Origin of the sequence: Nonomuraea zeae, assembly GCF_005889725.1 — a bacterium.
GTDB lineage: Bacteria > Actinomycetota > Actinomycetes > Streptosporangiales > Streptosporangiaceae > Nonomuraea > Nonomuraea zeae.
Genome location: NZ_VCKX01000073.1, coordinates 1 through 45,681, shown reverse-complemented (window position 1 = coordinate 45,681; position 45,681 = coordinate 1). Strand labels below are relative to the sequence as shown.

Genomic DNA, 45,681 nt, shown 5'->3' with positions numbered 1-45,681 from the left:
GGGGCGGGGGTCCTGGTGGCGTTCCTCCATGGAGGGCAAACCTACCGGGAACGCCCGTCCACCCTCGATCCCGCGCGAGGCCGTCAGATCTTCACCTGGCGCAGACGGGCCGAGGCGTCGCCGGTGACGGGGTCGCCGTGGCCGACGCAGACCAGGGACAGGTCAAGCTCCGACAGGCGGCGGAAGGAGTCGGCTGCCCCCTGCCTGTCGATGTTGAAGACGCCCAGCATCGGATGGTCGCCCACGTTGGCGATCGTGTCGCCCGCGAACAGCAGCCGGTGAGCCGGCACGTGGATGGCGATGCTGCCGGGAGTGTGGCCCGGGATGCCGATCACGTGCGCGCCGCCGCCGAAGTCGAGCACGTCGCCGTCCGCCAGCTCGCGATCCACCCGGGCCGGGGACGGCGCGGGGATCGGCGGCAGGCCGTCGAACAGCTCGCGCTCCCAGTCCGGCAGGTCCGCGCGGTCAGGCACCCGCTGCCGGTAGTCGCCGCGCAGTACCGGGGCGTCGGCGGCGTGCACCAGGAACGGCGCGTCGTCGCCGAGCTCGGACAGCGCGCCCCAGTGATCGTCGTGGCCATGGGTGACGACGACCGCGCGCAGGTGACCGAGCGTGAAGCCGAGCCCTTCGACGGCGGCCTTGATCTCGGCGCCCGAGCCCGGCACGCCGGCGTCGATCAGCGTCAGGGCATCGCCCTCGTGCCAGAGGTAGGCGTTACCGACGTCGAAACGCAGCAGATGCAACGTGGGCAGCAGCTCGATCAACTCCATGCCCAGGAACCTACGTCCCGCCCGACCCCAGGCGGCCACCTTTCGCTCCGGGCAGATCCGGATTACGTGCGGGGCGAAGCAGTCGGAAGGGCATGGTGTACGCGGCCATACAGGACTCGCACGCGGACGTGGAGCGGTCAGCCGGATGTGGAGTGACCCGCCGGGTGCGAAGCCACCTGCTCGGCGTGGAGTGACCCACCCGACGCAAAACCGCCCGCCCCGCGTGAAGCGACCACCGGACGCGAAGCCGCCCTGCCCGACGTGGAACGGCCCGCCGGACGCGAAACCACCCGCCCCGCATGGAGCAACCCACCGGACGCGAAGCCGTCTGCCGGGCGTGGGCCGCCGGATCCGGCGGGGTCGGACGCGAATGCCGAATGGCGACCGGATGGCCATGGCGTACGCCGACCGGACCCACAGACGCGTACGTGGAGCAGCCGGACCGGTCCCTGGCGGTCGCGGGCCCGGGTGATGGGCTACCTGTGCCGCGAGCGGATCCGGGTCCTGGCTGACCGGCTCATCGTGAGTGTCGTCCTCTTCGGCACCCCCGTCGAAACGGCCGTCGCCCGTGAAGCGGCTGCCGTGCCCGTCGGCGCGGACCGGCTCGTACGCAAACCGGCTCGTGCGTCGCCCGGCGCGTCCACCGGCGGCCGGCCCGAAGCTGGGCAGCCTCCTTTCACCAGGGCTGCGGGCGATCATCCTTGAGGGGTGAGCCGAGGCACCTTCTCGCAAGGGGTGTGAACCGCCGAACGAACGACGCTCACCTGGCCCAGCACGCGTGAGCCCCGCGGCAGCTCCTGCAACCCGATCGACTGGCGCAGGGCGCCGCGCTGATCGGCGGGGACGTCGACGACATAGATGGTGTACTGCGCGCCCTTCATCTTGGAGTCGGCCAGGCCGAGAGAGGCAGTGGCCGACCACAGGCGAAGCCCTTGCTCATCGAGCTCCACCTCCTCGTCGAACCAGAACGTCTTGGTCTGGACGTTGTAGTGGAAGACGATCGGCCGCACCCCCTCCCACGGACGCGACAGCTCCCCGCGCAGCCGGGTGCACATCTGGGTTTCCTGGCCCGGGAGCAGGGTCAGGAACCGTGTCGTCGGCTCGGGGCCCGGCTGGACGTTGCCGAAGAAGGACGTGAGGAAGGCCGTGATCGTCGCCACCGACGCCGCCACGGCCAGCCCTTTGACGATCCGGCCACCCCATCGGCGGCGAGACCTGGTCCGCTCCGCCGGGGCCTGCTGGTCCGGGGCCGTGGCGCTGTGTGGTTGGGCCGGCGGAGGGGGTGATGAAGGCATGGGCGACTCCCGCTGTCGATCGACCAGATCCCGGACACTCTCCTTGCTTACTGTAATTGAGAGATAACATTTAGTAACGGAGCGCGGCTGGACAGTCACCCGGCGGCCGGTGGCGCTGCGCCTTTCGGTAAAGGACGATCAAGGACGGCTCCGGGCGTGCGGCGCCGGTGGCGGGGACGGGCCGCCGTACGAGACCGGGATGGACGCGCTGCGGGACGGCCCGGCGGCTGTTCCAGGCGTCCCGGCCGATCCCGCCGGACCCGGGGTGCGAATACGGGACGTCGTCCCTGAAGCAGGGATTCTTCTTCGAGAAAATGTCGTAAACCCGGACATTCAGCCCTATCGTGTGGAGCGCCGGACTACGCGATGAGAGGAGCGGGATCCCGGACATGCGCCCGCTCCATCCGAACGATCCCGAGCGGATCGGCGGCTACCGGCTCGCCGGGGTGCTGGGCTCGGGCGGGCAGGGCGTGGTCTACCGCGCGACCGGCGACGACGGGCGCGAGGTCGCCGTCAAGCTGCTGCACGACCATCTGAGCCACGACGACGGCATCGCCAAGGGGTTCCTGCGGGAGGCGGAGGCGGCGCGCCGGGTGGCGGCGTTCTGCACGGCCGCCGTGCTGGACGTCGGGATGCTCGACGACCGGCCGTACATCGTCAGCGAGTACATTCCCGGCGAAACCCTGCAGTCGCTCGTCCGGTCGGCGGGACCGCGTACGGGCGGGGCTCTGGACCGGCTGGCGATCTCGACGCTGACCGCGCTGGCGGCGATCCACCAGGCCGGGATCGTGCACCGGGACTTCAAGCCGGCCAACGTGCTGATGGGGCCGGACGGGCCGATCGTCATCGACTTCGGGATCGCCAAGGCGCTCGACGCCACCACGCGGACGTCGGGGCCGGTGGGGACGCCTGCGTACATGTCGCCCGAGCAGTTCAGGGGTGAGCGGGTCGGGCCCGAGTCGGACGTGTTCGGCTGGGCGGGGACGCTGGTCTTCGCCGCCACCGGCCGCCCGCCCTTCGCCGGGGACACGGTCGCGGCCATCGTGAACGGGGTGCTCAGCGGAACAGCCCGGCTGGAGGGGGTGCCGGCGCATCTGCTGGGCGTGATCGAGTCGTGCCTGGCCAAGGACCCGCTGTCCCGCCCGACGCCGGCCGGCCTGCTCCAGCAGCTGATCCGGCAGGCCGGCCCGGCCTCCCGCTCCGCCGTGAGCCCTGCCACTCCCGGCCAGGCGAGCCCGAACCGCTCCGGCCCCGTGGGACCGGCAATCCCTGCCCCAGCCCGACCGACCCACCTCGGCCCCGTGGGACCGGCGACCCCCGACCCGGCCCGACCTACGCACTCCACCCCTCAGGGGCCGGCCGTCGCCGACCCGATGGGGTCCGGCCTTCCCGCCTCCCGATCTGCCGGCCCGGCCGTCCCCAGTTCCCCTCCCTGGGGAGCGCCTCGCACCGGCGTCCCGTCCAGAGGTCCAGGCGTCCCCGACTCCCCTCATGAGTCCCGTCCCGGAGCGGGGCCCATAGGTCCGGCGATCCCCAGCTCAGCGCGGGCCGGAGCGGTGCCCGCGGGAACGGTCCTGCCTCAACCTGGGGCGCCGGGGGCGGGTGCCGAGTCGACCACCGCGCCGGGACGGGCCAGGCCGGTGAGCCGCCGTGCCCTGATCGGTGGCCTCGCCGCCGCGTCCGTTGCCGGAGTCGCCGCGTACGCCGCCCTCCGGCAGGGCGGCGACGCGTTGTGGCCGGATGGAGGCGTGACGGACCGGCCCACCGGAGGACCGACCGGCCGGGCGACCGTCAGCGGGTCGGCGACCGCCGATCCCACCGGCAACGCGTCACCCGCTGCGTCGCCGGATGTGAGCGCGTCGGCCGAGCCGTTCGGCACGCAGGTCGTGGAGCCGGTGTCGCTGCCCGGAGCGAGCGGTGCGCCGGCGGCGCTGGCCGCCGCCATCGTCACTGGGGCCGGCGTGCCAGACGGCACTGCGACCTCCGGAACCGCCGCCGCCGGCCGTTCCGCCGTCGTCTGTGGCACTGACAAGGGTGTGGTGCTGGGGTGGGAGCTGGGTGCGGCGGCCGTCGCCCGGCTCGGCGACGGCGGCGGCTCCGCGACCTCGGTCGCCGCCGGCACCGTTGACGGCCTCGCGGGCGGCAGGCCGGTGGCGGCCTCCGGGCATGCGGACGGCACGATGCGGCTGTGGAGCCTGACCGGCGAGAGCCTGGCCACGCACCGAGCCACCGACCCGATCCTCGCCGTGACGATCACCGGCCCGGCGGACGCGGGGCAGGCAGGCGGAGGCCGGGCAGTCGCGGTCTCGCAGAAGTACGACGGCATGACCGACCTGCACAGCGTCGTACGCCTCTGGGACATCGCCACCGGCAAGCAGCTCGGCCCCGCGATCACCGACCACTTCCAGGGGATCAGGGGGCTGGCGTTCGGCCGGCTCGGCGACCATGACGTGCTGGTCACGGGAGACGGCGGCGAACGCGTCCGGGTGCGCCGCCTGTCCACGGGCCGGATGACGCACTCGTTCCGCACCGGCGAGATCGGCGGCATCGAGCTGCTGGCGTGCGGCGAGATCAAAGGCAAGCCCGTGCTCGTCTCCACCCACCTGGACGCCACCCTCCGCGTGTACGACCTGGCGACCGGCAAGCGCAGGAAGAAGTGGACGTTCAGCGACCAGAGCCCGGACGACCGGGGCGCCACCGCCCTCGTCGCGGGCCGGCTCGGCGACACGCCCATCGCGGCCGTCGCCCACGCCCCGGCGGGCGGGGACGTCATCGTCCGCGTCTGGAACCTGGACGACGGCGAGATCCTGGGCGTGCTGGGCCCCGGCCCGGGAGGCGCGATCCGCACGCTGGCCCTGGCCGAGCACGCCGGTCAGCCCGTCATCGTGGGGGCGGGCGACGACGGGTTGCTACGGAGCTGGAGCCTCGGCCCGATCTGACGACCGGGCCAAGCTGTGGCTGTGGCCGCGGGAGCGGGTGGCAAATCAGCCGTCACCGGCCTCGACCGCGCCCGTCGCAAGGGCAGCACTACGGGTGTCGGGTGCTCGTCGCTGGCAGATGACACCGCGCGGGCATTTCGCGGGGAATGCGAAATGGCGCTGCAGAGTAGGCAGAATAAGCAGAATAGCGCGATTAATCGCTTCTCCCCTGCTCAAAGGCGCTTTGGCCGATGGACTCCGGTCCGGATGCACGCGCCTCGGCAACTGCGGCCGTAGAAAGGTGCGGTTGCGGAATTTCCTCCTAGCCCCGCCGTCAACTCGTCGGGTAAACCGGCCGGGTCACCGGCCTGATGTTCAGCAGCGAACGGACGGCCGGCACCATCCGGATACGGGACACAGCGGCGCGCGCGATTCGCAGGGGGCCAACCTCAGGTGACGGCGCGGTCGATGGTCTCGGGGGCGAGGACGTGCTCGACCACCATGACGGCGGCGCCGATGACGCCCGCGCGGTCCCCCAGCGTGCTCGCCCGGATGCCCAGGCTCTGGGTGGCCAGCGGCAGCGACCGGCTGTAGATCGTTTCCCGTACCCCCGCCAGCACCTGCTCCCCCGCCTCCGCGATGTCTCCGCCGAGCACGATGACCGAGGGGTTGAAGAAGTTCACGATGGCGGCCATCACCACCCCCACCTCCCGCCCGGCCTGCCGGACCAGGCGCGTGGCCCTGAGGTCGCCCGCGCGCATCAGCGCCACCACGTCCCGGCTGCCCCGCGCCTCGACCCCCGCCGCGCGCAGCGCCGCCGCCATCGACGCCCCGCCCGCGACCGCCTCCAGGCAGCCGGCGTTGCCGCATCTGCACGGCGCGTCCGAGGCCGGCACCCGGATGTGGCCGACGTCGCCGGCCGCTCCCTGCGCGCCCCGGTGCAGCCTGCGGCCCGAGATGATGCCGCAGCCGATCCCGGTGCCGATCTTGATGAAGATCAGATGGTCGACGGCCGGCCCGGCGGCCCAGTGCTCGCCGAGCGCCATGATGTTCACGTCGTTGTCCACCAGCACCGGAGCCCCGAGGCGGGCCCCCAGCCACTCGGGGACGGGGAAACCGTCCCAGCCCGGCATGATCGGCGGGCTCACCGGACGGCCCGAGGCGTGCTCGACCGGGCCGGGCAGGCCGACGCCCACCCCGCAGACCGCGGCCGGATCGCGCCCGAGCCCGGCCAGCAGCTCCTCGAACGCGGCGGCCACGAACTCCAGCGTCCGCTCCGGCCCTTCGCCGATGGGCAGCTCGACGGCCTGTTCCGCGAGCACGGTCAGGCACAGGTCGACGACGGCCAGGCGGGCGTGGGTGGCGCCCAGGTCGGCGGCCAGCACGACCCGCCCGCCCCCGCTGAACGCGAACACCGCCGCGGGCCGGCCGCCCGAGGAGATCGCGCCGTCCCCGGCCGCCACCCAGCGGTGGTCGATCAGCCCGTCGAGCCGCTGCGAGACCGTGGACCTGGACAGGCCCGTGAGCTGGGCGAGCTCGGCTCGGGTACGGGCGTGGCCGTCCCTGAGAATCGCCAACAGCGCCCCTGCCCCCGAGCTGTGGCCGTTGGCTCCACTTGACATGCAAACACCTTACTTCGGACATCGACCGACTTATGGTGACAGGAATTAAAAGTCGGTTTTATCGTCACGAAATAGGCGAAACGTCTGCGGCACTAAAGCGTCGGCTTCCGGGCCTTCAGCGCCGTCCAGCGGCTCCTCGCCGTAGCCTCACCTCCGTCCCGCCGAGCGCCAGCCTCATGGCACTCAGCTCGCCTCCCACAGGTCGCAGTTGTGCTCGGCCGCCATGGTCGCCGACGGGACCGGCGTCGAGCGGCCTCCCGCGCGCAGCGACATGATCAGGGAGGTCCTGTTGACGTCCGGCCAGCCCGCCGAGCCCCGCGCCTGCGGCCGTCCCGTACGCGTGAACGCGCCCCAGTAGTGCACCATGTCCCGCGCCAGCCGGCGCTCGGCGGCGTCGAACGTGGGCGCGATCGGCGTCCCGTTGTCGAAGCTCGGCCACAGGTAGGCCAGCTCCGCCGCGTGCCCGGCGCCCCACTCGTAGCCGATCGGCTCCGGAGTCAGGCCGGGCCCCGTGCGGTGGTCGAAGCGGTAGCCGTACACGCGGGTGTGGGCGGACAGGGCCTCGATGAAGCGCAGCGTGGAGCAGCCGCCGATGCCCGCCAGAAAGCCCGAGTCCGTGAAGATCGCCCCCGTGAGGTACGCCGAGGTGAACTGGTCGGACTGCGCCGGCCACGGATACCGGGCCAGGACGGCGTCGGCCCGGCCGCCGAAGAGCGCGCGCACCCACTCCTCGTACCGCTGCCGGCTCCAGCCCCGGTTGCCCTGCAGGAAGGTACGGCCCTCGTCACGGTTGGAGCCCACGATCAGGGGCACCCGCTGGAAGCGGCCGGCCCGTACGGCGGTGTCGGGGCTCTCCGGCAGCACCGGGCCGCCGTGCACGAACGAGGTGAACTGCGGCCCGTCCACCAGCCGCGCCGCGCTCAATGCCCGCAGGCACGCGACGGCCGCCCCGTCGTCGGGGCAGCCGAGCGTGGCCGCGATGGACGTGCCGGACTGCTCTCCCTCGGCCACCGGGCGGCTGACGCAGGAGCCGCTCTGGATGATGCCCCGGCCGAAGAGCCCGGCCGAGGCGGGCGCGGTCAGGTGGGCGCAGACGGAGAACCCGCCCGCCGACTCCCCGTCGATGGTCACCTGCCGGGGATCGCCGCCGAACGCGCCGATGTTGCGCCGCACCCAGCGCAGCGCCGCCTGCTGGTCGAGCAGGCCGTAGTTGCCCGACTGCCCCGCCTCCGCGGTCAGCGCCGGATGGGCGAGGAAGCCGAGCACGCCGAGGCGGTAGTTGACGCTGACCACGACGACGTCCTCGAGCTGGGCGATCAGCGTGCCGTCGTGCTGGTTCGCCGAGCCGTTGACCAGGCCGCCGCCGTGGATCCAGAACAGGACGGGCAACCGCCGGCCGGCCTGCGTGCCCGACGGGCGGAACACGTTCAGGTAGAGGCAGTCCTCGGTCTCCGAACGCGGGCCGTTGGAGCCGGCGGCGGCCGGGCACCGGTTGCCCCACCGGGCCGCGTCGCGCACGCCGCTCCAGGATCGGGCCGGTCGCGGGGCCCGCCAGCGCAGGTCGCCGACGGGCGGGGCGGCGTACGGGAGGGCGAGGAAGCTGTCCACGCCGCCGGCGCGCGCACCGCGTACGAGACCCGTGTCGGTACGCACCACCGGCCGGTCGGCGACCGGCGAGGCGGCGGCGGGGAGCGGGACGAGCGGCGAGGCGGCGAGGAGCACCGCTGCGGCGAGGACGGCCGGCGATCTCCGGCGACGGGACGGCGAGGGGGTGGGCGCCATGTGCACGACTCCTTCGGAGAACGGGACGGAAGGGGTGGTTGCGCCCGAAACATACGAGCCCGAGCGAGCCTGCGATACCGCGTTCACCGCTGGACGGAAGACTTTCGCACCAAGAACATGAGACGGAGGTGAGGGGTCGACCGGAGGAGGCGGCGGTCATGACCACGACCAACGGCGCGACGGTCCACAGCGGCGTCCAGGGCGGCGTCCAGGGAGGTGGCCGCGCTGGCCCCGCGCGGGCTGGGGCTGCGCGAGGCGGCCATGCCGTTCCTGGAGGACCTGTACGAGGCCACCCACCAGCACGTCCAGCTCGCCGTCCTGGACGGGCCCGACGTCCTGTACCTGGAGCGCATCTCCAGCAGGGACGCCGTCGGGGTGCACGGCCGCGTCGGCGGCCGCGTCCCCGCGCACGCCACGGGCGTCGGCCTCGTGCTGCTGGCCTACGCGCCGCCGGCCGAGCAGGAGCGGTACCTGGCGGGGCCGCTGGCGACGTTCACCGACCGGACCATCGCCGACTCCGGCCGGCTGCGGTGGGCGCTGGCCGAGGTGCGGCGCGACGGCTACGTCATCAGCGACCGGCAGGTGACGCTGGACGCGGTGTCGGTGGCGGCGCCCGTGCGGGACGCGGCCGACGAGGTCGTCGCGGCCCTGTCGGTCGTGGTGCGGCTCGGCGATCCCCGGCCGGGAGCGCTCGTCCCGCCCGTCGTCTCGGCGGCCCGCGGCCTGTCGCGCCGGCTCCTGGCCCACCCGGACCGGCCATGAGCAGGCCGTAGCAGGCTTGCGCCCGCCCCGCGTCATGTGATGTCGTGCCGCTCCAGGACCGGCGGAGGGCACGCGCCGCGGGACACCCGTCTCCCGCGTGGCCGCCCGACGTCGTGCGCCGACCCCTTTTTCTTCATGCGCAGGAGGCTTTGCCGTGCCGTTCATCGTGAACTTGACCAGCGGAGACGTCGAACGCGAATATCGCTCGGCCGAGCCCGGCCACTATGGCGGCTCGATACTGGGGCTGCGGCTGCTGGCCGAGCGGACGCCGGCCGGGCTGGACCCGTACGATCCGCGGGCCCTGCTGTACGTGGCGGCCGGGATGCTGGGCGGGACGGCGGCGCCCGGGCTGGCCAAGGCGGTGTTCCTGGCCAAGTCGCCGTTGACGGGGGTGGCCGGCGAGGCGCACGCCCTGGGCCCGTTCGCTGCGGGGATGCGCGGGGCGGGCGCCAAGGCGCTGGCGGTGACGGGGCGGGCCGGGCGGCTGTCGTACCTGCTGATCGAGGGCGGGGAGGTCTCCCTGCACGACGCGCGCGAGCTGCGCGGGCTGGGCACCGGCGCGACGACCGACGCGCTGCGGGCCAGGCACGGCGCGGCGGCGCACGTCGCGGCGATCGGTCCCGCCGGGGAGAACCTCGTGCGGTACGCGAGCGTGGTGACCGATGGCGCCTACGCCGCCGGCCGGTACGGGCTCGGCGCGGTCTTCGGCGCCAAGAACCTCAAGGCGATCGTGTGCGCGGGCGACGCCCCGGCCGAGGTCGCCGACCCCGGCGTGGTCGCCGGGGTGGCCGCCGCCTACCGGGCCGCGCTGAGCACCAACCCGCTCGCCGCGCTGCAGGCCGGGGAGCCCGGGTTCGCCGGGTGGGTGGGCGACCCGCTCGACCCCGGGTACGCCTCCGTGCGGAACTTCTCCGTCCCCGGCGCGACCGGGATGCGGGTTCCCGGCGCGACCGGCTACGACGGCCGGGCGGTGGCCACCACGGGCGCGTGTCCCGGCTGCCCGAACGACTGCCTCAAGGTGTACGCGCCGGACATCCCCGAGCGGCGCTCCGGCGGGCTGGGCCAGGAGGCGTTCCTGTCGCTCGGCTGGAACCTCGGGATCGACGACCTCGACACCGTCCTCACCGCGAACGCGCTCTGCAACGACCTCGGCCTCGACCCCGTCTCACTCGGCGGGACGCTCGCCTTCGCGATGGAGTGCGCGCAGCGCGGCCTGCTGGCGGGCGGGCCCGCGTTCGGCGCGGCGGCGGCGCTGCCGGGGCTGATCAGGGACGTCGCGGCGCGCGGCGGCGCCCTGGGCGACCTGCTCGCCGAAGGGGCGGCGCGGGCGGCGGCAAAGCTGGGGCCGCGGACGGCCGCGTACGCGATGACCGTCAAGGGGGCGGAGCTGCCCTGCTTCGACCCGCGGATCCAGCCGGGGATCGGGCTCGGGTACGCCATCGCGCCCGGCGGCCCCCGCTACGACGCCCTGGAGCACGACCTCGACTTCGACCCCGACGCCGGGCTGGCCTACAGCTTCCCCGAGGCCCGGCGGGTGGGGGCCGAGCCCGCGCCGGTCGCCCTGCTGGACGCCGAGCGGGGGCGGCGCAGCGCCCGGCTGCTGCGGCTGTGGAGCGGGCTCGACGCGCTCAACCTGTGCGTGTTCGCCTCGACCCCGACCAGGCCGCTGACCATCGACCGCCTGACCGCGCTGGTGACCGCCGTGCTCGGGACCTCCTTCACCCTGGAGGACCTGCTGGCGGCCGGGCAGCGGCGGCTGGACGGGCTGCGGACGTACGCGGTCCGCGAGGGCGGCGGCGGACCCGACGAGCTGCCGGACCGGATGCACGACGAGCCGATCACGGAGGGCCCGCACCGGGGGGCGGTACTGGAGCGGGCGGCGTTCGAGCGGGCCCGCGCCGCCTTCCACGCCGAGCTCGGCTGGCACGACACCGAGGTCTGACCCCGGGCGCGGAGCCCGCGGGCGAGGCCCGCGGGCGTTAAGCCGGGGGAAATTTCCCAATAAAAACGATTGACCTCCCTCTTGTTCCGTTTGTGAGGCCGCTGCTATGTTCAGGTCAATCGTTTGAATGGACAGAGGGAGACCATCGGGGATGGCTGTCACGATCGACCTGACGGGCCGCACGGCACTCGTCACGGGTGGCGCGGGAGGTCTCGGGTTCGCCTGCGCCCGCGCGCTCGCCGACGCCGGAGCGGACGTCGTGCTCTCCGACCTGGAGGGGCCGCGGCTCACCGAGGCGGCGGCCGAGCTGGGCGTGCCCGCGCGGGCGGCCGACCTCACCGACCCGGCCCAGGCCGCGGCCCTGGCGGCGGGCCCTGACCGGATCGACGTGCTGGTGAACTGCGCCGGGATCATGCGCACCACCCCGCTGCTCGACATCGAGCCCGCCGAGTGGCTGCGGATCGTGGACGTCAACCTGAACGCCACGTTCTGGCTGACCCAGGCCGTCGGGCGGCGGATGGCCGAGCAGGGCGGCGGCTCGATCGTCACCCTGGCCTCGGTCGCCGCCCGCTCGGGCCGGCCGAACGCCGCCCACTACTCGGCCACCAAGACCGCGCTGCTGTCGCTGACGAAGTCGGCGGCCGAGGCGCTGGCCCCGGTGCGGGTGAACGCGGTCTGCCCCGGCGTGTTCCTGACGAACATGTGGGACGACATCATCAGCGACCGCGACCGGCGCTTCGGACCGGACGCGGGCCACGGCTACCTCAAGGAGGTCAGCGAGCGCTCGCCGCTGCGGCGTCCGGGGCGGCCGGCGGAGGTCGCCTCCGCGGTGCTGTTCCTGGCCAGCGACCTGGCCTCGTTCATCACCGGCCAGGCGCTGAACGTCGACGGCGGACTGGAGATGAGCTGATCGTGCGCCAGACGTTCAAGCTGCTGCCCGAGCTCTTCGGCGACGACGGCATGACGGAGATCTTCTCGGCCGACCGGACCGTGGCGGCCTGGCTGCGCACCGAGGCCGCGCTCGCCCGGGCGCAGGCCGAGGCGGGCGTGATCTCCGAGACCGACGCGCGGGCCATCGCCGGGGCGTGCGTGCCGGGCAACATCGACGTGGAGCGCCTCTGGTCGGAGGCCGTCAACGTCGGCTACCCCATCCTCCCGCTGGTGCGGATGATCGCCGCGGCGCTGCCCGACGGGCCCAACGGCCGCGTCCACTACGGCGCGACCACGCAGGACATCATGGACACCGGCCTGGCCCTGCAGATGGGCGAGGCCCTCGACCGCCTGGCCGAGCTGCTCGGCTCGTTCGGCGACGCGCTCGCCCGGCTCGTGGCCGCGCACGCCGGCACCGTCGTCGCCGCCCGCACGCACGCCCAGCAGGCCGTACCCACGACCTTCGGGGCGAAGATGGCGGTGCTGCTGGCGGAGACGGCCCGGCAGCGCGAGCGAGTGAGCGCGGCGGCGCGGCAGGTGCGGGTCGTGTCGCTGTTCGGCGCCGGCGGCACGTCCGCGGCGATGGGCGAGCGCTCGTCGGAAGTGCGCGAAGGGCTGGCCGGCCGGCTCGGGCTGCGCACGACCGAGGTCCCGTGGCACGTGGCCAGGGACGGCGTCGCCGAGTTCGGCGTGACCTGCGCGTCCCTGGCGGCGACGGCCGCGCGCTTCGCCCGCGAGGTCGTGGACCTGTCGAGGACCGAGGTCGGCGAGGTGCGAGAGGCGGGCGGCCACCACCGCGGCGCGTCCTCGACGATGCCGCAGAAGGCCAACCCGATCGGCTGCGAGGCCGTCATCGGCATGTCGGGCACGGCGGGGGCGCTCAGCTCCGGCCTGTTCCGCGCGATGGAGGCCGGGCACGAGCGGGCGGCGGGCGAGTGGCAGGTCGAGTGGTACGTCGTGCCGCTGCTGGCCGAGCTGGCCGCCGGCGCGCTGGCCACGGCCGCCGAGGTGACCGCCGGGCTGCGGGTCTACCCCGAGGCCATGCGGGCCAACCTGGGCGCGGAAGGCGGCCTGATCATGGCCGAGGCGTACATGATGCGCCTGGCCCCCGCGCTCGGCCGGGAACGGGCGCACGACCTGGTCTACAAGGCGGCGCACGAGGCGCGCGAGCACGGGCGGGAGCTGGCCGACGCGCTGCGCGAGGTCGCCGGGCCCGACGACCTCGCCAGTCTGGGCGCGCTGCCCATCCCGCCCGAGTCCTACATCGGCGATGCGGAGGCGATCTGCGCCGCAGCCCTGGACGCATGGAGGAATGAGCGATGAGCGAGAGAAGGCTCGCGGATCTGCTGGCCATGTGGCGGATCCGCGCGTTCGAGGAGAAGGTGCGCGACCTGCGGGCCGAGGGGCCCGTCGTCGGCTCCGTGCACCTGTGCATCGGCCAGGAGGCCATCCCGGTCGGGGCGTGTGACGAGCTGGAGCCGCAGGACGCGCTGTTCGCGACCTACCGCGGCCACGGCTGGGCGCTGGCCAGGGGCGTGCCGGCGGAGCCGCTGTTCGCCGAGCTGATGGGCCGGGCGACCGGCGTCAACGGCGGCCGGGGCGGCTCGGCGTACTTCACCGCCGCCGAGTACGGCTTCCACGGCGAGAACTCGATCGTGGGCGCGGGCGCGCCGATCGCCTGCGGCGCGGCGCTGGCGGGCCGCTTCGACGGCTCGAACCGGGCCGCGGTGACCGTCTTCGGCGACGGCGCGATGAACCAGGGCGCGGTGCACGAGGCGATGAACTTCGCCGCCGCCTTCGCCCTGCCCGTGGTGTTCGTCTGCGAGAACAACCGCTATTCCGAGCTGACCCCGATCGCCGACATGGTGCGCAGCCCGCGCCTGGCCGGCCGCGCCGCGGCGTACGGCATGCCGGGGCACCGGATCGACGGCAACGACGCCGAGGCGGTGCGCTTCCACGTGCGCGACGCCCTGGAGGTCGCCCGCGAGGGCGGCGGGCCGACCCTGCTGGAGTGCATGACCGAGCGGCTGGTCGGCCACTACATCGGCGACGCCGAGACCTACCGGCGGCCCGGCGAGCTGGAGCGGATCAAGCGCCGCGAGCCGATCGCCCGGCTGCGCGCGGGCCTGCTGGCCGACGGCGTGCCCGCCGCCGAGATCGACGCGGTCGAGCAGCGGGCGCGGGCCGAGATGGACGCGGCCGCCGCGGCCGCGCTGGCCGCGCCGTTCGCCGACCCCGCCACCGCGAGGGAGCACCTGTATGCCTGACCTGTCCTACGGCGAGGCCGTGAACGCCGCGCTGCACCGGCTCATGGAAGAGCTGCCGGAGACCCTGGTGTACGGCGAGGACGTCGGCGTGCCCGGCGGCGTCTTCGGCGTGACCAGAGGGCTGCGCAAGCAGTACGGCGAGCGCGCGTTCGACACCCCGATCAGCGAGTCGGCGATCCTGGGCAGCGCGGTGGGCGCGGCCATGATGGGCCGCCGCCCGATCGTCGAGATCATGTGGGCCGACTTCTCCCTCGTGGCGCTCGACCAGATCGTCAACCAGGCGGCCAACGTGCGTTACGTGTCGGGCGGCCGGCTGCGGGCGCCGCTGACGATCCGCACCCAGCAGGGCAACGCGCCGGGGGCCTGCGCGCAGCACTCGCAGTGCCTGGAGGCGCTGTTCCTGCACGTGCCGGGCCTGCGCGTGTGCATGCCGAGCACCCCGCAGGACGCCTACGACCTGCTGGTCACCGCGGTGCACTGCGACGATCCGGTGCTGGTGATCGAGAACCGGACGCTGTACTTCGGCCGGAAGGAGCCGGTCACCACCGGCGGCCCGGCCAAGCCGATGGGCGCGGCGCGCACCCGCCGCGCCGGCTCCGACGTCACGATCGTCACCTGGGGCGCGATGACGGAGCGGGTGCTGGCGGCGGCCGGGGCCCTGGCGCTGGACGGGATCGAGGCCGAGGTGCTGGAGACGCCGTGGCTCAACCCGTTCGACACCGAGGCGGTCGTGGACAGCGCCCGCCGCACCGGCAGGCTGGCGGTCGTCCACGAGGCGAACGTCACCGGCGGCTTCGGCGCGGAGGTCGTCGCCCGCGTCGCGGGGGCGGGGGTGCCGCTGCTCGCGCCGCCGATCCGGATCGGCACGCCCGACGTGCGGATGCCGGCCGCGCAGGTCCTGGCGCAGGCCCTGGTGCCTGACGCCGAGCGCATCACGGGGGATGTACGGGCCCTGATCAAGGGCTGACACCCATTAGTCAAACGATTGACTCCAGCAGGAGAACCATGAAGAAGGCAATCCTCGTCGCCGCCGCCCTCCTCGCCGGCGCGACGGCCTGCGGCTCATCGTCCACGGGCACGGGCACAGGCACGGGCACGGGCTCGTCCGGCGACGGCAAGAAGGAATACACCGTCGGGGTCTCGAACCTCGGCCTGAGCTTCCCGTTCCCCGCCGCCATCGGCAAGGGCATCAAGGAGGAGGCGGCCAAGCTCGGCGTGCGGATCGTCGAGCTCGACGCGCAGGGCAAGGCGGACAAGCAGAGCAACGACATCCAGGACCTCATCGCCCAGCAGCCCGACGGCGTGCTCATGCTGCCCGTCGACTCGGGCGTGGCGCAGGGTCTGGCCGACCGGCTCAAGGCCTCGGGCGTGCCGACCGTGGCCGTCGCCTCCCAGGTCGGCGACCCCAAGACGCGGCAGCTCAAGGACGTCTACCCCGGCCTGGTGGCGCTGGTCACCCAGGACGAGTACGCCGCGGGCGGCAAGGCGGGCGAGATCGCCGCCTCCGTCGTGCCGGGCGGCGGCAAGCTCGCGATCGTGGAGGGCGCGGCCGGGTTCGCGGAGGTGGTCAACCGCTTCCAGGAGTTCCCGAAGGCGGCCGCGGCCAAGGGCGCGACGTACGAGGTCGTGGCCCGCCAGCCGGGCGACTGGGTGCAGGACAAGGCCCAGTCGGCCTGCCAGAACATGCTCTCCTCCAGCCCCGGCACCCAGCTCTTCTACGCCCAGTCCGACGACATGGCCGTGGGCTGCGCCAAGGCCGTCACGGCGGCCGGGTCGAAGGCCAAGATCGTCGGCATCGGCGGCAGCAAGCTCGGCATCGACGCGGTCAAGTCGGGCGCGATCTCCGGCACCGTCTGCTACAAGCCCGAGGACCTCGGCAAGCTGGCGCTGGACACGCTCTACCGGCACCTGACCGGCGAGCAGAAGCAGGACGCGGCCTTCGTGACCTACGACACCCCGGCGATCACCAAGGACAACCTCGCCGATTGCACGCCGCAATGGTAGGGCCGCCGCTGCTGTCCATGGAGGGCATCGGCAAGTCGTTCCCGAACGGCACGGTCGCGCTGCGCGCGGCCCGGCTCACCGTCCATCCGGGCAGCGTGCACGGCCTGGTCGGGGCGAACGGCGCGGGCAAGTCCACGATGATCAAGGTCATCGCCGGCGCCCACGAGCCGACCTCCGGCGTGGTGCGCTGGAAAGGCGAAGAGGTCGTCTGGCGCGCGCCCGGCGCGGCCAGGAAGGCCGGCGTGGCGACGATCATGCAGCACGTGCCGCTCGCGCCCACGCTGAGCGTGCTGGAGAACGTGTTCCTCGGCGCACGCGGCCCCTGGCGGCTGCCGCGGGCCAGGCGCGCGGAGTTCGCGCGGCTGCTCGAACGGGTCGGCTACGCCATCGACCCCGACGCGGAGGTGTCCGGGCTGGCCATCGGCGAGCGGCAGATGGTGGCGATCCTGCAGGCCCTGGCCACGGGCGCGGAGCTGGTCGTGATGGACGAGCCGACCGCCTCGCTGGCCGAGGGCGAGCGGCAGGTGGTCTTCGACGTGGTGCGCCGGCTGTCCGCGCAGGGCACGGCCTTCCTGTACGTGTCGCACTTCCTCGACGAGGTGCTCTCGCTGACCGACCGGATCACCGTGCTGCGCGACGGCACGGTGGTGGAGGAGGGCGAGACCGCGGGCTACGACGAGGACCGGCTGGTCCAGGCGATCGTGGGCCGCGACCTGCTGGCCGTCGAGCGCAAGGCCGCCGCGCCCCTCGCGGACGACGCCCGCGTGCTGCTGTCGGTGCGCGGGCTGAGCTCGCCGGCGGGCGTGCGCGAGGTGTCGTTCGAGGCCAGGGCGGGCGAGGTGATCGGGATCGCCGGGCTGCTCGGCTCGGGGCGCTCGGAGCTGCTGCACGCCGTCTACGGGGCCGACCCGCGGGCGCGCGGCGAGGTGCTGGTCGAGGGCCGCCCGCTACGCCGCACCCCGCGGGCCGCGGTCGCGGCCGGCATGGCGCTCGTCCCCGAGGACCGGGGCGCCCAGGGCCTGGTCGGCACGTTCCCGATCTGGAAGAACATCTCGCTGCCGCACCTGCCGGCGCTGTCGTCCGGACGGGCGCTGCCGCGCGAGCCCGCCGAGACCGAGCGGGCCGTGCGGGCCATCGCCGATCTCGGCATCGTCTGCCCGGGTCCGGGCGCGCTGCCGGGCGAGCTGTCCGGCGGGAACGCGCAGAAGGTCGTCTTCGGCAAGTGGCTGTACGGCGGCGCGCGGGTGTTCCTGCTCGACGAGCCCACCGCGGGCGTGGACGTCGGGGCCAAGGCCGACATCCTCGAGCTCGTCCGCGCGTTCGCCGCCGGCGGCGGCGCGGTGCTCGTGGCGAGCAGCGAGTTCGAGGAGATCCTCGCCGTGGCGACCAGGGTGCTGGTCGTGCGCGAGGGCCGGATCGTCGCCGAACGGGCGGCGCACGAGACCTCCGAGGAGGAGTTGCTGATGCTGGCGAACGGATTCGGCGAGGGAGGCGCCCGCGATGCCGCGTGAATCCGGCACGGGGGCGGGACGCTCCCGCCTGGCGGCGGCACTCAGGCCGGGCAACGCGGGCGTGGTCTACGCGCTGCTGCTGATCGTCGCCGTCCTGACCCTGCTGTCCGCCCAGCTCGGCCGCCCGCCCTACCTGTCGGCGACGAACGTCATCAACATCCTCGACCAGTCGTCGCTGATCGCGATCCTCGCCGTCTTCACCACGGTCGTGCTGATCAGCGGGAACTTCGACCTGTCCGTGGCCTCCGTCGCCGCGTTCTCGGCCGCGACCGTGCTCAGCCTGGTCGCGCCGCTCGGGCTGCCGGTCGCGATGGCGATCGCGCTCGGCGCGGGGCTGGTGTGCGGGGCGGTGAACGGGCTGATCGTGCAGCTGGTCGGCATCAACGCCTTCATCGTGACGCTGGGCACCATGACGGCGGTGCGCGGGCTGGTGCTCATCCTGACCGACGGCCGGACGATCACCGCCGAGGACCCCGAGGCCCAGCAGTCGCTGATCGCCCTGCAGGCCGGTTACTGGACGGTTCCGCACCTCCCGGCCCTGCTCGGCGCGGCGGCCGTCGTCGCCGGGGCGGTCATGGCACTGCTGGCCCGCCGGTCGGGCGGCCGGCCGGTCGCGGGGATCGTCACCGCCGCCGCCGGTGCCGTCGCCCTCGTGCTCGACCCGGTGCTCGGGTTCGATCTGCGCCTGAGCAAGCCGACGTACTATCTGATCGTGATCGCCGCGATCACCTGGGCGGTGCTGCGCTACACCGTGATCGGCCGCCGCCTGTACGCGGTCGGCGCGAACGCCGAGGCCGCGCGCCTGTCCGGGATCAACGTCAACCGCTACAAGATCGGCGCGTTCGTCCTGAACGGGCTCGGCTCCGGCTTCGTCGGCGTGCTGTTCGCCGCCAAGCTCCTCGCCATCAACCCGACGGGCCTGCAGGGCACCGAGCTGACCGTGCTGGCCGCGGCCATCCTCGGCGGCACCTCGCTGTTCGGCGGCCTGGGCAGCGTGCTGAAGTCGGTGGTCGGGGCGCTCATCCTGTTCACCCTGGACAACGGCTTCAACGTGCTGAACCTGGGAGCCAACTACCAGGGCGTCATCGTGGGCACGGTCGTCGTCGTGGCCGCCGCCATCTACACGGTGGCCGGGCGCGCCCGGCAGGTCCGCCGGATCCGCGAGCCCCGGTCCTCACCACCCCAGCCGGCCGGACCGCCGGCCGGCATCAGGCAGGAGTCATTGCGATGAGAGGCGTCTGGCACTTCTCCTTCACCGTCGCCGACCTCGACAGGTCCGTGGACTTCTACCACGGCCTGCTCGGGTTCACCCTGGTGCACCGGCAGGAGCAGGACAACGACTACACCCGCAGGCTCGTCGGCTACCCCGACGCCGTCCTGCGCGTCGCCCAGCTCGCCGTGCCCGGCCAGCCGCGCGGCCTGTCCACGCACGACCTGGAGCTGGTCGAGTACGTACGGCCGAGGGGCGAGCCCCGCGACCCGGCCCGCCACCTGCCGGGGGCGGCGCACCTGGCGCTCACCGTCGAGGACGCCCGCGCCGAGCACGCCCGCCTGTCGGCGGCCGGGGTCCGCTTCGTCAACCCGCCGGGCGAGATCACGGCGGGCGTGAACAAGGGCGGGTACGCCTGCTACTTCCTCGACCCCGACGAGATCACCCTGGAGCTGGTGCAGCCGCCCGCGCGCGCCTTTGACACCTCCGCCGGGTAGCTCTACGTTGTGCACGCTCAATCGATTGATCATGGGAGGAGGCCCGATGCCCGTCGTCGACGCCCACCAGCACTTCTGGAACCTGGAGACGGGGTCCTACCCCTGGCTGACGCCCGAGGCCGGGCCGATCCACCGGACGTTCGAGCCCGCCGAGCTGATCCCCCAGCTCGCGGCGGCGGGGGTGGACCGCACGGTCCTGGTGCAGTCGATGGACTCCTACGCCGACACCGACGCCATGCTCGCGCAGGCCGACGCCCACCCGTTCATCGGCGCGGTCGTGGGCTGGGTGCCGCTGGACCGGCCGGACGAGGCGGCCGCCGCGCTGGAGCGCTACCGGCGCCATCCCCGCTTCGCCGGGGTCCGGCACCTGATCCACGACGAGCCCGACCCCGACTGGGTGGTGCGGGACTCGGTGATCGAGGGGCTCGGGCTGCTGGCGGCCGCCGGGCTGCCGTTCGACGTGGTCGCGGTGCTGCCCCGGCACCTGGAGCACGTGCCGGTGCTGGCCGAGCGGGTGCCGGGCCTGCGGATGGTGATCGACCACCTCGCCAAGCCGCCGATCGCGGAGAAGGGCTGGGAGCCCTGGGCGTCGCTGCTCGCCCGCGCGGCCGAGTGCCCCGGCGTCTACGCGAAGGTGTCGGGACTCAACACGGCCGCCGTCACAGGGGCCGGCACAGGGGCCGGCACGGAGACGTGGACCGGCGCGGACCTGCGGCCCTACGTGGAGCACGCGATCGAGGTGTTCGGGCCCGACCGGCTGATGTTCGGCAGCGACTGGCCGGTGGCCCTGCTGGCCGGCGACTACGCGAAGGTGTGGCGGGAGACGGGCGTGGCGCTGGCCGGGCTCTCCGACGCCGGCCGGGCGGCCGTGCTCGGCGGCACCGCGACCCGCTTCTACCGCATCCAGGAGACCTCGTGACCCGCCCGCCCGCCATCCAGGAGATCAGATCATGATCGACGTTTTCGCGCCCATCGCGGCCGCGGCGGACCTGTCCGTCCCGGCCGGGCACCGGCTGCCGATCGCCGTCGTCGGCGCGGGCGCCATCGTGGACGTGGCCCACCTGCCCGCCTACCGGCAGGCCGGGCTGGAGGTGTGCGGCCTGTACGACCTCGACGCCGGCCGCGCCGCCGAGGTGGCCGCCCGGCACGGGCTGCCCGGGACGTACGGCTCGCTCGGCGAGCTGCTGGCCGACGAGCGGGTCGCGGTGGTGGACATCGCCGTCGCGCCCGAGGCGCAGCCCGGCATCGCCAGGGCGGCGCTGGAGGCGGGCAAGCACCTGCTGTGCCAGAAGCCGTTCGCGCCCGACGTGGCGACCGGCGCGCGGATCGTCGAGCTGGCGGCGGCCCGCGGGCTGAAGGTCGCGGTGAACCAGCAGCTCCGCTTCGACGAGGGCATCGCCGCCGCCCGTGCCATGGTGCGCGCGGGCTGGATCGGCGAGCCGACGGCGATGACGTTCACCGTGAACATCCTGACCGACTGGAGCGCCTGGGACTGGCTCGTCACCACCGACCGGCTGGAGATCGTCTACCACTCCATCCACTACCTGGACGCGATCCGCTCGATACTCGGCGACCCGGAGCTCGTCTTCTGCACCGGCAGCCGCACGCCGGGCCAGGCCGCCAAGGGCGAGACCCGGACGATGAGCACGCTGGTGTACCCGGGGGACGTGCGGGCGCTCGTCCACGTCACGCACGAGAACCGCACGGACGACCAGGAGGCGTCCTTCCGCATCGACGGCACGGAGGGCGCGATCAAGGGCACGCTCGGCCTCCTGTACGACTATCCGCACGGCCGCCCCGACACCCTGGCCGTCAACAGCCGGGTGCTGCCCACCGACGGCTGGCTGCCGTACCCGGTGACGACGCGGTGGCTGCCGGACGCGGTCGCGGGGCCGATGGGGTCGCTGCTCGCGGCGATCGCGGACGGCGGCGAGCCCGAGACCTCCGGCGCGGACAACCTCGGCACGCTGCGCCTGCTCGACGCCCTCTACCGGTCGATGGACAGCGGTCAGAGCGTGCGCCCGGGATCGCCGGCATGAAGCGCGCCAGGGTGACGCTCGCCGACGTCGCCGCGCTCGCCCGGGTCGACCGGGCCGTCGTCTCCCGCGTCGTCAACAAGGACCCCACGCTCAACATCCGGCAGGAGACGCGCGAGCGGGTGCTGGCGGCGATCGACGAGCTGGGTTACCGGCCCAACGTCGCCGCGCGCAGCCTGCGCACGGCCCGCGCGCACATGTTCGGGCTGTTCATCCCCGACTTCGCCAACCCCGTCTACGCGGAGATCATCAAGGGCGCGGAGGCGGAGGCGGCCTCCCTGGGCTACGTGCTGGTCACCGGCAGCGCGACGGGCGCGGGGGCCGGCGAGTACATGGACCGGCTCGGGCAGGGCCGCATCGACGGCCTGCTGCTGGCCGGGACCAGGGAGGACCCGGGGCTCGTCGAGCAGCTCGACCGGGCGGCCGTGCCATGGCTCATGCTCAACAACCGCAGCACGAGCGTCAAGCGCTACGTCATACTCGACGACGAGCGGGCCGCCGCGCTGGCGGTGGAGCACCTCGTACGCCTCGGCCACCGGCGCATCGCCCACCTCGCGGGCCCGGCCGGGGCCGACACGGCCGCCCGCAGGTCGGCGGGATATTCGGCGGCGATGCACGAGGCCGGGCTGCCGGAGGGGCCCATCGTGGCGGCCGACTACACCCCGGCGGGCGGCGCCGCGGCGATGGCCGGGCTGCTGGCCGGCCCCGAACGGCCGACGGCGGTGTTCGTGGCGAACGTGGCCTCGGCGATCGGGGCCATGGAGGGCGTCAGGGCGGCCGGGCTGGAGATCCCACGGCACGTCTCGATCGTCGCCGTGCACGATCTGGACCTGGCCAGCTACCTGTTCCCGGCGCTGACCACGGTGCGGATGCCGCTGGCCGAGCTGGGCCGGCGGGGGGTGACGCTGCTCGGCAGCCTGAAGCCGGACGACACGGTGGCCGAGGTGCTGGCGGGACCGATAGAGCTGATCCAGCGCCGCTCCACCGCTCCCCCGCCGCCGGGCGGCTGACCACTGCGGCGATGCCGCCGGCCGGCGGCTGACGACTCCACCGCTCCCCCCGCCGGCCGGCGGCTGATGGTGACCGGCCGGGCCCCGGCCGTCGTGCCGCACCCGCGCGGGGCGGGTGCCGATCTCGGTTGGTCTGGCGCTGTGGCGCAGCTCCGGCAGGCCTGTTAGCGTTAACATCAATTCGCGAAGCGGCTTGAACTTACGAACGCTGACAGGGCCTGTCAAGGGCCGGTGCGCGCCGGCCGCCCCGATCCCGCGGCCGACCGGGCACGCCTGGCCGGACCCCGATGTAAGTTTCACGGTTCGCGGCGGCAGGGTTGACGCCCGGGAAAGGCCGCACTTACATTTCCACCGACGCACCGGCGCAGCGTCCCGGCAGGCGCACGGCACGGGCGAGTTCACGCCTCCGCCGCCTGTTCACCCCATCGAGGAGGACCCTTGCGCCGCCTGCCCCGCATCATCGTCGCCGCACTCGCCGCGCTGCCGCTCCTGGGCGGCTCGCTGGCCTACCCGGACCCCGGCCGGGTCACGGGAGACGTCGTGGTGCACGACCCCACGATGATCCGCACCTCGTCCGGCTACGTCGTCTACTCGACGCACGGCTATCTGGAGGCCCGCACCTCCACCGACCGGATCAACTTCACCCGCGCCGGGTCCGCCTTCGGCTCGCCGCCGTCGTGGTGGCGGACGTACTCGCCGGGCAACGACCCGTGGGCGCCGGACGTCTCCCAGCAGGGCGGGAGATACCTGATGTACTACGCGGTCTCCAGCTTCGGCTCCAACAACTCCGCGATCGGCCTGGCCACCAGCTCCACCGGCCGGCCCGGCTCGTGGAGCGACCAGGGCATCGTCTACGCCACCAGCACGAGCTCCGACCACAACGCCATCGACCCGAGCCTCCTGGTGGACTCCTCCGGGCGGTGGTGGCTGAGCTTCGGCTCCTACTGGACCGGCATCCGCATGATCCGGCTGAACCCGTCGACGGGCAAGCAGCTGTCCTCCGACCAGACGCTCTACCACCTGGCCACCCGCCCCGACGCCCCCTACGCCGTCGAGGCGCCGGCGATCGTCCGGCACGGGAGCTACTACTACCTGTTCGCCTCCTACGACCGATGCTGCGCGGGGACCGACAGCACGTACAAGATCAAGGTCGGCCGGTCCAGCAGCCCCACCGGCCCGTACACCGACCGCTCCGGGCGCTCCATGCTGAGCGGCGGCGGCACGCTGGTCCTGGAGACCCACGGCCGCTTCATCGGCCCCGGCGGCCAGAGCATCCTGCACGACAGTGACGGCGACCTGCTCGTCTACCACTACTACGACGGCGCGGCCGGCGGCACGCCCAAGCTCGGGATCAACCTCCTGGGCTGGGACTCGGCGGGCTGGCCCTACGTGTACTGACGGTCCGGGCGGACGGGGCGCGGTCCGCGGGCCGCGCCCACTCCGCCTGCCGGATTTAGGACATCCGATTCGACGGCATTGACATCCCCACAAACCGGACTTTAGGTTTGTGCGAAACGTTTCGACCGCCAATTCGGCCACTCCACGGTCGACGGCTCCGAGGGGTCGGAGGGGAATGCCTTCGCTACGAGACGTGGCCGAGCGCGCACAGGTCGCGGTCAGCACCGTGTCCGCCGCGCTGAACGGCACCCGCCCGGTGGCGGCGGCGACCAAGCTGCGCATCGAGCAGGCCGCGGCCGAGCTCGGCTACCGCCCGAACCTGCTGGCCCGCGGCCTGCAGAGCAAGCGCACCCGCATCCTGGCGCTGCTGTACCCGGCCCCGCGCGGCGGGTTCGGGCTGACCGAGATGCAGTTCGCGACCGGCGCCGCCGAGGAGGCCCGCGAGCTGGGCTACCACCTGCTGCTCTCCCCCGAGAACGCCGACCCGATCGAGGAGCTGCGCCACCTCACCGGCCTCGGGCTGGTGGACGGCGTGCTGCTGATGGAGGTGCGCCTCGACGACGAGCGCGTGGACTTCCTGACGCGGGCCGGCGTCGCGTTCAGCATGATCGGGCGGACCCGCGAGCCCGGCCCGATCGACTACGCCGACATCGACTTCGCGGTCACGGCCAGGGACGCGGTGGCGCACGTGGCCGGGCTCGGGCATCGCAAGCTGGCCTTCTTCAACCACTCGACCGACGCCTACGCGGCGCAGTACGGCCCGGCCATCCGCGCGGGAGCGGAGCTCGCCGGGGCCGCGGCGCTGGCCGGGATCGGCTACGTGGACGACTTCCGCCCCGGCTCGGCCGAGGAGGGCGGCCGGGCGTTCGAGGCCCTGCTGTCCGCGCACCCGGACGTGACGGCGCTGGCCGTGATGGACGACCACGTGGCGGTCGGCGTGCTCGCGGCCGTGGCGGCGCGCGGGTGGCGCGTTCCCCGCGATCTGACGCTGATGCTGGTGCTGTCCTCCTCGCGGGTCGCCGAGATGTTCCGTCCCAGGCTGACGACGATGGAGCCGCCGAGCGCCGAGCTGGGCCGGCTCGGCGCCCGCCTGCTGATCGACCGCCTGGAAGGCCGGGCCCGGTCCCTGGGAGAAGGCGGGCCGCGGCAACGGCTCGTGCCCTGCCGGCTGGTGATCGGTGACAGCTCCGGGCCCCCACGCCGGCAGGTCCCATGACACCCCTCGATCACGGCGACTCCCAGAACGGATCGGCATGAAGTTCAAAGACGGCTATTGGCGGATGCGTCCAGGAGTGCGGGGTGAGTACGCCGCGTCGGCCCACGACGTGACCGCGGACACCGCGTCGCTGCGGGTGCTGGCGCCGACGCGGCCGATCACCCGGCGCGGCAACACCATCGACGGGCCCGTGCTGCGGGTGGACCTGTCGTCGCCGATGCCGGACGTGATCAGGGTCCGCGCGGTGCACTTCGCCGGGTCCGTCCCGGCCGGGCCGGCGTTCGAGGTGCGCGACGAGCGGCCCGGGGTGGAGATCGCCGTGGACGGCGAGGAGGCCGGCCTGACCAGCGGCGCCCTCACCGTCCGGGTGCGGCGGGACGCGCCGTGGGAGCTGTCGTTCAGCGCGGGCGGGCGCGAGCTCACCCGCAGCGCCGGCAAGAGCCTCGGCATCGTGCACGACGCCGAGGACCGGCACTTCATGATCGAGCATCTGCGCCTGAGCGCGGGCGAGCTGGTGTACGGCCTGGGCGAGCGGTTCGGCGCCCTCGTGCGCAACGGGCAGGCCGTCGACAGCTGGAACGACGACGGCGGCACCAGCAGCGAGCTGGCCTACAAGAACGTCCCCTTCTACTTCACCAACCGGGGTTACGGGGTGTTCGTCAACCATCCCGGGCGGGTGTCGTTCGAGGTGGCCTCGGAGAGCGTCTCGCAGGTGCAGTTCAGCACCGAGGGCCACGACCTGGAATACCTGATCATCCACGGGCCCTCCCCGGCCGACATCCTGCGCCGCTACACCGCGCTGACCGGCCGGCCCGCGCTGCCGCCCGCCTGGTCGTTCGGGCTGTGGCTGTCCACGTCGTTCACCACCGACTACGACGAGGCCACGGTGACGTCGTTCGTGGACGGGATGGCCGAGCGCGACCTGCCGCTGAGCGTGTTCCACTTCGACTGCTTCTGGATGCGGCAGTACCGGTGGTGCGACTTCGAGTGGGACCCCGAGGTGTTCCCTGACCCCGAGGGCATGCTGCGGCGGCTGAAGGAACGCGGGCTGCGGGTGTGCGTGTGGCTCAACCCGTACATCGGGCAGGCGTCGGCCCTGTTCGACGAGGGTGCGGCGGCGGGACATCTGCTGCGCCGCCCGGACGGGACCGTCTGGCAGGATGATCATTGGCAGGCGGGGCGGGCGCTGGTGGACTTCACCTCGCCGGCCGCCAGGGAGTGGTACGCGGGAAAGCTGCGCGGGCTGCTGGACATGGGGGTGGACGCGTTCAAGACCGACTTCGGCGAGCGCATCCCGACCGACGTCGCCTACGCCGACGGCTCCGACCCCGAGCGGATGCACAACTACTACAGCCTGCTCTACAACCAGACCGTCCACGACGTGCTGGCCGAGCGGCGCGGGGCGGGCGAGGCCGTGCTGTTCGCGCGCTCGGCCACGGTCGGCGGGCAGCGGATGCCGGTGCACTGGGGCGGCGACTGCGAGTCGACCTACGAGGCGATGGCCGAGTCGCTGCGCGGCGGGCTGTCGCTCGGGATGGCCGGGTTCGGGTTCTGGAGCCACGACATCGGCGGGTTCGAGGGGCGTCCGGATCCGGCCGTGTTCAAGCGGTGGGTGGCCTTCGGGCTGCTGTCGTCGCACAGCCGGTTGCACGGGAGCGGGTCGTACCGGGTGCCGTGGCTGTTCGACGAGGAGTCGGTCGAGGTGCTGCGCTTGTTCACGCGGCTGAAGGCGCGGCTGATGCCCTACCTGTACGGCGCCGCCGTCCAGGCGACGACCGACGGGCTGCCGATGATGCGGGCGATGCAGCTGGAGTTCCCCGGGGACCGGGCGTGCGACTACCTGGACGCCCAGTACATGCTGGGGCCGGATCTGCTGGTGGCGCCCGTACTGTCCACCGAGGGCGACATTTCGTATTACGTACCTGAGGGGGTGTGGACCCGGCTGCTCGACGGGCGGAGCGTGACCGGGCCCGGCTGGCGAACCGAGCGGCACGGGTTCGACAGCCTGCCGCTGCTGGTGCGGCCGGGCGCGGTGATCGCGACCGGCGCAAGGGAGGACCGGCCCGACTACGACTACGCCGACGGCGTCACCCTGGACGTCTACGAGCTCGCCGACGGCGCGAGCCGTACCGTGACCGTCCCCGCCCTGGACGGCGGGGCGGGCGCCGTGTTCGAGGTGTCCCGCGCGGGCGATCGCGTGCGGGCCCGTCGCGTCCAGGGCTCCCCCGCGCCCTGGCGCCTGCAGTCAGCGGGGATTCTCGGCACCGCCGAGTCCGGCACCGATCACATCGAGATCACTCTTTAGGAGCAGCCGCATGACCGCTTTCCCCGAGAATTTCCTGTGGGGCACCGCCACCGCCGCCTACCAGGTCGAGGGCGCCTGGAACGAGGACGGCCGGGGCCCGTCGATCTGGGACACCTTCTCCCACACCCCCGGGCTGGTGGCCAACGGCGACACCGGTGACGTGGCCTGCGACCACTACCACCGGCTGGAGGAGGACCTCGACCTGCTGGCCGGGCTCGGCGTGGGCGCCTACCGCTTCTCCATCTCCTGGCCGCGCGTGCAGCCGGGCGGTCGCGGGCCGCTCAACCAGCCCGGCGTGGACTTCTACTCCCGGCTGGTCGACGGCCTGCTCGCGCGCGACATCGCCCCCGTGGCCACCCTGTACCACTGGGACCTGCCGCAGGAGCTGGAGGACGCGGGCGGCTGGCCCGAGCGCGACACCGCGCTGCGCTTCGCCGAGTACGCCCGGCTCATGGGCGAGTCGCTCGGCGACCGCGTCCGCGCCTGGATCACCCTGAACGAGCCGTGGTGCTCGGCCTACCTGGGCTACGCCTCCGGCGTGCACGCCCCGGCCAGGACCGACCACGCCGCCGCCCTCGCCGCCGTGCACCACCTGAACCTCGGCCACGGCCTGGCCGTCCAGGCGCTGCGCTCGACCGCGGCCCGCGGCGCGCAGATGTCGGTCACGCTCAACCTGCACCACGTGCGCGGCGTGTCCGAGGCCGACGCCGCCGTCGTGCGCAAGGCGGACGCCCTGGCCAACCGGGCCTTCCTCGGCCCGATGCTGGAGAGCGCCTACCCGCGCGACCTCATCGAGGCCACCGCCGCGGTGACCGACTGGTCGTTCGTCCGCGACGGCGACGAGGCCGCCGCCTGCCAGCCGCTGGACGTGCTCGGGGTCAACTACTACAACCCGACCCTGGTGCGCCAGTGGGACGGCGGCTCCGCGAAGGAGACCGCAGACGGGCACCAGGACGGTGCCGCCTCGCCGTGGATCGCGTGCGAGGACGTCGAGTTCGTCCAGCAGCCGGGTCCGTACACGGAGATGGGCTGGAACATCGACGAGACCGGCCTGACCGAGCTCCTGCTGCGCCTGCACCGCGACTATCCGGGCCTGCCCACGATGATCACCGAGAACGGCGCCGCGTTCCCCGACGCCGTGGACGCCGACGGCCGCGTCCACGACGAGCGCCGGGTCGACTACCTGCACCGCCACCTCTCCGCGGTGGCCGAGGCCATCGAGGGCGGGGCGGACGTGCGGGGCTATTTCGTGTGGTCGCTGATGGACAACTTCGAGTGGGCGCACGGGTACGCCAAGCGGTTCGGCGTCGTCCGCGTGGACCGCGACACGATGGAGCGCACCTGGAAGGACAGCGCGTACTGGTACCGCGACGTGGTCGCCGCCAACGCGCTGCCCACGGGCTCGCCGGCGAGCACCGAGGCCGAGCCGGTCCGCTGACCCGCTGCGGCGGGCGGGTCCGCGCGCGGCACGCGCCCGGACCCGCCCGCCTTCCGCGTCACCTGAGCGTCAGGGCTTGCGGGCCACGCCTCCGACGAAGGTGTGGTAGGTGATCCCCGGCGTCGCGTGGTCGCCGGGGCCGGGGCGCCACTCCGGGAGCGGCACGAGGCCGGGCTCCAGCAGCTCCAGCCCGTTGAAGAAGGCCAGGATCTCCTCGCGGGTGCGCCACCGGCCGGTGCCGAGGTGCTCGTTGAAGATCTTCTCCGCCGCGTACGCCTGCTCCGACACCTCGGGGTGGGCCTGCCCCGGGTTGTGGAAGTGGGAGATCACCACGTGGCTGCCGGGGGCCAGCGGCGCGATGAGCCGGGCGGCGATGCCGGCCGGGTCCTCGCTGTCGGCCAGGTGGTGCAGGATCCCGAACAGCAGGAGCCCGACCGGCTCGGAGAAGTCGATGAGGCCGCGCGTCTTCGGGTCGTCGAGGATCCGCTCCGGCTCGCGGGCGTCGGCCTCGACGATCGTGGTGGTGGCGTCCACGGCGAGCAGGGCGCGGCCGTGCACCAGCACGATCGGGTCGTGGTCGACGTAGACGACCCGGGTGCCCGGGGCGACGGACTGGGCGATCTCGTGCACGTTGCCCTGGGTGGGCAGCCCCGAGCCGATGTCCAGGAACTGGCGGATGCCCGCCTCCGCGGTCAGATGGTGGACCGTGCGGCGTAAGAACTCCCGGTTGGCCTGGGCGGCCTGGGGCGCGTCCGGCGCGATCTTCAGCGCCATGGCGGCCACCTGACGGTCTATCTCGTAGTTGTCCTTGCCGCCGAGCATGTAGTCGTAGACGCGGGAGACACTGGGTTTGCTGGTGTCTATCCCCTGCGGCGCGTGGTCCTGCTCACTCTCGGGCACTGTCCGCTCCTTGTTCGGGGGGCCGTTTCGGGGCCGGATGGCCCGTCGGGGCCGGAGTATCGGGGCCGGAATTCACATGATCTTAGTTCGGAGCAGGCGCGCCGCGCCTGCCATGGCCCGCATCTTGCCCTCGGCGGAGGCCCTGGGCAGATATTTCATCCCGCAGTCGGTGGCGATCACGATCCGCTCGGGCGGGACCCGGTCGAACGCCCTGCTCACCCGCTCCGCCACCACCTCGACCGGCTCCACGTCCGGGGTGGACAGGTCGATCACGCCGAGGATGATCGTCTTGTCCCCGAGGTCGGACAGCATGCCGAGGTCGAGCCCGGACTGCGCGGTCTCGATCGACACCTGCCGGACCGGGCAGCCGGCCAGCTCCGGCAGGAACGAGTACGCCTCCGGCCGCTCGTGGATGATCGCGGCGTAACCGAAGCAGATGTGCACTGCCGTGGTGCCGGTGACGCCGTCCAGCGCGGCGTTCAGCGCGGCCAGCCCGTACGCCCGCGCCGCCTCCGGCCTGGCCTGCATGTACGGCTCGTCGATCTGCACGATGTCGGCCCCGGCGGCGAACAGGTCGCGGATCTCGGCGTTGACCGCCGCCGCGTAGTCCATCGCGGCGGCCTCGGCGTCGGGGTAGTGGTCGTTCTGCGCCTGCTGGCTCATCGTGAACGGGCCCGGCACCGTCATCTTGACCGGGTGATCGGTGTGCGCGCGCAGGAACCGCAGGTCGTCCACCTCGACCGGCCGCGGGCGGCGGATCGGGCCGGCGATGCGCGGCACGGGGTTCGGATGGCCGCTGCGGTCCAGCGCCGTGCCGTGCCGGTCGAGGTCGAGGCCCTCCAGGGCGGTGGCGAAGTGGTTGGAGTAGCTCTCCCTGCGGATCTCGCCGTCGGTGATGATGTCCAGCCCGGCGCGCTCCTGCGCCCTGACGGCCAGCTCGGTCGCGTCGTCCTGGGCCTGGGCGAGGTGCTCGGGCGGGATCCGCCACAGCTCCCTCGCCCGGACCCGCGGCGGGAACCGGCCGGCCAGCCGGGCGCGGTCGATCAGCCAGTCGGGCTGGGCGTAGCTTCCGACGAGCGAGGTCGGCAGCAGCGGTAAGGAGCTCACGGGGCCCTCCTTCAGGTAGGTCCTCCCAATGTGCGCCTACCAGCGATCGAGGTGAAGCACCTCGTCCAGCGGCTGGCGCGCGGCCGGCCTGAAGGTGTCGCCGGTGTAGTGGGCGGTGGGGATGAGCACGCCCTGGCGCACGTCGCTGGGGATGCCGAGCAGCTCGGCGATCTCGCTCTCGTACGCCAGGTGCAGCGTCGTCCACGCCGTGCCGAGCCCGCGGGAGCGCGCGGCCAGCATGTAGCTCCACGCGGCCGGCAGGAGCGAGCCCCACAATCCCGCCTGGTTCCCCGGGGGCAGGCCGCCGGTCGCGGTGATGCAGCCGATCACCATCACCGGCACCTCTCCCATGTGCTCGCCCAGATATTCGGAGCTGTCGGAGACCCGCCGCTGCGTCGCACCGCGCACCGGGTCGTCCTGGAAGAGCTTGCCCGCCGAGGTGCCCGACTCGTAGTACGCGCGCAGCGAGCGCCGGTAGTAGTCGCCGATCGCCTTGCGCAGCCCGGCGTCGGTCACCACCAGCCAGTGCCAGCCCTGCCGGTTGCCGCCGGAGGGCGCCTGGAGCGCGATCTCCAGGCACTCTCGGACCAGGTCCATGGGGACGGGGCGGGTGAGGTCGAGGCGCTTGCGTACGCTGCGGGTGGTGGTGAGCAGCTCGTCCGGGGCCAGAGGCTTGATCGTCATTCCACCATCATGCCCATCTCAGCGGGTGATGCGCAGGGCCCATTCGACGGCCGTCGGGGCCTGGATGCGTACCGTCAGGGTCTTCTCGTGCGGCGCGTCCATCCTGTTCATGATCGGCGCGATCACGCCGTCCTGGCAGGTGAAGGGCAGGATGTAGCCGGGCTCCAGGCGGATCTCGGCCGTGCCCGCCCCTCTGCAGAAGAAGATGATCCACAACCCGGACCGGCCCGGCGGGATGTCCCCGACGATCATGGATCCGCGTCTGGGACCGGCCTTGAGCAGGGTCTTCGTGCCCGCGTCCATCCCGGGCACGCGTAACGGCCCGGTGAGGGTCGGTGGTGGCATGGTCATGGTGAGGTCGCTGGAGGGGGGCTCCTCGGGGCCGGAGCTGCTGGGGCCGGCGGCGGTGGACGGAGCCGACGAGGTGGCGCCCGGCCGCTCCGGAACCGCTGGGGGCGGCGCCGAGCAGGCCACCGCGAAGAGGGCGACGGTGCAGGGCACCAGAACGGACGCCACCTGTCGGATCGTCACTCAGATCACCCGTTCCTGACCTTCCAGTACCAGCCCACGAAGTAAGGCGTCCACGCCGTGACCCGCTTCTGGCCGACGCCGCAGACGTGATAGATGCCCTTGGTCTTCTTGCGCCAGACCCCGTACGTGGCGACGACCGTCTTGTGCGCCGGCGTGGGCACCGCGATGCTGTTGCCCAGCGACGCGGTCAGGCTGGCGGACAGGTTGACGCCCGTGGCCACCTCCGCCCCCGCGATGAGCCGGTCCACCTTGAGGCTGCCGGAGACGTTCCAGGCGATCGAGACGGTCCCGCTCACCGTGGCGCTGAAGGTGGAGGTCGCCGCCCGGTTGGTCCCGTTGTGGTTGGCCTGGGTCGGGCCGACGGCCTTGTGGCTGTTGCTGTAGGTGGAGACCCGGTAGGTGACGTCTCCCGGCCGGCAGGCCGCGGCCAGTTCGGGGGCGGTGTCCTTGGCGCGGAAGATCTCGTTGTCGTTGTCGCTGCCGGCCACGACGTCCGGATTCCCGGGTAATGGCTGGGGATCGTCGGCCAGGGCCGGCGTGGCGCCGAGCAGCCCCAGCGGGGCGGCGAGCGCCGCCGTCAGAAGCGTGCGTCTGATGGACATAGCGGGTAGGCTCCCTCGTGCATCGAAGGGTGCTCCACGGACGGGGATCGTTGGTCGCGGCACCCGTCCGTGCAACACAGGGATCTTTTCGCGGCCCGGATTTCCCCCGGGCCGGGCGCTGCCAGTTACTCACGCCGGCAAATGGCAATCAACCTCTTGCGCTGCCGACCTGGCCTGTGGTACCAGCACCTACCTGGCTACATTCCCGCTATATTCGCCAGCGTGCTGCCCCGATTAACATCCGTTTGCAGCTTTATCAAACGCCACTCGAGCCGGTTTCCGGCCGCGCGTTTATTGGCAGGCTATAACAAAACCCCACATCCTCACCGGAATTAAACCGATATATCATCTTTCACGGATGAATGTCGGGATTAGTCCGGCCGCTCAGGCCGCGCCCAGCCACAGGTCCGGGCCGAACACCTCGTAGTGGACGTCGCGTGGCGCGACCCCGGCGGCGATGAGCTGGGCGCGCGCCGCTCGCATGAACGGCACCGGCCCGCACATGTAGACGACCGCGCCCTCGGGGATCTCGACCCCCTCCAGGTCCATCCGCCCGGTACGCGCGCAGTCGCAGCCGCCCTCCTCGTACCAGAACACCCGCTCCGCTCCGGGCAGCGCGTCGGTCAGCCGCCGCATGTCCTCGCGCAGGGCGTGGGCCGCCTTGGAACGGTCTGCGTGCAGCAGCAGGACGCGGCGGTCGCCGCCGGCCCGCGCCAGGTGCTCCAGCATCGCGGTGATCGGGGTGCCGCCGATACCCGCCGAGACCAGCACGAGGGGGGCGTCGCCGTCCTCCAGCGTCACGTCGCCGAACGGCGCGGACAGGGTCAGCTCGTCGCCCTCCCGCACGGTGGCGTGCAGCAGCGCGGACACCTCGCCTTCCGGCTGCCCGCCGCCGGAGACCCGCTTGACCGTGATCCGGCGCGATCCGTCCGCGCCGTGCCCGGACAGCGTGTACTGGCGCAACTGGGCGACGCCGTCCGGCATGGTCACCCGCACGCTGACGTACTGGCCGGGCCGCGCGGGCGGCGCCGGCTCGTCGCCGACCGGCCGCAGCGTCAGCGACATCACCTCCGCCGTCTCCGCCCGCCGCTCGACCACCCGCCACGCCCGCCAGGCGCCGTCGCCCGCGCCGGCCTCGGCGGCGAGGCGGGCCTCCATGGCGATCAGCGCGCCGGCCATCAGCCAGTAGACCTCGTCCCAGGCCGCCGCGACGTCGGGGGTGACCGCGTCGCCGAGCACCTCGGCGATCGCGCCGAACAGGTATTTGTGCACGATGACGTACTGGTCGTCGGTCACGCCCACCGCGGCGTGCTTGTGGGCGATGCGGGCCAGCAGCGCGTCGGGGCGCTCATCGGGCCGGGCGAGCAGCGCGCCCGCGAAGGCCGCCAGGGCCCCCGCCAGAGCCCGGCGCTGCTCGCCGTTGCGCTGGTTCCCCCGGTTGAACAGCCCGTCGAGCAGCTCGGGACGGTCGGCGAACATGGTGTCGTAGAACCTCGCCGTGATCTCGTCCAGCCCGGCCCCGACGGCGGGCAGCGTCTCTCGCACGATGGCGGCGCTCTGTGCGGACAGCATGGATGAACCCCCAGATCCTTAAATTGGTATCTGGGATTCAGATTAAAGTGCGGGAGCGCCGGGTCTGCGTCCGGGGTCCGGCAAGGACCGCAGGACCGGTCCGGTGGGGTCGTCGGCCAGGGACTCGACGGTGATCCCGTCGAGCGAGGCGTAGAAGGCCTCCTGTGCCTGGCGCAGCGCGGAGCGCAGCCGGCAGGCCGCGCGCAGGGGGCACGGCGGGTCGTCCGTGCAGCCGACCACGTCGCCGACGCCCTCCAGGTCGCGGGCCAGGGCGCCGACCGTCCTGCGCCGGCCGGCCTCGGTGAGCTGCAGCCCGCCGCCCCGGCCGCGCCTGGCCTCGACCACGCCCAGCTCGCTCAGCCGGGCCACGGCCTTGGCGGCGTGCGTGTAGGGGACGGCGAGCATACCGGCCACGGCGCGGGTGGTGAGCGGGTCGCCCTCGTGCGCCACGGCCAGGCGCATCACGATGCGCAGGGAGATGTCGGTGAAGGCGGTCAGGCGCATGCGTCCACCGTAGGCGAGGCCGGGGACCGGCCGTCCCGCCGCCCGGGAGGACGGCGGGACGGCCCCGTGGCCCGAGTGGCCCGAGCCGGTCAGGCGACCCCGGCGCTTGCGGGGCTTTCGGCGATCAGGACGGCTGGACGGTCAGAGGTGGCCGAGTTAGAGGTGGCCGAGTTAGAGGTGGCCGAGTCAGAGGTGGCCGAGTTAGAGGTGGCCGAGTCAGAGGTGGCCGAGTTAGAGGTGGCCGAGTCAGAGGTGGCCGAGTTAGAGGTGGCCGAGGACGCCCATGGCGGGCAGCGCCCGGTCGCCGTAGTCGAACAGGGCCTGGTTCTCCCAGCCGTTGCCCGACGACGGGTCGGCCGGGTCCCAGCCGTTGCCCTTGACGCCGGTCCAGGTGGCCTCCCAGATGAACAGGCCGAGGCCGAGGCCGTTCGGCACGGCGCGGACGATGTCGCCGACCTTGGCCAGCAGCGCCGCCTGCCCCTGCGGGGTGGCCCGGTAGCCGGGGTACGGCTCCGCGGCGGTGATGATGTTCGGCCAGCCGTCGTCGTCGGCGGTCGTGAACGGGTAGGCGGTCTCCACCACGGCCACCGGCTTGCCGTACCTGGTCGCGACGTCGTTGATGTTGGCCTGGAAGGCCTCCAGCGTGCCGTGCCAGTACGGGTAGTACGACAGGCCGATCACGTCGTAGCGGATGCCGTTGGCGCCGGCGTTGTCGAACCACCACCGGTACAACCCGTTGTCGCCGCCGTTCGCCAGGTGCAGCACGACCTTGGTCGCGCTCGACACCCGCTTGACCGCGTCGTAGCCGGCGTTCAGCAGCTGGGCGGTGTTCGGCCAGGTGGAGTTGGAGCCGTCGGGCCAGAGCAGGCCGCCGTTGATCTCGTTGCCCACCTGCACCATGTCGGCCGTGGTGCCCTGGCGGCGCAGGGCGTCGAGCACGTCGAAGGTGTGGTCGTAGACGGCCTGGCTGAGCTGGTCGAGCGTGAGCGACTCCCACGCGGCGGGCTTGAACTGCTTGCCCGGGTCGGCCCAGGTGTCGGAGTAGTGGAAGTCCACCATCAGCTTCATGCCCTGCGCCTTGGCCCGCCTGGCCAGCGCGAGCAGCTGGGTCTTGGTGTTGTAGCCGTCGGCCGGGTTCACCCAGACCTTGAGCCTGATGTAGTTGAGGCCCGCCTGCGCCAGGATGCGCAGCGCGTCGCCCCTGCGGCCCCGGGCGTCGCGGTAGACGCCGCCGAACGCCTCCGACTTGGCCAGGCTGGAGACGTCCGCGCCCCTGATCTGGAGGCGGGCCTGGGCGTGCGCCGGTTGCTGCGCGACGGCGAGCGCCGCGAGTAACAGCAGGGTGGTCAGGATGCGTTTCATCATGAATCTCCCTGGGGTTGGGGGGTTTCCACGACGACCGTGACCGCTCCGGCCGCGACGGTGACCGTCCCGTCGTGGCGTACGCCGTCGAACGCGCCGGTGCCGGTCACCCCCTCGACCGTCACGGGCTCGTCGCCGTGGTTGATCAGGAAGACGTGGCCGCCCCTGCGCACCAGTTCGAGGGTGTCGGGGAGGCCGCGCGGGCGAGAGACGTTCGCGTGGTCGAGCACCTGGGCGAGCAGCTCGCGCAGGCCCGTGACGGGGGCCGTGGCCAGGTACCACGCGGTGCCGGCGCCCACCTCGTTCCGGGTGAACGCCGGATGGCCGGCGTCGGGTCCCGTCGCGAAGTCCCGTACGGCGACCGCGCCCGCCGGGCGGACCCGCTCGGACCAGATGCGGGCGGTGCCGCCACCGGCGGGCGTACCGGTGGCGGCACCGGTGGCGGTACCGGTGGCGGTGGAGGTCTCGGTGAAGGTCACGGTCTCGTGCTCGCGCAGCGGGTGGAACTCCTCGATGGACAGGCCGAGCAGCTCGCGCAGCGCGCCGGGGTGGGCGCCCGGATGGATGGTGTCGTGCTCGTCCACGATGCCGGAGAAGTACGACACCAGCAGGTTTCCGCCTGCTGCCACGTACTGGTGGAGGTTCTTGGCGGACGCCTCGGTCAGCAGGTACGAGCTGGGCGCGACCACCACCCGATACCCCGAAATATCAGCGGAAGGATGGACGAAGTCCACCAGGACGTGCTCCCGCCACAACGCGTCGTAGAAGGCGTCCACCCGCTCCCTGAACGTCAGGTCGACCGACGGCCGCCAGTCCAGCTCCAGCGCCCAGTACGACTCCCAGTCCCAGACCACGGCCACCTCGGCCCGCACCCTGCTGCCCCGCAGCCCGGCCAGCGCGCGCAGGTCCGCGCCCAGCCGCACCACCTCGTTCCACTGCGCCGAGTCGGTCCCCGCGTGCGGCACCATCCCGGAGTGGAATTTCTCCGCCCCGAACCGCGAGGCCCTGAACTGGAAGAACAGCACGCTGTCGGAGCCGCGCGCGACGTGCGCGAGGCTGTTGCGGCGCATCTCGCCCGGTCGCTTGGCGATGTTGCGCGGCTGCCAGTTGACCGCGCCGGCCGAGTGCTCCATCAGCATCCACGGCGCGCCCCCGGCCACCGAGCGGGCCAGGTCGGCGGACATGGCCAGGTCGATGTGGTTGTCCGGGGCCTCGGCCTTCAGGTAGTGGTCGTTGGCGATCACGTCCAGCTCGCGCGCCCACTGCCACAGGTCCGCGGACTTGCAGTTCACGGTCCCGGCGAAGTTCGTGGTCACCGGCAGGCCGGGGGCGAGCTCGCGCAGGATGTCGCGCTGGAGCGCGAAGTGCTCGCGGTGCTGGCCGTCGCTGAAGCGGGCGTAGTCGAGCCGCTGGGCCGGGTTGATCGCGGTGTGGTTGTAGCGGGGGGCGTCGATCTCCGGCCAGTCGGTGTAGGTCTGGCCCCAGAAGGTGGCGCCCCAGGCGTCGTTCAATGCTGAAATATCGCGATAAGTGTTGCGGAGCCACTCGCGCCACGCCGCCACGCTGTGCTCGCAGTAGCACTCGCCGAGCGGCGCCCCGTACTCGTTGTGCACGTGCCACATGACCACGGCGGGATGGCCGCTGTAGTGCTCGCCCAGCGCGCGCACCAGCCGCGCGCTCGCCTCGCGGAAGGCCGGGGCACTGGAGCAGGCGCTCTGCCGGCCGCCGAACCCGATCCGCGTCCCTTCGCTGGTCACCGGCCGGACGTCGGGATATTTCGCGACGAACCAGGCGGGCGGCGCGGCGGTCGGGGTGGCCAGGTCCACGGCGACGCCCGCCGCGTGCAGCCGGTCGATGATCTCATCCAGCCAGCCGAACTCGTAGCGCCCCTCGGCCGGCTCCATCAGCGCCCATGAGAACAGGCCCAGGCTGACCAGGTTCACCCCGGCCGCGCGCATCAGGGCCGCGTCCTCCTCCAGGACCTCGCGCGGCCACTGCTCAGGGTTGTAGTCCCCGCCATAGGCGATACCGGCAGGACGCTCCGGATACATCCATCCCCCTCGTGAAGCTCTCTGTGAACGTGCACAGTAATCCTCGCTGTCCGACTCTGGGAACCTTTATCCCCAAATTTCGCACTACAGCAGGAGGTTAACGAGAACGTAACGACCCCTTGACGGCCGTTTCGGCGCTGTTCCACTCTGTGCACGTTCACAGAACCCTCTGGAGGTACGCATGCGCGCCAACCGCCTTGGAGCCGTCCTGGCCGTCGCCCTCACGGCCACCCTCGCGAGCTGCGGGTCCAGCGAGCCCGCCGAGAGCACCGAGGCGGCGCAGAGCCCGGCCGCCTCCGCCCCCCAGGGCCCGGTCAAGCTGACCTACTGGACCTGGGCCCCCAACATGGACAAGATCGTGGCGGTCTGGAACCAGGCTCACCCGGACATCCAGGTGACGGTCAGCAAGCAGGCCGGCGGCGACGACGCGGCCGCCAAGTTCCTCACCGCGGCCAAGGCGGGCAACCCGCCGGACCTGGTGCAGGCCGAGTACCAGCACCTTCCGTCGTTCATCGCCGCCGACGCGGTGGCCGACCTCAAGGCGGAGACGGCCGCGATCAAGGGCGAGTTCACCGAGGGCCTGTGGGGCCTGGTCACGCTCGGCACCGACGCCGTATACGCGGTCCCGCAGGACAGCGGCCCGATGATGCTCTTCTACCGCAAGGACCTGTTCGACAAGTACGGCATCGAGGTCCCGAAGACCTGGCAGGAGTACGGCGACGCGGCGCGCACCTTGCGCAAGAAGGACCCCAAGGCCTATCTCGGCACGTTCTCCAGCAAGGACCCGGGAGCGTTCACAGGGCTGGCCCAGCAGGCCGGGGCGCAGTGGTGGTCGATCAGCGGCGAGTCGTGGAAGGTGAACGTCGCCGACGAGCCCACCAAGAAGGTCGCCGACTACTGGGGCGCGCTGGTCAAGGAGGGCGTGATCGACGACATGCCATTCTTCACCCCCGAGTGGAACAAGGCGCTCAACGACGGCAAGCTGCTGACCTGGCCGTCGGCGGTGTGGGCGCCGGGCGTGCTGTCGAGCAACGCGCCCAAGGCCAAGGGCAAGTGGGCCGTCGCCCCGCTCCCCCAGTGGAACGCCGGCGAGAGCTTCAGCGGCTTCTGGGGCGGCTCGTCGGTCGCCGTGGCCACCAAGTCGCCGAACAAGGCCGCCGCCGCCCAGTTCACCACCTGGCTGAACACCGACCCGGCCGCCCTGGACCTGCTGGTCAAGGAGGCGGCGATCTACCCGGCCGCGACCAAGGCGCAGGCGTCGCTGAGTCAAGCGCCCGAGTACTTCGCCAACCAGCCCGACTTCTGGCAGCAGGCCGCCGCCGTGTCCGCCGGGGCCCGCGGCTTCACTTTCGGCCCGAACGTCGGCGTGACCTACAACGCCTTCAAGGACGGCTTCGACAAGGCCCTGCAGAACAAGTCCTCCTTCTCCGAGGCCGTGCAGGGCATGCAGGACGCCACGGTCGCGGACATGCGCAAGTCCGGCTTCACGATCGCCTCTTGAGACGGCGGGTCATGAAGCGTTCTGAGAGGGGGGCGTGGCCGTACCTGTTCCTGACCCCCGCGATCGTGCTGTTCACGCTCTTCCTCGCCGTGCCCATCGGGTACACGGTGTACCTGGCGATGCGCCGTACCAAGGTCTCCGGGCTCGGGCTGGGCAAGGGGGCGCGCAGGGAGGTGTACGTCGGGTTCGACAACTTCGCCGCCGCCCTGTCCGACACCGAGCTGTGGAGCGGGTGGCTGCGGGTGCTCGGCTACGGCGCGCTCGTGCTGGTGGTGATGCTGGGGCTGGCGCTGCTGTTCGCGCTGCTGCTGGACTCGGCGCGGGTGCGCCTGGCCAAGTTCTCGCGGATCGCGATCTTCCTGCCGTACGCGGTGCCGGGGGTGGCCGCCACCCTGCTGTGGGGCTTTCTGTACCTGCCCTCGCTCAGCCCGCTCAGGGACGTCCTGGACGTCGAGTTCCTGAGCGCGACCACCGTCACGTACTCCATGGCGAACGTGGCGGTGTGGGGCGGGGTCGGCTTCAACATGCTCGTGCTCTACACCACGCTCCGCGCGATCCCGCGCGACCTGTACGAGGCCGCGCGGCTCGACGGCGCCTCCGAGCTCACCATCGCCCTCCGGGTCAAGATCCCGATCCTGACCCCGGCGATCATCCTGACCACCGTGTTCTCGATCATCGCGACGATCCAGGTGTTCACCGAGCCCACCGCGCTCAGGCCGCTGACCAACACGATCAGCTCCACGTGGAGCCCGCTCATGAAGGTGTACCGCGACGCGTTCGTCACCGGCGACCTGTACTCGGCCGCCGCCACCTCGATCGTCATCGCGGCGATCTCGCTCGTCCTGTCGTTCGGGTTCCTGCGCGTGGTCCGCGACCGCGCCTTCGGGGAGGGCTGATGTCCGGGATCACCGCCACCGCCGCCGGCGGACGCCGCCGCCGGGCGCACGGCGCCGCGACCACGCCCAGGCACTGGGGGCTGGCGCCCACCGGGCTGCTCCTGCTCGGCGCGATCTACTGCCTGTTCCCGGTGTTCTGGGTGCTGATCGCCTCGACCAAGTCGCCCGGCGAGCTGTTCACCACCTCGACGCTCGCCTTCGGCACCGGCTTCCTCGGCAACGTGACGGAGCTGTTCGCCTACCGCGACGGGGTGTTCTGGCTGTGGGCGGCCAACACGCTGCTGTACGCGGGCGGCGGCGCGCTGCTGTCCACCGCGGTCTCGGCCGTCTCCGGGTACGCGCTGGCCAAGTACCGCTTCCCCGGCCGGAACCTGATCTTCAACCTGCTCATCGGCGGCATCCTGGTGCCCGCCGTGGTGCTGGCCATCCCGCAGTATCTGCTGTTCTCGAAGATCGGCCTGGCCGACAGCTACTGGGCGGTGCTGCTGCCGCAGATCCTGCACCCGTACAGCATCTACCTCGCCCGCATCTACGCCACCGCGGCCGTCCCCGACTCGCTGCTGGAGGCGGGCCGGATCGACGGGGCCGGCGAGTGGCGGCTGATGTCGCAGGTGGCGATGCCGCTGATGGTGCCGGGCATGGTGACGATCTTCCTGTTCCAGTTCGTGGCCATCTGGAACAACTTCCTGCTGCCGTTCATCATGCTCGGCGACGACGGCAAGTTCCCCCTCACGGTCGGCCTCTACACGCTCCTCGCGGCCGGGGCGAACCAGCCCGCGCTCTACAACCTGATCCTCACGGGGGCGTTCCTGTCGATCCTGCCGTTGATCGCGCTCTTCCTCACGATGCAGCGATACTGGAAGACCGACCTGTCCTCCGGAGCCGTGAAATGAAGCGCCCTACGATCCATGACGTCGCCGCCGCCGCGGGCGTGTCCCGCGGCACGGTGTCCCGGCTGCTCAACGGGGACAAATACGTGAGCCCGGCGGCGCGCGTGGCCATCGAACGGGCCATCTCGGAGACCGGCTACGTCGTCAACCGGGCCGCCCGCAGCCTGGTCACCCAGCGCACGGGGTCGATCGTGATGGTGCTGTCGGAGCCGCACGAGAAGCTGTTCGAGGACCCCAACTACAGCACGCTCATCCGGGTCGCCATCCGGATGCTGGCCGAGCGGGATCTGTCGCTGGTGATGATGCTGGCCGGCGACGAGGGCGACCGCGAGCGCGTGGTCCGCTACGTGCGCGGGGGCCACGCCGACGGCGTGCTGCTGGTCTCGACGCACGCGGGCGACCCGCTGCTCGACGCGCTGCGCACCGGCCCGCCCGCCGTCTCCTGCGGCGCCGTCATCGGCCGCGAGACCGTCATCCCGTACGCCGCCGCCGACGAGCGGCTCGGCGCCCGGCAGATGACCGAATACTTCGTCGGCCAGGGCCGCAAGCGGATCGCCATGATCACCGGGCCGATGGACACGCCGGGCGGCATCCAGCGGCTGGAGGGGTTCGCCGACGTGCTGGGCCGCAAGGCCACCCAGAAGGTGATCGCGCACGGCGACTGGACGCAGGCCAGCGGCGAGCGCGCCATGACCGAGCTGCTCGCGCGCGCGCCCGACATCGACGCCGTCTTCGTCGCCTCCGACCTGATGGCGGCGGGGGCGCTGGCCGCCCTGCGCTCCGCCGGGCGCAGCGTGCCCGGCGACGTGGCGGTGGGCGGCTTCGACGACTCCCCGGTGGCGCTCTCGACGCATCCGCCGCTGACCACGATCCGGCAGCCGCTGGCGGAGATGGCGCAGGAGACCCTGCGCCTGCTGCTGGCGCTCATCGACGGGGCCGAGCACGTCGAGCCGGTGATACTGCCGACCGAGCTGGTGATCCGCGAGTCCACCTGAAAACGGCGACTCGGGCATTTCACGAAATTCCTACGGTCACAGCAGTACGATCATGCCAGCCGTCTCCCTGACGTACCAGAAGGAGCCGACAGTGCCAGATCTCGGGCCAGATTTCGGGCCAGATCTCGGGCCGGACAGCGGGCCGGACAACGGGCCGGGTAGTTGGGCCGACAGCGAGCAGGAGCGGGCGCCGAAGGGTGTGGACACCACCAAACCCAGCGTCTCCCGCGTCTACGACTTCATGCTCGGCGGCAAGGACAACTACGCGGTCGACCGCCAGGTGGCCGCGATGGCCCTGGAAGTCGCCCCGGACGCGCCCGAGGCGGCGCAGGCCAACCGCGAGTTCCTCGGCCGGGTGGTCCGTTTCCTGGCGGCCGAGGCGGGCATCCGCCAGTTCATCGACATCGGCTCCGGGCTGCCCACGCAGGGCAACGTGCACGAGATCGCCAAGTCGGCCGCCGAGGACACCCGGGTGGTCTACGTCGACCACGACCCGATCGTCCTGGTCCACGGCCGCGCCCTGCTCGCGGTGGACGACGGCACCACGATCGTCGAGGCCGACCTCAGGCACCCCGCGGCGATCCTCGACCACCCCGAGGTCCAGCGGCTGATCGACTTCGACCAGCCGGTGGGGCTGCTGATGTTCGCGATCCTGCACCACCTGGCCGACGACGAGGACCCGGCCGGGATCGCCGCCCGGATGGTCGAGCGCCTGCCGTCGGGCAGCTATCTCGCGGTCTCCCACTTCCACAACCCGGGGCTGGAGCACCCGGAGGTGTCGAAGCAGGCGTTCGCGGCCGAGAAGATCTTCAACGAGACCCTCGGCACGGGCCGGTGGCGTACCCGCGAGGAGATCCTCGCCTACTTCGACGGCCTGGAGCTGCTGGAGCCGGGCCTCGTGCCGCTGCCGGAGTGGCGGCCCGACTCCGACGACCGGGCCGAGCCCGGCATCACGTACCACACCTTCGTCGGCGCGGTCGCCCGCAAGCCGTGAACCCGGCCGCAGGCCCCGGGCACGCCGCGGGCCCTTGAGGCCCCGAGCACGCCGCGGGCCCTTGAGCACGGTCGCAAGCCCTTGGCCAAGGGCGCAAGCCCTTGAGCGCGCCCGCAAGCCCGTGAGTCTCAGAGCGCGCCCGCGTAGACCCAGCGCCCGTCGAGGCGGACGAACCGGCTGTGCTCCTCCATCTCGCCCGGCCTCCCGCGGTCGAGGTAGTGGGCGCGGAAGCGGACGGTGCCCTCGGTGTGCACCACGCTGCCGCCGGTGCTCTCCAGCACCTCCAGCCGCACCCAGCGCACCTTCTTGTCGAGGTCGACGCGGGCCGGGCGGGCGGCCGGATGCCACGTCCGCAGCAGATAGCCCTCGTCGCCCACCCCGAACGCGCTGAACCTGGAGCGCATGAGCTGCTCGGCGGTGGCCGCCGCTCCCTCGCCCCGGTGCAGCCGGCCGCAGCAGTCCTGGTAGGTCGCGGGCAGGCCGCAGAGACAAGTACGAGGCATGCCCCCTATTGTGCCCCCGGCTCCGGCCCGGATCGTGCCTCCAGCAGGGCGGTGAGGCCGGTCAGCGTGGCGCCGAGCGGGGCGTCCACGGTGAGCAGCGCGTCGGCGTCCCCGCCGGTCGGCCCCTGGTTGACGATGGCGATGGGGACGCCGAGCGCGGCGGCCTTGCTGACGAACCGCAGCCCCGACTTGATCATCAGCGAGGAGCCGAGGACGAGCAGCGCCCGCGCCCCCGCCACGACGGCGAAGCACTCGTCGACGCGCGGCTTGGGCACGTTCTCGCCGAAGAACACCACGTCGGGCTTGAGCAGCCCGCCACAGCCCGTGCAGTCGACCACCTGGAACCCCTCGACCTGCGCGTCGGTGAGCACGGCGTCGCCGTCGGGGTTGATCAGGCCGCTGGCCGCCCAGTCCGGATTGGCCGCCAGCAGCCGGCGCTCCAGCTCGGCGCGCGGGGTGCGCTCCCTGCACGACAGGCACACGACCCGGTCGAGCCCGCCGTGCAGCTCGATCACCTGCCGGGCGCCGGCCGCCTGGTGCAGGCCGTCCACGTTCTGGGTGACGATGCCGGCCAGCAGCCCGCGCCGCTCCAGCTCGGCCACCGCCCGGTGGCCGGCGTTGGGGCGGGCCCGGCCGATCTGCCGCCAGCCGACGTGGCTGCGCGCCCAGTAGCGCCGCCGCGCCTCGGCGCTGCCCACGAAACGCTGGTACGTCATCGGCTCCGCCCGCCTGGACCGGCCCGTCGGCCCCCGGTAGTCGGGGATCCCCGACTCCGTGGACAGCCCGGCCCCGCTGAGCACCGCCACGCGTCCCTGACCGACCAGGCCGGCCAGCTCCGCGAGCGGGGACTTCGTCATCGTCACGACATCCATGGTGCCTGACCTAACCACCTGCCTGTTCCCCGGCTTCCGCGACCAGCTCCGCGCTCCACAGCCGGCGCATCTCCGGACAGCTCTCCAGCAGCTCGCCGAGCGGGCCGCGACCGGCCACCCGGCCCCGGTCGAGCACGACGACCTGGTCGGCGCGTTCGAGCGCGGCCTGCCGGTGCGACACGACCAGCACGGTCTCCGGGCCGCGGCCGGCGATCCGGTCCCACAGCAGCCGCTCGGTCTCCACGTCCAGCGCGGCGGACAGGTCGTCCACGACCAGCAGGTCCGGGTCGCGGACCAGGGCGCGGGCGGCGGTGACCCGCTGCGTCTGGCCGCCGGACAGCCGCACGCCGCGCGGGCCGGCCACCGTGCCGAGCCCGTCCGGCATCGCGGCCAGGTCCTGTTCGAAGGCCGCCAGCTCCACCGCCCGCGCGATCTGCTCGTCCGTGGCGGGCAGGCCCAGGAGCAGGTTCTCCCGCAGGGTCTCGGAGAACAGCCTGGGGATCTGGCTCGCGTACGCCGCCCGGTCCGGCAGCAGGAACGTGCCCGGGTCCTCGACCGGCCGGCCGTTCCACGCGATCGTCCCCGCCTCCAGCGGCAGCAGGCCGAGCAGGGCGCGTACCAGGGTGGTCTTGCCCGAGCCGACCGCGCCGGTCACGACCGTGAACGAGCCGCGCTCGACGCGCAGGTCCACCCCGTCCAGCCCGCGCCCGCCACCGCCGTGCCGCACGGTCAGCCCGCGCGCCTCCAGCACCTCCAGCCGCCCGGCCCGCCCCCACCGCGCAGGCGGGCCGGACCGGGCGGGCG

General features: G+C 72.7%; 39 protein-coding genes. 23 read left to right on the top strand and 16 right to left on the bottom strand.

Annotated features, from left to right (window positions below):
• Positions 1-83: 83 nt before the first annotated feature.
• Entirely contained in the window at positions 84-770 is a 687-nt protein-coding gene (locus ETD85_RS23690; RefSeq protein ID WP_138691961.1) for an MBL fold metallo-hydrolase, read from the bottom strand.
• A 695-nt stretch (positions 771-1,465) separates the two neighbouring features.
• Entirely contained in the window at positions 1,466-2,065 is a 600-nt protein-coding gene (locus tag ETD85_RS23685) for a hypothetical protein (RefSeq protein ID WP_138691960.1), read from the bottom strand.
• 389 nt (positions 2,066-2,454) lie between these two features.
• On the opposite strand from ETD85_RS23685, the gene ETD85_RS23675 reads away from it, so the two are divergent.
• The gene (locus tag ETD85_RS23675) at positions 2,455-5,004 is read left to right on the top strand and encodes a WD40 repeat domain-containing serine/threonine protein kinase (RefSeq protein WP_138691959.1); all 2,550 of its coding nucleotides are present in this window, start codon (positions 2,455-2,457) and stop codon (positions 5,002-5,004) included.
• Positions 5,005-5,432: 428 nt separating this feature from the next.
• On the opposite strand, the gene ETD85_RS23670 is transcribed toward ETD85_RS23675, so the two are convergent.
• Together ETD85_RS23670 and ETD85_RS23665 are read right to left on the bottom strand one after the other, a co-directional pair.
• Entirely contained in the window at positions 5,433-6,605 is a 1,173-nt protein-coding gene (locus ETD85_RS23670) for an ROK family protein (RefSeq protein ID WP_138691958.1), read from the bottom strand.
• A gap of 183 nt (positions 6,606-6,788) precedes the next feature.
• Positions 6,789-8,387: a carboxylesterase/lipase family protein gene (locus tag ETD85_RS23665; protein WP_138691957.1), complete on the bottom strand. Its 1,599-nt coding sequence runs from the start codon at positions 8,385-8,387 to the stop codon at positions 6,789-6,791.
• 216 nt (positions 8,388-8,603) lie between these two features.
• On the opposite strand from ETD85_RS23665, the gene ETD85_RS23660 reads away from it, so the two are divergent.
• The 17 genes from ETD85_RS23660 (at position 8,604) to ETD85_RS23580 (ending at position 28,913) form a co-directional block, all read left to right on the top strand.
• A complete protein-coding gene (locus ETD85_RS23660) occupies positions 8,604-9,149 on the top strand; it encodes an IclR family transcriptional regulator (RefSeq protein WP_206058492.1) in 546 nt (181 codons plus the stop codon).
• Positions 9,150-9,303: 154 nt separating this feature from the next.
• Positions 9,304-11,091 carry an aldehyde ferredoxin oxidoreductase C-terminal domain-containing protein gene (locus ETD85_RS23655; protein WP_170246805.1) on the top strand — a complete coding sequence of 596 codons (1,788 nt, stop codon included), beginning with the start codon at positions 9,304-9,306 and terminating at the stop codon, positions 11,089-11,091.
• A 151-nt stretch (positions 11,092-11,242) separates the two neighbouring features.
• Entirely contained in the window at positions 11,243-12,001 is a 759-nt protein-coding gene (locus ETD85_RS23650) for an SDR family NAD(P)-dependent oxidoreductase (RefSeq protein WP_170246804.1), read from the top strand.
• A 2-nt stretch (positions 12,002-12,003) separates the two neighbouring features.
• Positions 12,004-13,344: a class-II fumarase/aspartase family protein gene (locus ETD85_RS23645; protein WP_206058491.1), complete on the top strand. Its 1,341-nt coding sequence runs from the start codon at positions 12,004-12,006 to the stop codon at positions 13,342-13,344.
• Positions 13,341-14,288 (top strand): thiamine pyrophosphate-dependent dehydrogenase E1 component subunit alpha, encoded by a 948-nt coding sequence (locus ETD85_RS23640; RefSeq protein ID WP_138691954.1) that lies wholly within the window; start codon positions 13,341-13,343, stop codon positions 14,286-14,288. Before ETD85_RS23645 ends, ETD85_RS23640 begins: the two co-directional genes overlap by 4 nt.
• The gene (locus tag ETD85_RS23635; RefSeq protein WP_138691953.1) at positions 14,281-15,255 is read left to right on the top strand and encodes an alpha-ketoacid dehydrogenase subunit beta; all 975 of its coding nucleotides are present in this window, start codon (positions 14,281-14,283) and stop codon (positions 15,253-15,255) included. The genes ETD85_RS23640 and ETD85_RS23635 overlap by 8 nt, the downstream gene beginning before the upstream one ends.
• A gap of 38 nt (positions 15,256-15,293) precedes the next feature.
• The gene (locus tag ETD85_RS23630; protein WP_138691952.1) at positions 15,294-16,292 is read left to right on the top strand and encodes a sugar ABC transporter substrate-binding protein; all 999 of its coding nucleotides are present in this window, start codon (positions 15,294-15,296) and stop codon (positions 16,290-16,292) included.
• Positions 16,274-17,803, top strand: coding sequence for a sugar ABC transporter ATP-binding protein (locus ETD85_RS23625; RefSeq protein WP_206058490.1), 1,530 nt, complete (start codon positions 16,274-16,276; stop codon positions 17,801-17,803). The genes ETD85_RS23630 and ETD85_RS23625 overlap by 19 nt, the downstream gene beginning before the upstream one ends.
• Positions 17,793-19,034, top strand: coding sequence for an ABC transporter permease (locus ETD85_RS23620; RefSeq protein WP_138691951.1), 1,242 nt, complete (start codon positions 17,793-17,795; stop codon positions 19,032-19,034). The genes ETD85_RS23625 and ETD85_RS23620 overlap by 11 nt, the downstream gene beginning before the upstream one ends.
• Positions 19,031-19,510, top strand: a complete 480-nt coding sequence (locus tag ETD85_RS23615) for a VOC family protein (RefSeq protein WP_138691950.1) — start codon at positions 19,031-19,033, stop codon at positions 19,508-19,510. The genes ETD85_RS23620 and ETD85_RS23615 overlap by 4 nt, the downstream gene beginning before the upstream one ends.
• Positions 19,511-19,556: 46 nt before the next feature.
• On the top strand, positions 19,557-20,429 hold the full coding sequence (locus tag ETD85_RS23610; protein ID WP_138691949.1) for an amidohydrolase family protein: 873 nt from the start codon (positions 19,557-19,559) through the stop codon (positions 20,427-20,429).
• A gap of 31 nt (positions 20,430-20,460) precedes the next feature.
• The gene (locus tag ETD85_RS23605) at positions 20,461-21,549 is read left to right on the top strand and encodes a Gfo/Idh/MocA family protein (RefSeq protein WP_138691948.1); all 1,089 of its coding nucleotides are present in this window, start codon (positions 20,461-20,463) and stop codon (positions 21,547-21,549) included.
• Positions 21,546-22,556, top strand: coding sequence for a LacI family DNA-binding transcriptional regulator (locus ETD85_RS23600; protein WP_138691947.1), 1,011 nt, complete (start codon positions 21,546-21,548; stop codon positions 22,554-22,556). Before ETD85_RS23605 ends, ETD85_RS23600 begins: the two co-directional genes overlap by 4 nt.
• A gap of 438 nt (positions 22,557-22,994) precedes the next feature.
• The gene (locus ETD85_RS23595) at positions 22,995-23,954 is read left to right on the top strand and encodes an arabinan endo-1,5-alpha-L-arabinosidase (protein ID WP_240779339.1); all 960 of its coding nucleotides are present in this window, start codon (positions 22,995-22,997) and stop codon (positions 23,952-23,954) included.
• Between the two features lie 175 nt (positions 23,955-24,129).
• Positions 24,130-25,170 (top strand): LacI family DNA-binding transcriptional regulator, encoded by a 1,041-nt coding sequence (locus ETD85_RS23590; RefSeq protein WP_138691946.1) that lies wholly within the window; start codon positions 24,130-24,132, stop codon positions 25,168-25,170.
• Positions 25,171-25,207: 37 nt separating this feature from the next.
• Positions 25,208-27,475, top strand: coding sequence for an alpha-xylosidase (gene yicI, locus ETD85_RS23585; protein WP_138691945.1), 2,268 nt, complete (start codon positions 25,208-25,210; stop codon positions 27,473-27,475).
• A 10-nt stretch (positions 27,476-27,485) separates the two neighbouring features.
• Positions 27,486-28,913 (top strand): GH1 family beta-glucosidase, encoded by a 1,428-nt coding sequence (locus tag ETD85_RS23580; protein ID WP_138691944.1) that lies wholly within the window; start codon positions 27,486-27,488, stop codon positions 28,911-28,913.
• 69 nt (positions 28,914-28,982) lie between these two features.
• On the opposite strand, the gene ETD85_RS23575 is transcribed toward ETD85_RS23580, so the two are convergent.
• The 9 genes from ETD85_RS23575 to ETD85_RS23535 all read right to left on the bottom strand — a co-directional run bounded on the left by ETD85_RS23575 (position 28,983) and on the right by ETD85_RS23535 (position 38,226).
• Complete coding sequence (locus ETD85_RS23575; protein ID WP_138691943.1) at positions 28,983-29,813, bottom strand: SAM-dependent methyltransferase; 831 nt, start codon at positions 29,811-29,813, stop codon at positions 28,983-28,985.
• Positions 29,814-29,885: 72 nt separating this feature from the next.
• Complete coding sequence (locus ETD85_RS23570) at positions 29,886-30,920, bottom strand: uroporphyrinogen decarboxylase family protein (RefSeq protein WP_138691942.1); 1,035 nt, start codon at positions 30,918-30,920, stop codon at positions 29,886-29,888.
• A 36-nt stretch (positions 30,921-30,956) separates the two neighbouring features.
• Entirely contained in the window at positions 30,957-31,604 is a 648-nt protein-coding gene (locus ETD85_RS23565) for a nitroreductase family protein (RefSeq protein WP_138691941.1), read from the bottom strand.
• Positions 31,605-31,622: 18 nt separating this feature from the next.
• On the bottom strand, positions 31,623-32,120 hold the full coding sequence (locus ETD85_RS23560; RefSeq protein ID WP_138691940.1) for a hypothetical protein: 498 nt from the start codon (positions 32,118-32,120) through the stop codon (positions 31,623-31,625).
• A 20-nt stretch (positions 32,121-32,140) separates the two neighbouring features.
• On the bottom strand, positions 32,141-32,737 hold the full coding sequence (locus tag ETD85_RS23555) for a hypothetical protein (protein ID WP_138691939.1): 597 nt from the start codon (positions 32,735-32,737) through the stop codon (positions 32,141-32,143).
• Positions 32,738-33,121: 384 nt separating this feature from the next.
• Entirely contained in the window at positions 33,122-34,309 is a 1,188-nt protein-coding gene (locus tag ETD85_RS23550) for a globin domain-containing protein (protein ID WP_138691938.1), read from the bottom strand.
• 42 nt (positions 34,310-34,351) lie between these two features.
• Positions 34,352-34,813, bottom strand: coding sequence for an RrF2 family transcriptional regulator (locus ETD85_RS23545; protein ID WP_138691937.1), 462 nt, complete (start codon positions 34,811-34,813; stop codon positions 34,352-34,354).
• Between the two features lie 261 nt (positions 34,814-35,074).
• Positions 35,075-36,178, bottom strand: a complete 1,104-nt coding sequence (locus ETD85_RS23540; protein ID WP_240779338.1) for a glycoside hydrolase family 53 protein — start codon at positions 36,176-36,178, stop codon at positions 35,075-35,077.
• Complete coding sequence (locus ETD85_RS23535; protein WP_138691936.1) at positions 36,175-38,226, bottom strand: beta-galactosidase; 2,052 nt, start codon at positions 38,224-38,226, stop codon at positions 36,175-36,177. Before ETD85_RS23535 ends, ETD85_RS23540 begins: the two co-directional genes overlap by 4 nt.
• Positions 38,227-38,407: 181 nt before the next feature.
• On the opposite strand from ETD85_RS23535, the gene ETD85_RS23530 reads away from it, so the two are divergent.
• The 5 genes from ETD85_RS23530 (at position 38,408) to ETD85_RS23510 (ending at position 43,502) form a co-directional block, all read left to right on the top strand.
• Entirely contained in the window at positions 38,408-39,727 is a 1,320-nt protein-coding gene (locus ETD85_RS23530) for an ABC transporter substrate-binding protein (RefSeq protein ID WP_138691935.1), read from the top strand.
• Positions 39,728-39,738: 11 nt separating this feature from the next.
• Positions 39,739-40,623 carry a carbohydrate ABC transporter permease gene (locus tag ETD85_RS23525; RefSeq protein WP_138691934.1) on the top strand — a complete coding sequence of 295 codons (885 nt, stop codon included), beginning with the start codon at positions 39,739-39,741 and terminating at the stop codon, positions 40,621-40,623.
• A complete protein-coding gene (locus ETD85_RS23520) occupies positions 40,623-41,516 on the top strand; it encodes a carbohydrate ABC transporter permease (protein WP_138691933.1) in 894 nt (297 codons plus the stop codon). Before ETD85_RS23525 ends, ETD85_RS23520 begins: the two co-directional genes overlap by 1 nt.
• The gene (locus ETD85_RS23515; RefSeq protein ID WP_138691932.1) at positions 41,513-42,508 is read left to right on the top strand and encodes a LacI family DNA-binding transcriptional regulator; all 996 of its coding nucleotides are present in this window, start codon (positions 41,513-41,515) and stop codon (positions 42,506-42,508) included. The genes ETD85_RS23520 and ETD85_RS23515 overlap by 4 nt, the downstream gene beginning before the upstream one ends.
• A gap of 91 nt (positions 42,509-42,599) precedes the next feature.
• On the top strand, positions 42,600-43,502 hold the full coding sequence (locus ETD85_RS23510; RefSeq protein WP_240779337.1) for an SAM-dependent methyltransferase: 903 nt from the start codon (positions 42,600-42,602) through the stop codon (positions 43,500-43,502).
• A gap of 128 nt (positions 43,503-43,630) precedes the next feature.
• Here ETD85_RS23510 and ETD85_RS23505 read toward each other — a convergent pair whose 3' ends face one another.
• From ETD85_RS23505 to ETD85_RS23495, 3 genes are all read right to left on the bottom strand, one after another.
• Positions 43,631-44,005, bottom strand: coding sequence for a YchJ family protein (locus tag ETD85_RS23505; RefSeq protein ID WP_138691930.1), 375 nt, complete (start codon positions 44,003-44,005; stop codon positions 43,631-43,633).
• A 5-nt stretch (positions 44,006-44,010) separates the two neighbouring features.
• Positions 44,011-44,862 (bottom strand): NAD-dependent protein deacetylase, encoded by an 852-nt coding sequence (locus tag ETD85_RS23500; protein ID WP_240779341.1) that lies wholly within the window; start codon positions 44,860-44,862, stop codon positions 44,011-44,013.
• A gap of 25 nt (positions 44,863-44,887) precedes the next feature.
• A partial coding sequence (locus tag ETD85_RS23495) for an ATP-binding cassette domain-containing protein (protein ID WP_138691928.1) occupies positions 44,888-45,681 on the bottom strand: 794 nt, incomplete at its 5' end.

Excerpts from the sequence above, each read along its gene's own strand:
- ETD85_RS23690 (WP_138691961.1), bottom strand. The coding sequence starts at position 770 with ATGGAGTTGATCGAGCTGCTGCCCACGTTGCATCTGCTGCGTTTCGAC.
- ETD85_RS23685 (WP_138691960.1), bottom strand. The coding sequence starts at position 2,065 with ATGCCTTCATCACCCCCTCCGCCGGCCCAACCACACAGCGCCACGGCC.
- ETD85_RS23675 (WP_138691959.1), top strand. The coding sequence starts at position 2,455 with ATGCGCCCGCTCCATCCGAACGATCCCGAGCGGATCGGCGGCTACCGG.
- ETD85_RS23670 (WP_138691958.1), bottom strand. The coding sequence starts at position 6,605 with ATGTCAAGTGGAGCCAACGGCCACAGCTCGGGGGCAGGGGCGCTGTTG.
- ETD85_RS23665 (WP_138691957.1), bottom strand. The coding sequence starts at position 8,387 with ATGGCGCCCACCCCCTCGCCGTCCCGTCGCCGGAGATCGCCGGCCGTC.
- ETD85_RS23650 (WP_170246804.1), top strand. The coding sequence starts at position 11,243 with ATGGCTGTCACGATCGACCTGACGGGCCGCACGGCACTCGTCACGGGT.
- ETD85_RS23640 (WP_138691954.1), top strand. The coding sequence starts at position 13,341 with ATGAGCGAGAGAAGGCTCGCGGATCTGCTGGCCATGTGGCGGATCCGC.
- ETD85_RS23635 (WP_138691953.1), top strand. The coding sequence starts at position 14,281 with ATGCCTGACCTGTCCTACGGCGAGGCCGTGAACGCCGCGCTGCACCGG.
- ETD85_RS23630 (WP_138691952.1), top strand. The coding sequence starts at position 15,294 with ATGAAGAAGGCAATCCTCGTCGCCGCCGCCCTCCTCGCCGGCGCGACG.
- ETD85_RS23620 (WP_138691951.1), top strand. The coding sequence starts at position 17,793 with ATGCCGCGTGAATCCGGCACGGGGGCGGGACGCTCCCGCCTGGCGGCG.
- ETD85_RS23615 (WP_138691950.1), top strand. The coding sequence starts at position 19,031 with ATGAGAGGCGTCTGGCACTTCTCCTTCACCGTCGCCGACCTCGACAGG.
- ETD85_RS23610 (WP_138691949.1), top strand. The coding sequence starts at position 19,557 with ATGCCCGTCGTCGACGCCCACCAGCACTTCTGGAACCTGGAGACGGGG.
- ETD85_RS23605 (WP_138691948.1), top strand. The coding sequence starts at position 20,461 with ATGATCGACGTTTTCGCGCCCATCGCGGCCGCGGCGGACCTGTCCGTC.
- ETD85_RS23600 (WP_138691947.1), top strand. The coding sequence starts at position 21,546 with ATGAAGCGCGCCAGGGTGACGCTCGCCGACGTCGCCGCGCTCGCCCGG.
- ETD85_RS23590 (WP_138691946.1), top strand. The coding sequence starts at position 24,130 with ATGCCTTCGCTACGAGACGTGGCCGAGCGCGCACAGGTCGCGGTCAGC.
- yicI (WP_138691945.1), top strand. The coding sequence starts at position 25,208 with ATGAAGTTCAAAGACGGCTATTGGCGGATGCGTCCAGGAGTGCGGGGT.
- ETD85_RS23580 (WP_138691944.1), top strand. The coding sequence starts at position 27,486 with ATGACCGCTTTCCCCGAGAATTTCCTGTGGGGCACCGCCACCGCCGCC.
- ETD85_RS23565 (WP_138691941.1), bottom strand. The coding sequence starts at position 31,604 with ATGACGATCAAGCCTCTGGCCCCGGACGAGCTGCTCACCACCACCCGC.
- ETD85_RS23555 (WP_138691939.1), bottom strand. The coding sequence starts at position 32,737 with ATGTCCATCAGACGCACGCTTCTGACGGCGGCGCTCGCCGCCCCGCTG.
- ETD85_RS23550 (WP_138691938.1), bottom strand. The coding sequence starts at position 34,309 with ATGCTGTCCGCACAGAGCGCCGCCATCGTGCGAGAGACGCTGCCCGCC.
- ETD85_RS23545 (WP_138691937.1), bottom strand. The coding sequence starts at position 34,813 with ATGCGCCTGACCGCCTTCACCGACATCTCCCTGCGCATCGTGATGCGC.
- ETD85_RS23540 (WP_240779338.1), bottom strand. The coding sequence starts at position 36,178 with ATGATGAAACGCATCCTGACCACCCTGCTGTTACTCGCGGCGCTCGCC.
- ETD85_RS23535 (WP_138691936.1), bottom strand. The coding sequence starts at position 38,226 with ATGTATCCGGAGCGTCCTGCCGGTATCGCCTATGGCGGGGACTACAAC.
- ETD85_RS23530 (WP_138691935.1), top strand. The coding sequence starts at position 38,408 with ATGCGCGCCAACCGCCTTGGAGCCGTCCTGGCCGTCGCCCTCACGGCC.
- ETD85_RS23525 (WP_138691934.1), top strand. The coding sequence starts at position 39,739 with ATGAAGCGTTCTGAGAGGGGGGCGTGGCCGTACCTGTTCCTGACCCCC.
- ETD85_RS23520 (WP_138691933.1), top strand. The coding sequence starts at position 40,623 with ATGTCCGGGATCACCGCCACCGCCGCCGGCGGACGCCGCCGCCGGGCG.
- ETD85_RS23515 (WP_138691932.1), top strand. The coding sequence starts at position 41,513 with ATGAAGCGCCCTACGATCCATGACGTCGCCGCCGCCGCGGGCGTGTCC.
- ETD85_RS23505 (WP_138691930.1), bottom strand. The coding sequence starts at position 44,005 with ATGCCTCGTACTTGTCTCTGCGGCCTGCCCGCGACCTACCAGGACTGC.
- ETD85_RS23500 (WP_240779341.1), bottom strand. The coding sequence starts at position 44,862 with ATGACGAAGTCCCCGCTCGCGGAGCTGGCCGGCCTGGTCGGTCAGGGA.